Source organism: Rhodovulum sp. MB263 (assembly GCF_002073975.1).
Taxonomy (GTDB): Bacteria; Pseudomonadota; Alphaproteobacteria; order Rhodobacterales; family Rhodobacteraceae; genus Rhodovulum.
This window is the reverse complement of the sequence record NZ_CP020384.1, coordinates 1,810,016-1,865,705: the sequence shown is the minus strand read 5'-3', so window position 1 is coordinate 1,865,705 and position 55,690 is coordinate 1,810,016. Positions and strand designations below refer to the sequence as shown.

Annotated in this window: 52 protein-coding genes and 4 pseudogenes (1 of these 56 only partly in view); 23 read left to right on the top strand and 33 right to left on the bottom strand. The window is 66.9% G+C overall.

What is annotated here, in order from left to right; genetic code table 11:
- From B5V46_RS08765 to B5V46_RS08735, 8 genes are all read right to left on the bottom strand, one after another.
- On the bottom strand, positions 1-842 hold the 5' portion of the coding sequence (locus B5V46_RS08765; RefSeq protein WP_080616251.1) for a DUF6492 family protein. It extends 163 nt beyond the left edge of the window; 842 of the gene's 1,005 nt are visible here — the first part of the coding sequence; it begins with the start codon at positions 840-842; its stop codon lies beyond the left edge, outside the window.
- Between the two features lie 4 nt (positions 843-846).
- A complete protein-coding gene (locus tag B5V46_RS08760) occupies positions 847-2,847 on the bottom strand; it encodes an acetyl/propionyl/methylcrotonyl-CoA carboxylase subunit alpha (protein WP_080616250.1) in 2,001 nt (666 codons plus the stop codon).
- A gap of 131 nt (positions 2,848-2,978) precedes the next feature.
- Entirely contained in the window at positions 2,979-3,182 is a 204-nt protein-coding gene (locus tag B5V46_RS08755) for a hypothetical protein (RefSeq protein ID WP_080616249.1), read from the bottom strand.
- Between the two features lie 343 nt (positions 3,183-3,525).
- The gene (locus tag B5V46_RS08750) at positions 3,526-3,885 is read right to left on the bottom strand and encodes a hypothetical protein (protein WP_080616248.1); all 360 of its coding nucleotides are present in this window, start codon (positions 3,883-3,885) and stop codon (positions 3,526-3,528) included.
- 66 nt (positions 3,886-3,951) lie between these two features.
- On the bottom strand, positions 3,952-4,077 hold the full coding sequence (locus B5V46_RS20655; protein ID WP_255377962.1) for a hypothetical protein: 126 nt from the start codon (positions 4,075-4,077) through the stop codon (positions 3,952-3,954).
- 198 nt (positions 4,078-4,275) lie between these two features.
- Positions 4,276-4,671 carry a DUF6497 family protein gene (locus tag B5V46_RS08745; RefSeq protein WP_080616247.1) on the bottom strand — a complete coding sequence of 132 codons (396 nt, stop codon included), beginning with the start codon at positions 4,669-4,671 and terminating at the stop codon, positions 4,276-4,278.
- A complete protein-coding gene (locus B5V46_RS08740) occupies positions 4,668-4,997 on the bottom strand; it encodes a hypothetical protein (protein ID WP_231119271.1) in 330 nt (109 codons plus the stop codon). Before B5V46_RS08740 ends, B5V46_RS08745 begins: the two co-directional genes overlap by 4 nt.
- Before the next feature lie 60 nt (positions 4,998-5,057).
- A complete protein-coding gene (locus B5V46_RS08735; protein WP_080616245.1) occupies positions 5,058-6,590 on the bottom strand; it encodes an acyl-CoA carboxylase subunit beta in 1,533 nt (510 codons plus the stop codon).
- Positions 6,591-6,782: 192 nt separating this feature from the next.
- On the opposite strand from B5V46_RS08735, the gene B5V46_RS08730 reads away from it, so the two are divergent.
- The 3 genes from B5V46_RS08730 to B5V46_RS08720 all read left to right on the top strand — a co-directional run bounded on the left by B5V46_RS08730 (position 6,783) and on the right by B5V46_RS08720 (position 9,900).
- Positions 6,783-7,133 carry a DMT family protein gene (locus B5V46_RS08730; protein WP_080616244.1) on the top strand — a complete coding sequence of 117 codons (351 nt, stop codon included), beginning with the start codon at positions 6,783-6,785 and terminating at the stop codon, positions 7,131-7,133.
- Positions 7,134-7,181: 48 nt separating this feature from the next.
- Complete coding sequence (locus tag B5V46_RS08725; RefSeq protein ID WP_080616243.1) at positions 7,182-8,426, top strand: multidrug effflux MFS transporter; 1,245 nt, start codon at positions 7,182-7,184, stop codon at positions 8,424-8,426.
- 70 nt (positions 8,427-8,496) lie between these two features.
- Positions 8,497-9,900, top strand: coding sequence for a short-chain fatty acyl-CoA regulator family protein (locus tag B5V46_RS08720; protein ID WP_080616242.1), 1,404 nt, complete (start codon positions 8,497-8,499; stop codon positions 9,898-9,900).
- A gap of 30 nt (positions 9,901-9,930) precedes the next feature.
- Here B5V46_RS08720 and B5V46_RS08715 read toward each other — a convergent pair whose 3' ends face one another.
- The 4 genes from B5V46_RS08715 to B5V46_RS08700 all read right to left on the bottom strand — a co-directional run bounded on the left by B5V46_RS08715 (position 9,931) and on the right by B5V46_RS08700 (position 14,024).
- The gene (locus B5V46_RS08715) at positions 9,931-10,497 is read right to left on the bottom strand and encodes a hemerythrin domain-containing protein (RefSeq protein WP_196774380.1); all 567 of its coding nucleotides are present in this window, start codon (positions 10,495-10,497) and stop codon (positions 9,931-9,933) included.
- 48 nt (positions 10,498-10,545) lie between these two features.
- Positions 10,546-11,463, bottom strand: coding sequence for a DMT family transporter (locus tag B5V46_RS08710; protein ID WP_080617993.1), 918 nt, complete (start codon positions 11,461-11,463; stop codon positions 10,546-10,548).
- A 46-nt stretch (positions 11,464-11,509) separates the two neighbouring features.
- Complete coding sequence (locus tag B5V46_RS08705) at positions 11,510-12,754, bottom strand: methyl-accepting chemotaxis protein (protein WP_080616240.1); 1,245 nt, start codon at positions 12,752-12,754, stop codon at positions 11,510-11,512.
- A gap of 529 nt (positions 12,755-13,283) precedes the next feature.
- A complete protein-coding gene (locus B5V46_RS08700; RefSeq protein WP_080616239.1) occupies positions 13,284-14,024 on the bottom strand; it encodes a YebC/PmpR family DNA-binding transcriptional regulator in 741 nt (246 codons plus the stop codon).
- Positions 14,025-14,160: 136 nt separating this feature from the next.
- On the opposite strand from B5V46_RS08700, the gene B5V46_RS08695 reads away from it, so the two are divergent.
- From B5V46_RS08695 to B5V46_RS08670, 6 genes are all read left to right on the top strand, one after another.
- Positions 14,161-15,942: an SLC13 family permease gene (locus tag B5V46_RS08695; RefSeq protein WP_080616238.1), complete on the top strand. Its 1,782-nt coding sequence runs from the start codon at positions 14,161-14,163 to the stop codon at positions 15,940-15,942.
- A 70-nt stretch (positions 15,943-16,012) separates the two neighbouring features.
- Entirely contained in the window at positions 16,013-16,957 is a 945-nt protein-coding gene (locus B5V46_RS08690) for an endonuclease/exonuclease/phosphatase family protein (RefSeq protein WP_155773994.1), read from the top strand.
- A gap of 460 nt (positions 16,958-17,417) precedes the next feature.
- The gene (locus tag B5V46_RS08685) at positions 17,418-18,101 is read left to right on the top strand and encodes a tyrosine-protein phosphatase (RefSeq protein WP_080616236.1); all 684 of its coding nucleotides are present in this window, start codon (positions 17,418-17,420) and stop codon (positions 18,099-18,101) included.
- Between the two features lie 5 nt (positions 18,102-18,106).
- Complete coding sequence (locus B5V46_RS08680) at positions 18,107-19,849, top strand: ABC transporter ATP-binding protein (RefSeq protein WP_080616235.1); 1,743 nt, start codon at positions 18,107-18,109, stop codon at positions 19,847-19,849.
- Positions 19,850-19,887: 38 nt separating this feature from the next.
- A complete protein-coding gene (locus B5V46_RS08675; protein WP_080616234.1) occupies positions 19,888-20,646 on the top strand; it encodes a folate-binding protein YgfZ in 759 nt (252 codons plus the stop codon).
- A complete protein-coding gene (locus tag B5V46_RS08670; RefSeq protein WP_080616233.1) occupies positions 20,639-21,439 on the top strand; it encodes a fructosamine kinase family protein in 801 nt (266 codons plus the stop codon). The genes B5V46_RS08675 and B5V46_RS08670 overlap by 8 nt, the downstream gene beginning before the upstream one ends.
- Before the next feature lie 33 nt (positions 21,440-21,472).
- Here B5V46_RS08670 and efp read toward each other — a convergent pair whose 3' ends face one another.
- A complete protein-coding gene (gene efp, locus B5V46_RS08665) occupies positions 21,473-22,036 on the bottom strand; it encodes an elongation factor P (RefSeq protein WP_080616232.1) in 564 nt (187 codons plus the stop codon).
- Between the two features lie 214 nt (positions 22,037-22,250).
- Between efp and B5V46_RS08660 the strand changes: the two genes are divergently transcribed.
- A complete protein-coding gene (locus tag B5V46_RS08660) occupies positions 22,251-22,571 on the top strand; it encodes a DUF6280 family protein (RefSeq protein WP_080616231.1) in 321 nt (106 codons plus the stop codon).
- A gap of 191 nt (positions 22,572-22,762) precedes the next feature.
- Here the strand turns inward: B5V46_RS08660 and B5V46_RS08655 are convergent, their stop codons facing one another.
- From B5V46_RS08655 to B5V46_RS08645, 3 genes are all read right to left on the bottom strand, one after another.
- Positions 22,763-23,368 carry a hypothetical protein gene (locus tag B5V46_RS08655; RefSeq protein ID WP_080616230.1) on the bottom strand — a complete coding sequence of 202 codons (606 nt, stop codon included), beginning with the start codon at positions 23,366-23,368 and terminating at the stop codon, positions 22,763-22,765.
- 84 nt (positions 23,369-23,452) lie between these two features.
- Complete coding sequence (locus B5V46_RS08650; protein ID WP_155773993.1) at positions 23,453-24,829, bottom strand: TolC family outer membrane protein; 1,377 nt, start codon at positions 24,827-24,829, stop codon at positions 23,453-23,455.
- Positions 24,830-24,903: 74 nt separating this feature from the next.
- Positions 24,904-25,557 (bottom strand): protein-L-isoaspartate O-methyltransferase, encoded by a 654-nt coding sequence (locus B5V46_RS08645; protein WP_080616228.1) that lies wholly within the window; start codon positions 25,555-25,557, stop codon positions 24,904-24,906.
- A gap of 241 nt (positions 25,558-25,798) precedes the next feature.
- On the opposite strand from B5V46_RS08645, the gene B5V46_RS08640 reads away from it, so the two are divergent.
- Positions 25,799-27,085, top strand: a complete 1,287-nt coding sequence (locus B5V46_RS08640) for a 3-deoxy-D-manno-octulosonic acid transferase (RefSeq protein ID WP_155773992.1) — start codon at positions 25,799-25,801, stop codon at positions 27,083-27,085.
- Positions 27,075-28,058, top strand: a complete 984-nt coding sequence (locus tag B5V46_RS08635) for a threonine dehydratase (RefSeq protein ID WP_231119270.1) — start codon at positions 27,075-27,077, stop codon at positions 28,056-28,058. Before B5V46_RS08640 ends, B5V46_RS08635 begins: the two co-directional genes overlap by 11 nt.
- A gap of 25 nt (positions 28,059-28,083) precedes the next feature.
- Here the strand turns inward: B5V46_RS08635 and B5V46_RS08630 are convergent, their stop codons facing one another.
- The 3 genes from B5V46_RS08630 to B5V46_RS08620 all read right to left on the bottom strand — a co-directional run bounded on the left by B5V46_RS08630 (position 28,084) and on the right by B5V46_RS08620 (position 29,987).
- The gene (locus B5V46_RS08630; protein ID WP_080616225.1) at positions 28,084-28,569 is read right to left on the bottom strand and encodes a hypothetical protein; all 486 of its coding nucleotides are present in this window, start codon (positions 28,567-28,569) and stop codon (positions 28,084-28,086) included.
- A 21-nt stretch (positions 28,570-28,590) separates the two neighbouring features.
- Positions 28,591-29,157 carry an RNA 2',3'-cyclic phosphodiesterase gene (gene thpR, locus B5V46_RS08625; protein ID WP_080616224.1) on the bottom strand — a complete coding sequence of 189 codons (567 nt, stop codon included), beginning with the start codon at positions 29,155-29,157 and terminating at the stop codon, positions 28,591-28,593.
- 302 nt (positions 29,158-29,459) lie between these two features.
- A complete protein-coding gene (locus B5V46_RS08620) occupies positions 29,460-29,987 on the bottom strand; it encodes a glutathione peroxidase (RefSeq protein WP_080616223.1) in 528 nt (175 codons plus the stop codon).
- Between the two features lie 595 nt (positions 29,988-30,582).
- Here B5V46_RS08620 and B5V46_RS08615 point away from each other — a divergent pair.
- Positions 30,583-31,260, top strand: a pseudogene (locus tag B5V46_RS08615) (hypothetical protein); the annotation flags it as partial.
- Positions 31,261-31,307: 47 nt separating this feature from the next.
- Here the strand turns inward: B5V46_RS08615 and B5V46_RS19735 are convergent.
- Positions 31,308-31,650, bottom strand: a pseudogene (locus tag B5V46_RS19735) (hypothetical protein); the annotation flags it as partial.
- 21 nt (positions 31,651-31,671) lie between these two features.
- Between B5V46_RS19735 and B5V46_RS08610 the strand changes: the two are divergent.
- Positions 31,672-32,046, top strand: a complete 375-nt coding sequence (locus tag B5V46_RS08610; RefSeq protein ID WP_080616222.1) for a hypothetical protein — start codon at positions 31,672-31,674, stop codon at positions 32,044-32,046.
- Here the strand turns inward: B5V46_RS08610 and B5V46_RS08605 are convergent.
- Together B5V46_RS08605 and B5V46_RS08600 are read right to left on the bottom strand one after the other, a co-directional pair.
- Complete coding sequence (locus B5V46_RS08605; RefSeq protein WP_231119269.1) at positions 31,982-32,641, bottom strand: SMP-30/gluconolactonase/LRE family protein; 660 nt, start codon at positions 32,639-32,641, stop codon at positions 31,982-31,984. The two genes, B5V46_RS08610 and B5V46_RS08605, sit on opposite strands and share 65 nt — an antisense overlap.
- Positions 32,642-32,673: 32 nt before the next feature.
- Positions 32,674-33,516 carry an SDR family NAD(P)-dependent oxidoreductase gene (locus B5V46_RS08600; protein WP_196774379.1) on the bottom strand — a complete coding sequence of 281 codons (843 nt, stop codon included), beginning with the start codon at positions 33,514-33,516 and terminating at the stop codon, positions 32,674-32,676.
- A gap of 147 nt (positions 33,517-33,663) precedes the next feature.
- On the opposite strand from B5V46_RS08600, the gene B5V46_RS08595 reads away from it, so the two are divergent.
- A complete protein-coding gene (locus B5V46_RS08595) occupies positions 33,664-34,536 on the top strand; it encodes a LysR family transcriptional regulator (protein WP_080616220.1) in 873 nt (290 codons plus the stop codon).
- A 206-nt stretch (positions 34,537-34,742) separates the two neighbouring features.
- Here B5V46_RS08595 and B5V46_RS08590 read toward each other — a convergent pair whose 3' ends face one another.
- Positions 34,743-35,015, bottom strand: a complete 273-nt coding sequence (locus B5V46_RS08590; RefSeq protein WP_155773991.1) for a hypothetical protein — start codon at positions 35,013-35,015, stop codon at positions 34,743-34,745.
- 797 nt (positions 35,016-35,812) lie between these two features.
- Positions 35,813-36,349, bottom strand: a complete 537-nt coding sequence (locus tag B5V46_RS08585) for a TetR/AcrR family transcriptional regulator (protein WP_080616218.1) — start codon at positions 36,347-36,349, stop codon at positions 35,813-35,815.
- A gap of 84 nt (positions 36,350-36,433) precedes the next feature.
- Here B5V46_RS08585 and B5V46_RS08580 point away from each other — a divergent pair, with 84 nt between their 5' ends.
- The gene (locus tag B5V46_RS08580) at positions 36,434-37,954 is read left to right on the top strand and encodes an MFS transporter (RefSeq protein ID WP_080616217.1); all 1,521 of its coding nucleotides are present in this window, start codon (positions 36,434-36,436) and stop codon (positions 37,952-37,954) included.
- 17 nt (positions 37,955-37,971) lie between these two features.
- Here B5V46_RS08580 and B5V46_RS08575 read toward each other — a convergent pair whose 3' ends face one another.
- The 7 genes and pseudogenes from B5V46_RS08575 to B5V46_RS08545 form a co-directional block, all read right to left on the bottom strand.
- Positions 37,972-39,744: an ABC transporter ATP-binding protein gene (locus tag B5V46_RS08575; protein WP_080616216.1), complete on the bottom strand. Its 1,773-nt coding sequence runs from the start codon at positions 39,742-39,744 to the stop codon at positions 37,972-37,974.
- Entirely contained in the window at positions 39,737-40,816 is a 1,080-nt protein-coding gene (locus B5V46_RS08570) for an ATP-binding protein (protein ID WP_080616215.1), read from the bottom strand. Before B5V46_RS08570 ends, B5V46_RS08575 begins: the two co-directional genes overlap by 8 nt.
- Complete coding sequence (locus tag B5V46_RS08565) at positions 40,806-41,504, bottom strand: response regulator (RefSeq protein ID WP_080616214.1); 699 nt, start codon at positions 41,502-41,504, stop codon at positions 40,806-40,808. Before B5V46_RS08565 ends, B5V46_RS08570 begins: the two co-directional genes overlap by 11 nt.
- Positions 41,501-44,614 carry a multidrug efflux RND transporter permease subunit gene (locus tag B5V46_RS08560; RefSeq protein ID WP_080616213.1) on the bottom strand — a complete coding sequence of 1,038 codons (3,114 nt, stop codon included), beginning with the start codon at positions 44,612-44,614 and terminating at the stop codon, positions 41,501-41,503. The genes B5V46_RS08565 and B5V46_RS08560 overlap by 4 nt, the downstream gene beginning before the upstream one ends.
- A gap of 12 nt (positions 44,615-44,626) precedes the next feature.
- On the bottom strand, positions 44,627-45,784 hold the full coding sequence (locus B5V46_RS08555) for an efflux RND transporter periplasmic adaptor subunit (protein WP_080616212.1): 1,158 nt from the start codon (positions 45,782-45,784) through the stop codon (positions 44,627-44,629).
- 210 nt (positions 45,785-45,994) lie between these two features.
- Positions 45,995-46,354: pseudogene (locus B5V46_RS08550) on the bottom strand (IS5/IS1182 family transposase); the annotation flags it as partial.
- A gap of 531 nt (positions 46,355-46,885) precedes the next feature.
- On the bottom strand, positions 46,886-47,095 hold the full coding sequence (locus tag B5V46_RS08545; protein ID WP_080616211.1) for a hypothetical protein: 210 nt from the start codon (positions 47,093-47,095) through the stop codon (positions 46,886-46,888).
- Between the two features lie 75 nt (positions 47,096-47,170).
- On the opposite strand from B5V46_RS08545, the gene B5V46_RS08540 reads away from it, so the two are divergent.
- The 6 genes and pseudogenes from B5V46_RS08540 (at position 47,171) to ptsP (ending at position 53,662) form a co-directional block, all read left to right on the top strand.
- On the top strand, positions 47,171-47,563 hold the full coding sequence (locus tag B5V46_RS08540) for a DUF2177 family protein (protein ID WP_080616210.1): 393 nt from the start codon (positions 47,171-47,173) through the stop codon (positions 47,561-47,563).
- A 57-nt stretch (positions 47,564-47,620) separates the two neighbouring features.
- The gene (locus tag B5V46_RS08535; protein WP_080616209.1) at positions 47,621-48,247 is read left to right on the top strand and encodes a heme-binding protein; all 627 of its coding nucleotides are present in this window, start codon (positions 47,621-47,623) and stop codon (positions 48,245-48,247) included.
- 150 nt (positions 48,248-48,397) lie between these two features.
- A pseudogene (locus B5V46_RS20490) lies at positions 48,398-48,997 on the top strand (IS3 family transposase); the annotation flags it as partial.
- Positions 48,998-49,392: 395 nt separating this feature from the next.
- Entirely contained in the window at positions 49,393-49,866 is a 474-nt protein-coding gene (locus tag B5V46_RS08520) for a DUF1178 family protein (RefSeq protein WP_080616207.1), read from the top strand.
- A gap of 302 nt (positions 49,867-50,168) precedes the next feature.
- Positions 50,169-51,407, top strand: coding sequence for an aspartate kinase (locus tag B5V46_RS08515; protein ID WP_080616206.1), 1,239 nt, complete (start codon positions 50,169-50,171; stop codon positions 51,405-51,407).
- Between the two features lie 11 nt (positions 51,408-51,418).
- A complete protein-coding gene (ptsP, locus tag B5V46_RS08510) occupies positions 51,419-53,662 on the top strand; it encodes a phosphoenolpyruvate--protein phosphotransferase (protein WP_080616205.1) in 2,244 nt (747 codons plus the stop codon).
- Between the two features lie 104 nt (positions 53,663-53,766).
- Here the strand turns inward: ptsP and B5V46_RS08505 are convergent, their stop codons facing one another.
- Both B5V46_RS08505 and B5V46_RS08500 read right to left on the bottom strand, forming a co-directional pair.
- Positions 53,767-54,156 (bottom strand): CVNH domain-containing protein, encoded by a 390-nt coding sequence (locus B5V46_RS08505; protein WP_080616204.1) that lies wholly within the window; start codon positions 54,154-54,156, stop codon positions 53,767-53,769.
- A 267-nt stretch (positions 54,157-54,423) separates the two neighbouring features.
- A complete protein-coding gene (locus B5V46_RS08500; protein WP_231119268.1) occupies positions 54,424-54,978 on the bottom strand; it encodes a GNAT family N-acetyltransferase in 555 nt (184 codons plus the stop codon).
- A 72-nt stretch (positions 54,979-55,050) separates the two neighbouring features.
- Here B5V46_RS08500 and B5V46_RS08495 point away from each other — a divergent pair, with 72 nt between their 5' ends.
- Positions 55,051-55,650: a flavin reductase family protein gene (locus tag B5V46_RS08495; RefSeq protein ID WP_080616203.1), complete on the top strand. Its 600-nt coding sequence runs from the start codon at positions 55,051-55,053 to the stop codon at positions 55,648-55,650.
- Positions 55,651-55,690: the final 40 nt, after the last annotated feature.

Sequence of the window (55,690 nt, the reverse complement as noted above, 5' to 3'; positions counted from 1 at the left end):
TCGGCGATCAGAGCCTCGATCTGGCCTATTCCGGAAACGGAGAACAGCGAGAAGGAGGCGGGCAGCCCCTCGGCGTGAAGCTCCCACCACCTTCCCCTGCCCTGATCGAGAGCGGCATAGACAAGCATGAACTCGGTCGCCTTCCCCCGGCGCCGGGCAAAGAACAGCTCGATCGGCCCCAGCTTTTCCTCGATCAGGGCCAGGGCGGATCTCAGATGCTCGCGGGCGAAGACCACCGGCGTGATCGTCGGCGGGGCCGTGGCCAGGGAGGCTGGTTCCGGCAAAGCAAGCTTGGCAAAAGACGCCCTGATCCAGCCTTGCTGCTTTTCTGCCGTCTCGACCGCGCGGCTTCGCGGCCGCCCGTCATCGGCCACGAAATCCGAGCCGGTGACGGGCGCGACGAACTGGTTCTTCGCGTCGAGAACAAGAAGATAGGGGGACGACCCCAGCCTTGCAGCCAGCAGCTTGAAGACCTGCTGCATCCCCCAGCCGCCATTTCTGCGCCAGCCTCCGCCCGCGCCGCGCAGTTTTCGTCCCACCCCCCGAAGATGGGTCAGGTAAAACCTCTCAAGCCGCGCCCCGAGGGTCGGGCAGACCGACAGCAACGTGTCGGGCCGGACGACCTTCAGCCTGTCGGCGAACGGGCCGTAATCGGCGCGCATTGCCTCGACCGCCGCCACGCAGGCCGCCTCCTCGTGATCGTTGATGATGACGAAGATCTCGCCCAGAGCGGCGGGGTCGAACTCGCGGGCAATCGAACGCGCCTGCAAGCGCAGCAGCGCAAGCTCACCCGAGAACACGACGGTCACGATGTCCAGCTTCTTCGACGGGGCCTGCGTCATCGGATCATTCGAACTCCATGATCACTTCGTCGACGGCCAGACTTTCGCCGGGGCCGGCATTGATCCTGGCGACGATGCCCTTCTTCTCGGCGCGCAGCGTGTTCTGCATCTTCATCGCCTCGACGACGCAGAGCGCCTGACCTTCCTGGACCTCCTGGCCCTCCTCGACATCGACGGTCACGATCAGGCCGGGCATCGGGCAGAGCAGGAGTTTCGAGGTGTCGGGCGGCAGCTTCTCGGGCATCAGCGCGGCAAGCTCGGCCTGACGCGGCGTGAAGACCTGCACCTTCAACTCGGCGCCGCGATGGCGGATCACGAAACCATGCGAGCTCTGCGCCACCTTGAGAACAAGCGGCTCGCCATCGATATGCAGGACCGCCAGCGGCTGGCCCGGGGTCCAGTCCGAGGTGATGCGGTGATGATCGCCGCCCTGGAACTGGATCGTGGCCCCCTCGCGGTCGGCGCTCACCTTCAGCGGGAAGCTCTCGCCCTGGGCCACCACGACCCAGTCGCCGCCGACGGTGCGTTCGTGATTGTCCATCCGCCCCGAGATGCGCGCGCGCCGGATCTCGACCACGCGGAACATCGCGGCGGCCGCCGCCGCCACCTTGCGCAATTCGGGCTCGGGCAGGCTGACGCCCGCGAAGCCGTCGGGATATTCCTCGGCGATGAAGGCGGTGCTGATCTCGCCCGAGCAGAACTTGGGATGGTCCATCACCGCAGAGAGGAACGGCAGGTTGTGCCCGATCCCCTCGACCTCGAAGGCGTCGAGCGCGGTCCGCATCTCGTCGATGGCCTGCGCCCGGGTCGGCGCCCAGGTGCAGAGCTTGGCGATCATCGGGTCGTAATACATCGAGATCTCGCCGCCCTCGTAGACGCCGGTATCGTTGCGGACGATGGCCGCGTCATGTGCCGATTCCGCTGGCGGGCGATAGCGGGTCAGCCGCCCGATCGAGGGCAGGAAGTTGCGGTAGGGATCCTCGGCATAAAGCCGGCTTTCCATGGCCCAGCCGTTGATCTTCAGATCCTTCTGCGCGAAGGGCAGCGTCTTGCCCGCGGCGATGTTGATCATCTGCTCCACGAGATCGATGCCGGTGATCAGCTCGGTCACCGGGTGTTCGACCTGCAGCCGGGTGTTCATCTCTAGGAAATAGAAATTCCTGTCGCCATCGACGATGAACTCGACCGTGCCCGCGCTGCAATAGCCGACGGCGCGCGCCAGCGCGACCGCCTGCTCGCCCATGGCGCGCCGCGTCGCCTCGTCGAGGAAGGGCGAGGGCGCCTCTTCGATCACCTTCTGGTTCCGGCGCTGGATCGAGCATTCGCGCTCATGCAGATAGACGCAGTTTCCATGGGTGTCGGCCAGCACCTGGATCTCGATATGGCGCGGCTGGGTTACGAATTTCTCGATGAAGATGCGGTCGTCGCCGAAGCTGTTGGCGGCCTCGTTCTTCGAGGCCTGGAAGCCCTCGCGCGCCTCCTGGTCGTTCCAGGCGATCCGCATGCCCTTGCCGCCGCCGCCCGCGGAGGCCTTGATCATCACCGGATAGCCGATCTCGCGGCTGATCTTCACCGCTTCGGCGGCATCCTCGATCAGGCCCATATAGCCCGGCACGGTCGAGACGCCTGCCTCGGCGGCGAGCTTCTTCGAGGTGATCTTGTCGCCCATCGCCTCGATGGCGCTGGCAGGCGGGCCGATGAAGGCGACCTCTGCCTTCTCCAGCGCCTCGGCGAAAAGCCTGTTCTCGGACAGGAACCCATAGCCCGGATGCACCGCCTGGGCGCCGCTTTCCCTGATCGCGTCCATGATCCTGTCGATCACGATATAGGACTGGTTCGCGGGCGGAGGACCGATATGGATCGCCTCGTCGGCCATCTGCACATGCAGCGCATGGCGGTCGGCGTCGGAATAGACGGCCACTGTCTTGATGCCCATCTTGCGGGCGGTCTTGATGACCCGGCAGGCGATCTCCCCCCGGTTCGCGATCAGGATCTTGTCGAACATCTCTGTCCCTTCTAGCGTTCCGCCCGGACGAGCCCGCCCCGGCGCTTACAAAGCAAAGGGCCACCGGGGCGCGCAGCCCCGATGACCCTCACAAATTCTCGTCCGACGGGCCCGGGGCCCAGCGGTTCAGATCAGCGGCAGACGCCCGCGTCGTCACACATGGCGCCGCCGAGCGCGCCAATTGCTGCCCCCGCCGCGACGTTGGTGTCCAGCACATCCGCGATGAGCGCACCGCCGAGCCCCCCCGCGACGGCGCGCTGGCTGTCATTGGACATGTTGCACCCGGCCAGCAGGACAGCTGCGGCCAGAACGGCGAGAAACTTTGGACTGGGCATTCTACTCCGCCTCCACGGATCTTGGTTTTGCGCCCACAAGATACCGGCAAGTGACGGGGCGCGAAACGGAAATACGCAAAGGCCAGCCACCGGCGGGCGACAATCCGCCTTGTGGCTCGGGTCCGGGCGCGGCTTGAGAAGAGGGTCGGCCTGACCCTGAAAAAAGGGTCAGGCCTAGGGGTTGGGGAATGATAAGTATAAAAATGGACAGTCCGGTCTAGGGGTGAACGACCGTTCTGCCGTGTAAGACTGTTGCCGGAACCCGAACAAAAGAAAAGGCCACAACGCAAGGGAGAGCGCATTTGAGCGGAGTCCCGCCGATCGCCGGGAAGGGCCAGCCGTTTCACGCCGGTCCTCCGCCGCCGAAAAGCTCGGGGAAGGCGGCCCGGGCGCAGTCGATATCGACTCGCAGCAGCGCGTCATAACTTTCCGGATCGAACGGCTCTTCGGCCGCCACCACCTCGCGGCCCAGCAGCCAGGACAACCGGCCCGCATCGAGATTTCCGCGCTCGAAGGGCGCGTCGCCGAACTGCTCGATCAGCGCGGCCAGAAAGCCCGCATCGGCGCGGCGATCGGCAGGGCGCCGGTCGGCATAGCGCTCGCGCGCGATCAGACGGGTGGCCCCGTCCTTGTTCGCGCGGCGGATGGTGAACTGGAAATCGGTTCCCGGCAGACGGGAGGGAAAGCCCTTGTGTTTCAGCATGACGCGCCTCCGTAAGGATCGGGGCGCGGCAAAGCTGGGGCGGGACAGGCCCGCCCCGCGCCCAGATCAGTATTTGTTGTAGGTCGGCTCGGGCTGGACCGGCTCGACATAGACCACTTCTTCCTTCTGGGCGCAGGCCGCGACGAAGGCGACGAGCGAGAAGGCGAAAAGGGTTTTGACACTCTTGGACATGGGACACTCCCGTCTGTTTCTGGCGCGGGACCGAACCCGACACCTGCCTGTGGAAAGGCCGCCTTGCCGCGACCTCCCGGGAGGATAGCCCAATCTTTCAGCTTTGCACATGCCACCGCTGCAACACGCGAAGGTTGTGGCAAAACCGGCGCATGGCCGGGCGCGACAGCGGCCGGACGAAGGGAATGCGGCATCGTCTCAGAACCCTTCCCAGATGCAGCGTCCCGCCTCGGGGCGGTAGGCCTCGAAGAACTGCGTGGCCTCGGGATCGGGCTGCCCGAAGGGCACCGGGCGGTCCATGAGCGTGATGACGATCTGCGCCGGTTCGGGGCCGGAGTCGGCCAGCCGCGGCAGCGCGTATTCCGCGCAGAGATAGTCCATGTCGCCCTGCGCCAGCGTGGCCGGCATCCTGGCCAGGTCACGCGCGATACCGGGGACGAGAAAGCGGAACCGCACCGTCAGACCGGCCGGTCCCGGCTCGCCGGTGATGGTGTCGAAATGGGTGGCCGACTGCCCCGAGGGCAGCTCGACGACCTCGCCGGTCGCCCCCAGAGCCAGCACCGCCCCGGCCAGAAGGAGCCCGCGCAGGATCATGCCCCGGGCTCCAGCCGCGCCTGTGCCAGCCAGCGGGCGCGATGGGACGGGCTGGTCAGCAGGGCGGCGATTTTCCGCTCGCAATCGGATCGCGGGAAAGGGGCTGCGGCGCGACCTCCGGCGCTTACCCGCAGCCCCTGCCCCTCCTCCTCAACCGTGACCACGGGCGAAAACCCGCGCAGATCCTGCAGCATCCGCCACAGATCCTGACGGATCTGCAGGGCCAGCCGTCCCTTGCGGGCGCGCGGGAAGGCCGCGCTCGCGCACAGGTCGAAGCGCACGGGAAGCTGCCGCGCCATCGTCAGCGCGCCCTCCTCCCGCAGCATGTGCCAGCCCCTGGAGTCCATGGAAGTCCTCTGCCTCGGCCCTTTCTGCGGGCCCTTGCCTCAAAGCGGAATGTTACCGTGCTTCTTCCACGGCGTCTCGCGGCGCTTGCCGCGGAGCGAGGCGAAGGCGCGGCTGACGCGGCGGCGGGTCGAATGCGGCTGGATCACCTCGTCGATGAAGCCGCGCTCGGCCGCCACGAACGGGTTGGCAAAGCGGTCCTCGTAATCCTTCGTACGGCCCGCGATCTTCTCGGCATCGCCCAGCTCCGAGCGGTACAGGATCTCGGTCGCGCCCTTGGCCCCCATGACCGCGATCTCGGCGGTGGGCCAGGCATAGTTGAAATCACCCCGCAGGTGCTTCGAGGCCATCACGTCATAGGCCCCGCCATAGGCCTTGCGGGTGATCACGGTCACCTTCGGCACCGTCGCCTCGCCATAGGCAAAGAGCAGCTTGGCGCCGTGCTTGATGACCCCGCCATATTCCTGCCCCGTCCCGGGCAGGAAGCCCGGCACGTCGACGAAGGTCAGGATCGGGATCTCGAAACAGTCGCAGAAGCGCACGAAGCGCGCGGCCTTGCGCGAGCTGTCGATATCGAGGCAGCCGGCCAGAACCATCGGCTGGTTGGCCACGACGCCCACGGTCTGGCCTTCGAGCCGGACGAAGCCGGTGATGATGTTCTTGGCGAAATCGGCCTGGATCTCGTAGAAATCGCCCTCATCCGCGACCTTCAGGATCAGCTCCTTCATGTCATAGGGCGTGTTGGCATTATCGGGGATCAGGGTATCGAGGCTTTCATCCACCCGGCCGGGCTTGTCGAAGAAGGGCCGGACCGGCGGTTTCTCGCGGTTGTTCAGCGGCAGGAAATCGACCAGCCGGCGCACCTCGTAAAGCGCCTCGACATCGTTCTCGAAGGCGCCATCGGCCACCGAGGATTTCTTGGTATGGGTCGAGGCCCCGCCCAGCTCCTCGGCGGTGACCACCTCGTTGGTGACGGTCTTCACCACATCGGGGCCGGTGACGAACATGTAGGAGGAATCGCGCACCATGAAGATGAAATCGGTCATCGCCGGGCTGTAGACCGCGCCGCCCGCGCAGGGCCCCATGATGACCGAGATCTGCGGGATCACCCCCGAGGCCTCGATATTGCGCTGGAACACCTCGGCATAGCCCGCCAGCGAGGCCACGCCCTCCTGGATGCGTGCCCCGCCCGAATCGTTCAGCCCGATCACAGGGGCGCCGTTCTGCACCGCCATATCCATGATCTTGCAGATCTTCTGGGCATGCGTTTCCGAAAGCGAACCGCCGAAGACGGTGAAGTCCTGGCTGAAGACATAGACCATGCGGCCATTGATCGTGCCCCAGCCGGTCACCACCCCGTCGCCATAGGGACGGCTTTCCTCCATGCCGAAATCGGTGCAGCGATGGGCGACGAACATGTCGAATTCCTCGAACGAGCCCTCGTCCAGCAGCAGCTCGATCCGCTCGCGCGCCGTCAGTTTGCCCTTGGCGTGCTGGCTGTCGATGCGCCGCTGGCCGCCGCCCAGACGGGCGATGCTGCGGCGGCGCTCGAGTTCGTTGAGGATATCTTTCATCGGCGATGCCCCTTGCGGAAATTTTCGGCAACCTACCCATGCAATGAGCTTCATCAAAGTGTTAAACGGTAAATTTGCAAATCATTTTCCGCCACCCTCCTGCATATTGCAAATTCGCAAAGCAACTGGACGATACCGACCGGCATACCATATCGCGTGAGGCCCGCCCCCCCCTGTTGCCGGAGCCACCCCATGCCCGCCCTGCCAGTACCGGTCGTCACGATCGGCCTTCTCGTCCTGTCCAACCTCTTCATGACCTTTGCCTGGTACGGTCATCTCAGGTTCAAGGCCGCGCCGCTGGTCGCCGTCATCTTCATAAGCTGGGGCATCGCCTTCTTCGAATATCTGCTGCAGGTGCCGGCGAACAGAATCGGCTACGGGCATTTCTCGGCAGCCCAGCTGAAGACCATCCAGGAAGTCATCACCCTGACCGTATTTTGCGGGTTTTCAGTCCTTTACCTCAAGGAGCCGTTGCAGTGGAACCATGCGCTCGGCTTCGGTTTCATCGCGCTCGGCGCGTTTTTCATCTTCCACCGCTGGTAAGTCCCGATGTCGCTGGACAAGCCCCCGGCCAGAGCCTAATCCCAAGACATGTCGACGCACCCCCGGGTCCGTTTCCTGGACCGCACAACCCCCCCTCATGTGATCACCCTGGTTGCGCTGGCAGGCCTGCCCGCGCTGACCATCAACATCTTCCTGCCCTCGCTGTCGAACATGGCCGTGCATTTCGACACCGATTACGCGGTGATGCAGCTGTCGGTCGCGACCTATCTGGCCGCGAACGCGGTGCTGCAGCTGTTCATCGGCCCGATTTCCGACCGCTATGGCCGCCGCCCGGTGCTTCTGATCTCGATCGCGCTGTTCCTGCTGGCGACGCTTGGCTGCATCCTCGCGCCCTCGGCCGAGGCCTTTCTCGGCTTCCGCATGGCACAGGCAGTGGTCGTCACCGCCATGGTCCTCAGCCGCGCCGTGGTGCGCGACATGGTGGCCGACACCCAGGCCGCCTCGATGATCGGCTATGTCACCATGGGCATGGCGCTGGTGCCGATGATCGGCCCGACCATCGGCGGGGTGCTGGACGAGCTCTGGGGCTGGCAGGCCACCTTCCTCGCGCTGCTGCTGGCAGGCGTGGGCGTGCTGGCGCTGACCTGGGCCGATCTGGGCGAGACCGCCACCCCTCGCGACGTGAACCTGATCGACCAGTTCCGCCAGTATCCCGAACTGGTCCGCTCGCGCCGCTTCTGGGGCTATGCGCTGACCGCGGCGCTGTCCTCGGGCGCGTTCTTCGCCTATCTCGGCGGCGCCCCCTTCGTCGGCAGCCATGTCTTTGCCCTGTCGCCCTCGCTGCTCGGGCTCTATTTCGGCATCGTCGCGCTGGGCTACATGACGGGCAATTTCATCTCGGGGCGCTATTCGGTCCGGGTCGGCATAAACGGCATGATCTACTGGGGCGCGCTGATCACGCTGGCAGCCCCCCTGCTGTCGATGACCTTCTTCGCGACGGGGACGACCCAGCCCATCGCCTTCTTCGGCGCGATGGCCCTGCTCGGGATCGGCAATGGCATGGTCCTGCCCAACGCGATCGCGGGCACGCTGTCGGTCAGGCCGCATCTGGCGGGCACGGCAAGCGGGCTTGGCGGCGCGATCATGATCGGCGGCGGCGCGGCCCTCTCGGCGCTGGCGGGCGCTCTTCTGAAACCCGGCACCGGCGCCTGGCCGCTCCTGGTCATCATGGCCACGACCTCGGCGCTGGCGGTGATTACCGTGCTTTACGTCCGCTGGGTAGACCGTCGCGCCGGGCCGATCCTGGCGATGCCGCCCAAGGACACGCCCTGAGCCGCGCTTGCGTGCCGGCTTTGCAAAAGCTAGGAAAGACCTCAGCTAATCGGCAAAGCGAGGGGTCGCGATGGCGACGCGCAAACTCTATGCAGGCGTCAAGCTGCGCGAGACGCGGTCGCGGATGGGGCTGACCCAGAAGGATTTCGCAATCCGGCTGGGGATTTCGCTGCCCTATCTGAACCAGATGGAGAACAACAACCGTCCGCTCTCCTCGACGGTGCTGCTGGCGCTTGTCTCGGAATTCGGCTTCGACGTGACCGAGCTGTCGGAGGGCGATGCCGAGCGGCTGGTCAGCGACATGCGCGAGGCGCTGGCCGATCCGGTCTTCGGCGATCTGGCGCCGCCGCTGGCCGATCTGCGGCTGGCCGCCTCGAACGCGCCGGCGCTGGCGCGCGCCTTTCTGGAGCTGCACCGCGCCTATCGCCAGAGCCATGAGCGGCTGGCCTCGCTCGACGAGGCGCTGGGGCGCGAGGACGCGCCGCTGGGCCCGTCGCCCTGGGAAGACGTGCGCGACTTCTTCCATTATTGCGACAACTATATCGACGCGGTCGACCGTGCGGCCGAGCGCTTCGCGCGCGGATCAGATACCGGCGCCGACCCCGAGCAGCGTGCCATGGCCGCCCTCGAGGCACAGGGTATCTCCTTGTGCCTGAAGGATATTCCCGGGCTCAGGGAGTATGACGAGAACACCCGCACGCTGACCCTGTCCAACCATCTGCGCGGCCCGACACGGCGCTTTCAGCTGCTGCACCAGCTTGCGCTTCTGACCCAGTCGCAACTGCTCGAGGCCACGCTCGATCTTGCCCGGTTCCAGAGCCCCGCCGCCCGTGCCATCGCCCGGATCGGCATGGCGAACTATTTCGCCGGGGCGGCGCTTCTGCCCTATAACCGCTTCCTCGAGGCCGCGCAGGAGACCCGGCACGATCTGGAACTGCTGGCCGACCGTTTCGGCGCCTCGATAGAGCAGGTGGCGCATCGGCTCTCGACCCTGCAGCGCCCGGGTGCCAAGGGGCTGCCCTTCTATTTCGTGCGGGTCGACCAGGCCGGCACCATCACCAAGCGCCATTCCACCACAAGGCTGCAATTCGCGCGTTTCGGCGGGGCCTGCCCGCTCTGGAACGTGCACCGCGCCTTCGAGACCCCGGGCCGGTTCCTGCGCCAGCTGGCCGAGACCCCGGACGGGCTGCGCTATATCTCGCTGGCCCGCGACGTCTCGAAGCCCGGCGGCGCCTGGCGCGCGCCGGTCCGGCGCTATGCCATCGGGTTGGGCTGCGAGGTGCGCCATGCCGATCAGATCGTCTATGCCGACGATCTGGATATCGACAATGCCGCCGCCTACGAGCCGATCGGAATCTCCTGCCGGATCTGCGAGCGCCGCGACTGTCACCAGCGCGCGGTGCCACCGCTGGAAAGACGGCTCACGGTCGATGCGAACCGGCGCGGCCTGCTGCCCTATGAGGTCGCGGACTGAGTGACCGGGCCGGGGCCCGCAAGCCGCCGCTCAGGCCTCCAGCGCCACGCCATGGCGCAGCAGGATCGGCAGGACGATATCCTCCTCGTCGGTCAGGTGGCGGTCGAGACAGGAGCCGAAGCGCGCCAGCCGAAGCTGCAGCCATCCGATACGCCTCTCCAGATCCGCAGGCCCGACCCGGATCAGCTCTGCCACCGCCGCGGCAAGTTCCTTCAGGTGAAGGTCGAGGGCCTGATGATCGGCATCCAGCATGGCGAAAGCCGCCCCGAGGCCGGGCTCGAAGGTCACGAGGCGAGGGAAGTAATGCAGCTCTTCGACCTTCTGATGACCGTGAACCTCGTTCAGCAGGATGGCCGCATCGCGCCGAACCGCCCGGATCCCGGCCTCTGGCGGCGCCCCGGCGCTTGCCAGGTCCCGGGCGCCGTCCTCCATCCGCGCCAGAAGCATGCGGAACATCCTGTGCCGGTCGAGCCAGAAACGGGTGGAGGCGTGGTCGGGGGGCCGGCTGGCCCAGACCGCCCGCGGGCAGGCATCGAGCAGTTCGCGCAACGCCTCCGGCAGATCCTCGCGAGGATCGAGTACGGAAATATCATGCATTTCCATGCATGTTAGCGCCGCACCCGCGCATCGCAAGCCCATGTTACCCTACGTTTCGGGCGCTCCGGCAGGCGGCGTGACGATGCGGCGCTTGCGGACCGCCTCGCGCCAGGTGATGAAGACCACCGATCCGATGATCAGTCCCCCGCCCAGCAGCACCCAGCCGTCGACCGCCTCGCCGAAGGCAAGCCAGCCGACCAGCGTGGCCCAGACCAGCTGCAGGAAGGTGACGGGCTGGGTCACCGTCAGCGGCGCCGCGCGGAAGGCGCGGGTCATGGCGTAATGCCCGGCGGTGGCGAAGAAGGCCACGAAGAACAGCCCCAGCACCTGCTGCCAGCTCGGCGCCACCCAGACCGCAAGCGCCAGCGGCGCCAGCACGATGGTGACCGTGAGCGACATCATCGCCACCACCACCGAGGCCTCGTCGCGCTCGCTCAGCCGCTTGGCGGCAAGATAGGAGATCCCGAACAGAACGGCCGTGAACAGCATCGCGACATGGCCGTCCGAGATCTCGCGAAAGCCCGGGCGCAGGATCACCAGAACCCCGAGGAAAGCAACCGCGATGGCCAGGATGCGGCGCGCGGCCAGCCGCTCGCCGAACAGGAGCGCCGCCCCGATGGTCACATAGATCGGGTTGAGATAGTTCATCGCCGTCACTTCGGCGACCGGGATCCGGGTCATCGCGAAGAACCAGCACATGACCCCCAGCGCATGCGCAAGGCCACGCCCGCCGTAAAGAGCGAGCCGCCCGCGGTCGATCCGCGCATCGGAAAGCCGGCCCAGCATCGGCAGCAGGAAGACGAGCCCCAGCAAATAGCGCAGAAAGGCGGATTGGGCCGCCGGAAGCCCCTGTGCCGAGAGCTTCACCAACGCGGTCACCGCGACGAAACTGATCCCGGTCACCAGCATCCAGAGGATCCCCGCGACCGGATTCCCGCCCTCTCCGGGCACCGACTGCATAGCCATGCCCCGGCTTGCCATGCCGACGCGCCCGGCGCAACTGCCGCGCCTTTCACGCGGTCACGGCCGCGCCTGCGGAGGGCGGATCGGCCAGGTCCGGGCGCAGGCGCTGGACCAGCGTGCCGCCGGTCTCGACGATCAGCTTCATGCGCTCTTCCATCCGCACCATCTCGGCGATGGCGCCCTTCAGCGCCTCGGTGTCGTCGCCCAGCGCTGCGAGCCCCTCGAAAAGCCGCTGGCTCGCCGCGATCTGGGCCTCGGCATTGACGATCACCGCCGAGAGATGCTCGAGCAGACCGGCCGCCTGCGGCGTCTCGCCCGCGCGTTCCAGTGCCGCGTCGAGATCGGCAACCGCGCCCCGCATCGCCTCGAACCAGGCCCGCGACAGCAGCGGCTCGCACTTGGCGTTCAGCATCGCCTCGCGTTCGAGCCGCCGCATGCCGCAGACCAGCCGGTCGACCTGAGCACGCAGATCGCCCTGCACCGAGACGATGTCGTCATTGACCCGCACCACCTTGCCCAGAACCGCGTTCAACTCGTCGATCAGGCGGTTGATGCGGTCGAGAAACAGGTTGAGGTCATGCGCGAGCGCGCCGAATTCGTCGGCGCTGCGCACCTCGGCCCGCTCGCTCAGCGTCCCGAAGGCGCGGGCAAGCCCCGCCACCGTGCCGCGCAACCGCAGAAGCGGCTCCATCCGTACCCTGAGGATCAGGAACAGCAGAACCGAATGCAGCACGATCTTGCCCAGAGCGAGCCCCGCGCTGAGCGTCACCTCGTCAAGCCAGGCGGCGATGTCGCGCGACAGGTAATCGCGCACCGTCACCCGGCCCAGCACCTGCCCGACCTCGGCCTCGGCATGACAGGTCAGGCAGAAGGTCTCTGCCGCGATCTCGACCTCTGCCTCGCGGAACCGGCCCTCGGGCCAGGTCCCGGCCGGAATGCCCGCGGGCGTGAAGCCGAACAACGCCTCGATCGAGCGCACCGTGACCGGCGCGGGTTCGATCACGATCTTGTAGCCCAGATCGTCCCAGTTGCGCCTGAGGATCGGATACATCGTGCGCGCCGCGACCGGCCCGCCCTCGTTGCGCATGATGGCACGGACGCTCTCGGCCAGATCCTCGGCCACGTTCTGGGCGTCCTCGGCGCCGCGGGTCTCGAAACTGTAATAGACCAATGCCGCCTTCAGCGCGAATTCAAGCACCGTCACCGCCAGGAGGACCAGGAAGAAGTCCTTGATCATGTGGATCAGGAACGATTTGTCGAAACGTCCGATCGCGTGGCTGGTACGCTCGCCCATCGACCCTGTCCCCCCTGCCCGGCCCGGTCACCTCTTTCAGTTTAGGCAGCCGCCACCGCACACGCCAAGCGGGAATTTTGCCCCTTCGCGGCGCGGCCCGGAAACAGGACGGCCTTTGGGATCGCCAGGGCGGTCGCGCCATGCCGGGTCCGTTGCGCCGACGGATATCCTGTCGCCAGGGCAAGGGCTTGAGATCGGGGCGATGTACCCCGGGGGATGATCCATCCTCGGAGGTTTTCGGGCGAGGCATGAGCGCGGCGCTGCCGATCCCGTGCCAGACACTGCCCGCGCCCGGCCGGGCGGTGGGTTGGAAGGCGGGTTGGGACCCGCGCGGTCTGGCCGCGGGCAGATCTGGCCCGATCAGAACCACGGCTTGTCTCCGGCAGGCATGCCCGGCAGTCCGGTGCCGGCCGCGATGGGCAGAGATTACCGCCGACCCCGCCTTCGGGTTCGACGTTGCAGAAGCTGAAATGACAGCCGCGCGGACCCGGTCGGACCCGCGCGGCACGATCTTGCAAAGCCGTCCGGCTCAGAGCTGCTCGAGCACCTCGTCGCTGGCCGAGAAATTGCTGGTGACGTGCTGGACGTCATCGTCATCCTCGAGCGCGTCGATCAGCTTCATAAGCTTCTGCATGCCCTCGAGATCCATCTCGGTCGTGTTCGCGGGCTTCCAGATCAGCTTGGTCGACTCGCTCTCGCCCAGATCGGCCTCGAGCTTGGTGGCGACCTCGTTCAGGTCGGTATCGGCGGTGTAGATCACATGCTCGTCATCCGAGCTTTCGACATCCTGCGCGCCCGCTTCGATCGCAGCCATCATCACCGTGTCGGCATCGCCCGCCGAGCCCGGGTAGACGATCTCGCCCATCCGCTCGAACATGAAGGCGACCGAGCCGGTCTCGCCGAGATTGCCGCCGAACTTGGTGAAGGTCGAGCGCACGTTCGAGGCGGTGCGGTTGCGGTTGTCGGTCATCGCCTCGACGATCACTGCCACCCCGCCGGGGCCGTAACCCTCGTAGCGGATTTCCTCGTAATTGTCGCCCTCGCCGCCCATCGCCTTCTTGATGGCACGCTCGATATTGTCCTTGGGCATGGACTGCGCCTTGGCTTCCTTGATCGCCAGACGCAGGCGCGGGTTCTTGTCAGGGTCCGGGTCGCCCATCTTGGCGGCAACGGTGATCTCCTTGCTGAACTTGGAGAACAGCTTGGAGCGCGCCGCATCCTGCCGCCCCTTGCGGTGCTGGATGTTCGCCCATTTGGAATGGCCTGCCATGGATCCCCACTTGGCTTTCTGAAATTGACGGGGCTCTCTATATGTCAGGCGGACATGGACCTGCAAGCCTGCTCGGGGCGTTGGGAAAGGCGAAACCCTCCGGCGCCCGGGCGCCGGACAGCCGGGAGACCCCTGATTGACCCAGGACCAGTTCATTCTGTTCGCCCTATTCGCCACCGTCTTCGTCGCCCTGATCTGGGGCCGCTGGCGCTATGATCTGGTGGCCTTCGGAGCCTTGATGGCCGCGGTGCTGCTGGGCGTGATCGAACCCGACCGCGCCTTCGAGGGCTTCGGCCATCCCGCGACGCTGGTGGTGGCGCTGGTGCTGGTGGTCTCGGCCGGGCTGGTGCGCTCGGGCGCGGTCTATCTGATCACGCGGACGCTGGTGAACAGCGCCCGCGGGCTCGGGCCCCATATCGCGATCATGGGCGGCATCGGCGGGCTGCTCTCGGCCTTCATGAACAATGTGGCCGCGCTGGCCCTGCTGATGCCGGTCGACATCCAGACCGCGCGCAAGGCCGGCCGCGCGCCGGGGCTGAGCCTGATGCCCCTGTCCTTCGCCACCATCCTGGGCGGCATGGTCACGCTGATCGGGACGCCGCCCAACATCATCATCGCCACCTTCCGCCAGGACGCGACCGGCCAGGCCTTCCGCATGTTCGACTTCGCCCCCGTGGGGGGCGTCGCGGCGCTGGCGGGTATTGCCTTCGTCGCGCTGGTGGGCTGGCGGCTGATCCCCAAAAGCGCCGGGCTCGACGCCTCGGCCGACCCGATGTCGGACTATTCCTCCTATATCGCCGAGCTGACGGTGCCCGAGGGCTCGAAGCTGATCGGCCAGCGGCTTGCCGATCTCGACCCCGAGGCCGAAACCAACGACGTCGCCCTGCTGGGACTGGTCCGGGGCGGCAAGCGGCTTTACGGGCTGCAACGCGGCACCGCGATGGCCGCGGGCGACTCGCTGGTGATCGAGGCCAGTCCCGAGGCGCTGGACGAGTTCCGCGCGGCGCTCTCGCTCGATTTCGCCGAAGGGGCCAATCAGGAACGGCTCAAGGCCGAGGGGGCCGGGCTGAGCGTGATCGAGGTCGTGGTGCCCGAACAGGCGCGGATCGCCGGACGCTCGGCCCAGCTTGTGGGGCTCGCCTGGCGACGACGCACGGTGCTTCTGGGGATCTCGCGCCAGGGCCGCCCTGTCCGCCAGCAGATCCGCAAGACCAAGGTCAGGCCCGGCGACATCCTGCTGCTCCTGACCCCGCAGGACGTGGCCCAGGACGTGGTCGAGTGGCTCGGCTGCCTGACCCTGGCCGATCGCGGGCTGGCGGTGACCGATACCCGCAAGACCTGGATCGCCATCGGGCTGTTCGCGGCGGCGGTGGCGGCGGCCAGCTTCGGGCTGGTCGATCTGACCATCGCCATCGGGCTGGTCGTGCTGGGCTATGTCCTGGCCCGGATCATCCCCATCAACGAGGTCTATTCCCATATCGAATGGCCGGTCGTGGTGCTGCTGGGCTCGATGATCCCGCTTGGGGTGGCGCTCGAGGAGAGCGGCGGCACCCGGCTGATCGCCGAGACCCTGATCGGGCTGACCGGCGACATGCCGCCCTGGGTGATCCTGACCGCGCTGATGGTGGCGACGATGTGCCTGTCGGATGTGCTGAACAATACCGCGACGACGGTGGTCGCGGCCCCCGTCGGCATCCAGATGGCCCAGACGCTGGGGGTCAGCCCCGACCCGTTCCTGATGGCGGTGGCGGTCGCGGCCTCCTGCGCCTTTCTCACCCCGATCGGGCACAAGAACAACACGCTGATCCTCGGGCCCGGCGGCTATCGCTTCGGCGACTACTGGCGGATGGGGCTGCCGCTGGAGCTGATCGTGATCGCGGTCTCGGTGCCGATGATCCTGCTGGTCTGGCCGTTCTGAGCGGCGCCGGCTTGACGAGGGGCCTGCGCTCGGTCAGTGCGGAAGAAGGGGCGGCGGCTGGAGGCGGGCCTTGATCTGGAAGCCTGAGCTATCGGGAGCACTGGCGATGGCGGCGGCGCTTGCGCTGGTCGCGGGCGCCGGGGCGCGGTTCATCCCCGGCAGCAGCGCGGCCGGGCCGCTGGCGCGCATCCTCGACTCGCTTGCGCCCTGGCTCCTGGCCGGCGCCCTGATGCTTGCGCTGGGCGCCACGGCTCTCGGGCTGTGCCGGCTCGGCCCGGGGCTCATGGCGGCCGCTCTGGTCGCGCTGGCCGGGCTCGGAGCGCTCCATCTGCGCCAGAGCCTGCCCGCCCTGCCCGGTCAGACGCCCGACCTGCGCATCCTTTTCTTCAATGCCTGTATCGAGAATGAGCTGCCCGCCGAGACCATCGTCAGGGCCGCGCTGGGGCCGGACCCCGATATCATCATCTTTGCCGAGGCCGAGGCGATCGCCGCGGCGCTGCCGCTGCTGCAGGCGCGCTACGACTTCGTCTCGCCCTGCCAGCCCGGCGCCTGCCAGATCGTGCTGGCCGCGCGCAGCCGGCCCAGGCGGTTCTGGACGATGTCGCTGAATCCGGCCTGGCCCGACCGCTATGCCGTGGCCGAGATCGAGACGGCGGGCGGCAAGCGGGTCTTTCTGGCGGGCCTCCAGCTTCTCAAGCCCTGGATGTCGGGACTGGCGGATACCGAGCTCGAGCGGCTGACCGCCCAGCTTGGCTGGCTGCCCGGCCCCGCCGTCGCCATCGGCGATTTCAACGCCGCGCCCTGGAGCCGGACGCTCTCGCTGATCCATCGCGACACCGGCATGGCCACCGCCCGCCTGCCTAGGGCGACCTGGCCCGTGGCCGCAGGCCGGTTCGGGGTGCCCATCGATCAGGTGCTGGTCGGCGGTGGCGCGCGGCTGGTGCGCCTCAGCCCCTTCGGCGAGGATCTCGGCTCGAATCATCGCGGCCTGCTGGCAGAGATCACCCTGCCCTGACCGGCCCAAGCCCCTGTCAGCGAAAACCGAACCGGGCCGGTTTTCCTCCCGCCGCAGCGGCGACCGGGCGCCACGGAACCGCCAGAACACCGGCCTCCCGGCGGACGCCTTGGCCCTGCGATTAAGCTGCGCTGTCTTTCCCGCCTTGCCGTGGCTCCGGCCCCTGCGACGAGATCTCAGGAGACCCTCGCCCAGAGCGGGCGAGGAATCCCCCGGAAGAGACGCGCGCGAACCCGCACCGGCATGACAAACCGGGCATCGCAAGACGACAGTGGCCGCCTACTGGATACCCCAAGAGGCGGGTCCGAGCCCCGTCGGACGGCCTCCGGGTTTCCCTCGCTTCTGCCCCCGCCCCGGACCGGACCCCGGGCGGGCGGGCGGCCCCTCGCCACCAGTTGCTTGTCAGGGCCATGGTTTCGGGCTATCTCGCGGCCTCGTGCCCCCGAACCGAAGGCCTGCGATGTTCGACCAGCTGAAAACCCGGTTCGCGGCGCTCGAACGTCGGATGACCGAGCGCCACGGCACAGATCTGAGCGTCCCGGGCGCGCGCCGGGCCGCGCTTTGGCATTTCCATCTGATGGATCACGGCTTGCTGCGCATCCTCTGGACCAATCTCGTCGAGATCGCGCCCGGGGTCTGGCGCTCGAACCAGCCCTCGCCCGCGCGGCTGCGGCGCTATCGCGACATGGGCATCCGCACCGTGATCTCGCTGCGCGGCAGCGAGCGACCGCATTCGCACTGGTTGCTGGAAGAAGAGGCCTGCGCCGCGCTGGGGCTCCGGCTCGAGGCGGTGACGCTGAAGGCCCGCCGACTGGTCCCCCGAGAGACGCTGCTGATGCTGCTCGACCTCTTCGACCGGGCCGAACGCCCGATGGTGATGCATTGCAAGTCGGGCTCGGACCGGGCGGGCCTTGCCGCCGCGCTGTATCTCATCCATGCCGGGGGCACACCGGTCGCCGAGGCGCGCCGGATGCTGAGCTGGCGCTTTCTGCACAACCGCCGCTCGAAGGCGGGCGTGCTCGATCTGGTGCTCGACCGCTACGAGGCCGACACCGCCCGCAGCCCGATGACGCTGCGCGACTGGATCTCCACCCGCTACGATCCGGACGCCATCAAGAGCGATTTCAAGGCGGGACGGAGCTAGACATCATGGCGGGCGGCGCCCAAATCTTCGGTTGGCTCTGGCGCGGATATCTGCGCCGCCATTCCCTGACCATCGGCATCGCGCTGACGCTGATGACCATCGAGGGCGCCTCGCTCGGGCTGCTCAGCTACAGCTTCAAGCCGATGTTCGACCGGATCTTCGTCGCGGGCGAGCGGAATGCCATTCCGCTGGTGGCGGGGGCGGTGCTGGCGATCTTCCTGGCCCGCGCGCTCAGCGGCTTCGGCCAGCGCGTGCTGATGGCCCGCGCCGGGCTTTCGATCACCGGCGAATTGCAGAAGGACATGGTCGAGCATCTGCTCGGGCTCGACGGCTCCTATTTCCAGCGCACTCCCCCCGGCGGGCTGATCGAGCGGGTGCGGGGCGACACCACCGCCGCCGCCAATGTCTGGAACACGGTGCTGACGGCCTCGGGACGCGATTTCGTCTCGCTGGTCTCGCTGATGGCGGTGGCGCTCTCGATCGACTGGGCCTGGACCCTGATCGCGATGGCGGGCATCCCGCTTCTGGTCGTGCCGATCATGGTGCTGCAGCGCTGGATCAGGCACACCGCCCGGCTGGCCCGGGTGCAGGCGGCCGAGATCGCGGGCCGGCTCGACGAGATGTTCCACGGCATCGTCACCATCAAGCTGAACCGGATGGAGCGGCGCGAGCAGGGCCGTTTCGGCGCCAGCGTCGCGGGCTTCATCGCCTCGCAGCTGCGCGCCCAGGCGGGCCAGGCCGGCATGCCCGCGCTGGTCGATATCGTCGGCGGGCTCGGTTTTGCCGCGGTGCTGATCTTCGGCGGCCTGCAGATCATCGAGGGCGACAAGACCGTCGGCGACTTCATGGCCTTCTTTACCGCCATCGCGCTGGTCTTCGAACCCTTGCGGCGGCTCGGCAACGTGTCGGGTGCCTGGCAGGCCGCGCTGGCCAGTCTCGAACGCATCCATGCCATCTTTGAGGAACGCGCCACCATTCTGGATCCGGCCCGGCCGAAACCGCTGCCCGCCCCGGCCGAGCGCTGCGATCTGGCGCTGGAGGATGTGCATCTGAGCTATGGCGAGACGCCGGTGCTGCGCGGCCTCGACCTGACCGCGAAGGCGGGCGAGATGACTGCGCTGGTCGGTCCCTCGGGCGCGGGCAAGTCGACCGTCTTCAACCTGCTGACCCGGCTGATCGAGCCGCAATCGGGTCGCGTCGCCATCGGCGGCGTCGCGGTGGGGGATCTGGCGCAGGCCGATCTGCGCGATCTGTTTTCGGTCGTCACCCAGGAGGCGCCGATGTTCGATGACAGCCTGCGCGACAATATCTGCCTCGGCCGCGACGTCTCCGAGGCACGTCTGCGCGAGGTGATCGAGGCGGCCCATATCGACGAATTCCTGTCCGGACTGCCCGCGGGGCTCGACAGCCCTGCCGGGCCGCGCGGCTCGAACCTCTCGGGCGGGCAGCGCCAGCGTGTGGCCATCGCCCGCGCGCTGCTGCGCGACGCCCCGATCCTGCTGATGGACGAGGCCACCTCGGCGCTTGACGCGCAATCCGAACGCGCCGTGCAGGAAGCGCTGAGCCATCTGGCGCAGGGCCGCACCACGCTGGTGATCGCGCACCGGCTGGCCACCGTCCGCGACGCCGACCGGATCGTGGTGATGGAGGCGGGCCGGGTGCGCGAAGAAGGCCGCCATGACGATCTTCTGGCCAGGGGCAGGCTTTATGCCGGGCTCTACCGCTTGCAATTCGCCACCGAGTCCTGACACCTTCGGGCCGAGAACGGCACGGGGAGAAGACAGCCATGACAGGCGAAGAGGCAGCGGACAGGACGGTGCTTGCGATCACCGGCGCGGATCGCGTGAAATTCCTGCAAGGGCTCGTGACCAATGACATCACGGCGCCCGAGGGACGGCTTGTCTATGCCGCGATGCTGACGCCGCAGGGCAAGTATCTTGCCGATTTCCTGCTGAGCGCGCGCGACGACACGATCCTGCTCGACGTCAGGGCCGATATCGCCGAGGCGCTGGCCCGGCGGCTGTCGCTCTACAAGCTCCGGGCCGATGTCCGGATCGCCCCGGCCGGGCTCCATGTCCATCGCGGGCTTGACGAGCCGCCCGAAGGCGCCCTGCCCGATCCGCGCCACGCGTCGCTTGGCTGGCGCGCCTATGCCGGAACACCCGGCACCGCCCCCGCCATCGACTGGGACAGGATCCGGGTGGCCGAGTGCATTCCCGAGACCGGGATCGAGCTGATCCCCGAGGAAAGCTACATCCTCGAAGCCGGGTTCGAGCGGCTGAACGGCGTCGATTTCCGCAAGGGCTGCTATGTCGGCCAGGAGGTCACCGCGCGGATGAAGCACAAGACCGAGCTGCGCAAGGGCCTGGCCACGGTGGGCGTCGAGGGCTCGGCCCCGCCCGGCACACCGATCGAGGCCGGTGGCAAGGAGGCCGGGCGGCTCTTCACCCAGGCCGGCGATCTGGCCATCGCCTATCTGCGCTTCGACCGGGTCGCGCCCCGGATGACGGCGGGGGCGGCGACGGTGCTCTGGCCGGATGGCTGAACGGGCGGCGCTGGAGGCACTGGTCGGCGCCGCCATCGCCCGCAGCCTGCCCCTGCAGGGCGGCGATCTTTCCCGGGTGCTGCGGCTCGATCTTGAAGACGGCCGCCGGATGGTCGCGAAATCGGGCCCCCGGGTCGCGACAGAGGCACGGATGCTTCGGGCCATCGCCCGGGCGGGCGTGCCTACACCCGCGGTCATGGCCGAAGGCGGCGGCTGGCTCCTGCTCGAGCATCTCGACGAAGCGCCGGCCTCGGCCCCGGGCTGGGGCGCGCTCGGCCTGGCGCTTCTGCGACTGCACAGGGCGACGGGAGAGACCTATGGCTGGGACGAGGATCACGGCTTCGGTCCGGCCAAGATCCCGAATGCCGCCTGCGCCGACTGGCCCGGCTTCTGGGCCGAGCGCAGGCTTCTCGCCTGGCCCGAAGCGCTGCCCGCCGACATTGCCCTGAGGGCCGAAACCCTGGCTGCCCGGCTCGACGGGCTGGTCCCGCGCCATCCTCCGGCGGCCCTGCTGCATGGCGATCTGTGGACGGGGAACGTGCTGTTCACACAGCAGGGGGCCGCGCTGATCGACCCTGCCTGCTATTACGGCGATGCCGAGGTCGATCTGGCGATGCTGGACCTCTTCGGCAGCCCCGACCCCGCCTTTCGCGCCGCGTATGGCTCCCCTGCCCCGGGCTGGCCCGAGCGGCGCGCGGTCTATCAGCTCTGGCCCGCGCTCGTTCATCTGCGGCTGTTCGGCGGCGGTTATCGCGGTCTGGTCGAGCGCTGCCTGGAAACGCTCGGGGCCTGAGCCGGGGCCCCGGCAGGATGCGGGGATGCGGCCTCAGGCGCGGGCCGAGTATTCCATGGTCTCGGTATTGACGACGATGTCTTCCCCCGGGCCGATGAAGGGCGGGACCATCACCCGGACGCCGTTTTCCAGCATGGCGGGCTTGAAGCTCTTGGCGGCGGTCTGGCCATTCACCACCGGCTCGGTCTCGGCGATCCGGCAGGTGACCTTGGCCGGCAGCGTCGCATTCAGCGCCTCGGCCTCGTAATATTCGACGACCACGGTCATGCCATCCTGCAGGAAGGCCCGGCGATCCCCCAGAAGATCTGCGGGCAGCTCGGTCTGTTCGTAGCTGTCGGTATCCATCACCACGAGCATGCCATCGGCTTCGTAAAGGAACTGCTGGTCGCGGCGCTCGAGTTCGACCCGGTCGACCTTGTCGGCACTGCGGAACCGCTCGTTCAACTTGCTGCCGCTGCGCAGGTTGCGCAGCTCAACCTGGGCGAAGGCCCCGCCCTTGCCGGGCTTGACGTGATCCACCTTCACCGCGGCCCAGAGCCCGCCGTCATGGTCGAGGATATAGCCCGGACGAATTTCATTACCGTTGATCTTCGCCATACGGAAACCCTTAACAGACGGTTGATAGGAATTGCGCCGGACCTATATCTTGCGGGAGCTGGGCTGGCAAGACGACTAGATCGGGGACTGTCTTTTGCAAGCCATGCACTGAGCGCATGGCCGACCTGCAAAATGAAGAATACCGAATCACGACAAATGCGTCATATTCGGCCGCACGCCCGAAATGCAAGAGCAAGAATAAAAGGACGACGAGATGGTCGATTTCGTTGATGGCACGGCGTTCAATCACGAACAGGGGCATCGTGCCCGAAAATTGTTCGCTGCTGTGGTGCTCGCCGCGTTGGACGACGCGATCGCGGACGACAAGAAATATGGCAACGGCCCTGAACAGATCGCGCGCTGGGCGCGGTCCCGCGATGGCCGCGAAGTCCTGTCCTGCGCCGGTATCGACCCGAACGAACGGGTTGTGCGCGGCCTGATGGAGTTCGTCGCACGCGGCGTCCGGACCTCTGTTGCCCTGTCGCGCGAAGAAAGCGAACGACGCCACAGCCAGGAACAGGCCGAAGCCGCCTGACCCGCCTGCGAGCTTTCCATGCGAATGGCGCGCCCAAAAGGGCGCGCTTTTCGCGTTTCTGACAAGGTTGATCGTCCGGGACGATCCGGGCCCGGCGAGATCAGCGCCAGTCGGACCGGGGATCGGCCACGCGGGCGTGCATCATCCGCGGGCGTCGAGGCGGCTGACCGCAATAATACGTCGGGAAAAGATCAGTCGAGATCGCGTTCGGCAAGCGCGCGGGCGATCTCGCGGCGCACCATCTTGCGCAGGTTGCGACCGATGCCCTCGCCCAGCGTACCGCGCAGCTCCTGCCGCACGACCTCGCGCACGATATCGGACACCATCACGCGAAGCGCGGCCTCGTCGCCGCCTGCCGCTGCCGGACCGGCAGACACAACCTGCGCCTTCCCGACCCAGGGCACCGAGGGCAAACCCTCTTCGCATTCGGGGTCCCAATCGGCATCGACCCCGGCCATGGCGGCCTCGAGCTCGGCGATGCGGCGTTCGAGCGTAACCGCGTCGCGCCGGTTCGCCTCGGCCAGATCGGCCACCGAAACGGTCCGCGGCCCGGGAGGAACCGCCTCCCGGGTGGCCCGCAGGGCCGGCGCGCCGGGATCATGCGGCAGGGGCCCGCGCAGCAGCACCGGCATCGGCCGCGCCGGAGCGGGCTGGTTCTCTGGTTCCGGACGGACACGCAGGTTGGGCGTCAGCACCAGCCGCGCCAGACGCGGCTCGTTGCGCGGCGGCGCAGGCTCCTGCGACGGCTCTGCCGGGCGGACCCCGGCAGTGTCGGCGATGCTGCGCAGTTCAACCATGGCACGGCTCCGGACCGGAAATACGGTTAATCACAGGGCAGAATGCTAGCCCCTCCGCCCTGCGGACACAACCGGGCACGAGGCTCAGTTGCGCCCAATGCTTTGCAGCACACGGTCGAGCTTGCCGCCCTGAAGGCTTTTCGCAGGCGCAGAGCTGACCGCGTTGTAATAGGCATTGGGATCATAGGTCGGAATGCCCAGTCCCAGATGCTCGGCCGTCAGCAGCCCCATCGAAGCCAGCACGCTGTAGATCGCGGTATATTGCGTGGCCTCGGCCTCGACCCGGGCGGTCCGGGCATCGAGCAGGTCCTGTTCGGCATCGAGCACATCAAGCGTGGTACGCGCACCGAGCCTGGCCTCTTCCTTGGTGCCGTCGAAGGCAAGCTGCGCCGCCTGGATCCGCTGGTCGCTGGCCGTGACCTGGGCCCGCGCCACCGCAAGGCTCGACCAGGCATTGCCGACATCGAGCTCGACCAGCCGCACGGTCTGCAGAAGCCCCGCGCGGGAGGCCTGCATGTTGGCCATGGCCTGACGCTCGGCCGCATAGAGGCGCCCGCCGGCATAGATCGTCTGCGACAGTTGCAGCTGGGCCTTCGTGCCCTCGTTTGAATTATCGTCGCGTTCATAACCGAGCGAGGCGGTCAGGCTGGGGCCTTGCGCGGCCTTGGCCCGGGCGAGGTTCAGCTCGGAGACGGTGACATTGTGCTGCGCTTGGAAGATGTCGGGATGGGTCTTCACCGCAACCGAACGCGCCGCCTCGGGCGATCCGGGAATGCTGGGCAGATTGGGAATGCCGCTGAGCCGTTCCGGATAATGCCCGACCGCCAGCTTGTAGGATTCGCGCGCCGTCGCCAGCTTGCCATTGGCCGCGACCAGGTTCGAGCGGGCCGCGGCCAGCGCCGATTGCGCCAGCGACACATCGGTCCGGGTCACCTCGCCAACCTCGAAGCGGTCCTGGGTGGCCCGCAACTCTTCGGCGATCAGCCGGTTGTTGTTCTCGGCCAGGCTCACGGTCTGCAGCGCCGCGAAGACGTCCATATAGGCCTGAACCGCAGAAAGCAGCACATCCTGCTCGATCCCGATCAGCGCGGCCCGGGTCGCGAGCACGGTTTCCTTGGTGGCATCCAGCGCCAGCCGGTTCTGGCCGCTATCGAAGATCGTGAGAGTTGCGGTCAGCTCGGCCGAGGCGCTGGTATGCTTGTTGCCGTTCGCCGCCGAGGCCGGGTCGACATAGTTCCCGTTCATGGCAAAGGCGATCACAGGGCGCAGCGTCGCCAGCGCCTGGGCCACATCCTCGTCGGCCGCGCGCAACAGCGCCCGGTTCTGATCGAGAAGATGCGAGTTCTTGTAGGCCGCGATCAGGGCATCGGTCAGCGTCTCCGCCTGTGCCGCCCCGGCCGCCCAGAGGGCGAGCGTCGCCGACAGAGCCGTACCGGCGAAGTTACGTAGGAAACTACTCATATCCGTGCCTCGTCTGGCTTTTGCCATTATCAGACCGCGTTTCTTCGATGCGGCTCTTGTATGTCTTTCACGTGTCAGAATTCGAACTCTGCCGCGCGCGCGAAGCCCGGCATAACCGGGGCGCTCGCATTGAACAGAAAACGCCAACTCAGCGCGCCCTCGACCTTCCAGCCGATGCGGGCCACACCAAGCGTACCCTCCATGAAGAGCGCGACGATCCGGCCGCCGTCCTTGAGCTGATCGGCGATGGCCTGCGGCAATTCCTCGATGGCGCCCTCGATCACGATCGCGTCATAAGGGCCGTGCCTGGGCGCGCCATCGGTCAGCGCGCCGATCTCGACCGCGACATTGTCGACACCGTGCTCGCCGAACATGGCTTCGGCCTCGCGCGCCATGGTGCCGTCCTCTTCCAGAGCCACCACCGCATCGGCCATCCGCGCCATCACAGCCGCCGAATAGCCCAGCCCGCATCCCAGATCGAGCACCATGTCGCCCGGCCCCAGATCGAGCGCCTCGAGCATCTTGGCGAAGGTGCGCGGCTCGAGCAGGACGCGGTCATGCGCCAGCGGAAGGTTCTCGCCGATATAGGCGGCCTCGCGCAGGCGGGCGGGAACGAAGGCTTCGCGGGGGACGGCAAGCATCGCCTCGATGATCGGCAGACGCGTGACGTCCGAGGGACGGACCTGGGTGTCGACCATCGCTTCGCGGCGGGCAGCGTAATCGGCCATGCGGCTGAACTCTCCAGTTCGATATAATCAGGTTTGGTGATGCCACAGAAGTCCGGGCACGGCAATGGCCTGACACCCCATGTCGGACGAGGTATGGCAAGAGCGAAACAGGACGCAGGCCGTGCCGCCTTGCCAGCCCGGCACCGGGCGCGTAACCCTTTCGGCACAGATCCGGTCTTCCGGCTGTGCCGAGCCCTTGTTCCTGCATCCCGCATTCTTCATCCCACCGCCCCGAATTGCCGTGCTGAGCTACCGGATCCTCCTTTCCCTGGCCGCCCCCGGCCTCGCGCTGCGCCTGCTGCGCGAGCGGCCCTTCGCGCGCGAGCGGCTCGGCCTGAACGGGCCGGACCGGGCGCCCGGCCCTGCGATCTGGCTGCATGGCGCCTCGAATGGCGAGCTGGCCTCGGCACGGCCGCTGATCGAGCGCCTGACCGAGCGTCGCCCCGATCTCGCAATCGTCGCGACCAGCAATTCCCGGACCGGGCGAGCGCTGGTCGAGAGCTGGGCCCTGCCCCGGGTCTCGGCGCGGCTCGCGCCTTATGATTACCGCTGGGCGCTGCGCCTGTTCATCGGGCGCTGGCAGCCCCGGGCGCTGGTGCTGATCGAAAGCGAACTCTGGCCGAACCGGATCTTCGAGGTGGCGCAGCGGGGCCGGCCGGTGCTTTTGCTGGGCGCACGGCTTTCGGCACGAAGCGCGGGGCGCTGGCGGCGGATGCCCGCGCTGGCGCGGCGCCTGACCGGCGCCATCGCCTATCTTTCGGCCCAGGACCCGGCCTCGCAGGAGCGCTTCGCGGCCCTCGGCCTCGCCCCCGAGCGGAGCGGCCCGGTGATCGATCTCAAGGCCTTCGCCCCCGCGGCCCGGCCCGATCCGGACGCGCTGAAGGCCCTCGCCCCCCTCCTGCCCCGCGCCAGCACCCTGCTGGCGGCCTCGACCCATGAGGGCGAAGAGGCGCCGGTCCTGGAAGCCTTCGCCCGGCGCTGGCGCGCCGATCCGGCCGCGCGCCTGATCCTCGCCCCGCGCCACCCCCGGCGCGCCGCCCAGATCGCCGCGCTGATCAAGCGGGCCGGGCTCGGCCATGCCATGCGCTCGAGCGGCGGTCTCCCGGGGCCCGAGCAGCCGGTGCTGCTGGCCGATACCATGGGCGAAATGGCGCTCTGGTATGCTTTGGCCGGGGTCAGTTTCGTCGGCGGCTCGCTGGTGGACAAGGGCGGCCATACCCCGTTCGAACCCGCCGCCGCGGGATCTGCGATCCTGCACGGCCCGCATGTGGCGAATTTCGCCGCCGCCTATGCCGCGCTCGACCGCGCCGGGGCCGCCGAGGCCGTTGCCGGGGCCGACGGGCTTGTCACAGCGCTGGCCGCGCTCGATGGCCCCGAGCAGATCCGCCGGGCGGCCTGCGCCAGCGATGTGCTGGCCGGGCTTCGCGCCCGGGCCCCCGGCCCCGACACGCTGATCGACGCGCTCGAGCGCCTGATCGGCACGCCCCCCGACAAGGCCCCCGACAAGAAGGACCCCGATGATGGCTGAGCCGCAGTTTTCGCTCGACGATCTGGAACAGGCCGCACGGCTCGTCCATGCAAGGATGCCGCCGACGCCGCACTATGCCTGGCCGCTCCTGGCCGAGGCGATCGGCACCGAGGTCTGGGTCAAACACGAGAACCACGGGCCCACCGGCGCCTTCAAGCTGCGCGGCGCCTACACCTTCATCGACTGGCTGACCCGCACCCGCCCCGACTGCACCGGCATCGTCACCGCGACCCGCGGCAATCATGGCCAAGGTCAGGCGCTGGCGGCCCGCGCCGCCGGGCTGACCGCCCGGATCTATGTTCCCGAGGGCAATTCGGCCGAGAAGAACGCCGCGATGCGAGCCTTCGGCGCCGATCTGCGCATCTTCGGGTCCGATTTCGACAGCGCCCGCGAAGAGGCCTTCCGCGTGGCCGAGGCCGAGGGGCTTTACCCGGTGCCGCCCTTCCACCGCGAGCTGGTGCGGGGTGTCGCAAGCTATGCGCTGGAACTGTTCACCGCCCAGCACGACCTGCACAGCGTCTATGTGCCGATCGGTTGCGGCTCGGGCATCTGCGGCACCATCGCGGCGCGCGATGCGCTGGGGCTGTCGACCCGGATCGTCGGTGTTGTCTCGGACCAGGCCGATTGCGTCCTGCGCTCGATGGCGGCCGGAGATCTGGTCGAAACCCCGACGGCGCGAACCTTCGCCGACGGGCTGGCGGTGCGGGTGCCGGTGGCCGAGGCCCTCGCGATCTATTCGGCCGGGGCCGAGCGCATCGTCTCGGTCTCGGATGCCGAGATCGCCGAGGCGATCCGGCTTTACTTCAGCGCCACGCATAATGTGGCCGAAGGCGCCGGCGCGGCCCCCCTGGCCGCCCTGATGCAAGAGCGCGAGATGATGGCGGGCCGCAAGGTCGGCGTCATTCTCTGCGGCGGCAATATCGACAGTCCGCGCCTTGCAACGGTGCTCGGGGGCGGCGTGCCCACCCCCTGAGGGCGCGACTGCCGGACCGCACGGGCTAGAGGAAGCTGACCAGCTCGCGCTCTTCGGCGCAGACCGCGACGCAGGCTCCGGGCAGGCAGACCGTGATGCTGCGCTCGTCGTGATATTCGACCTCCGGACGGATGAAGCACTGGTCATGCGGGTCGAAGAAGCCGCCCAGCAGCAGGCCCGCCGCGGGAAAGCAAAGCTGCTCCTGGCAGAGCCGTGCCGGACCAAGCTGGGCCTCCATCAGCTTGACGACGGCCTGCGGGTCCGCGTCGAACAGCGACGCCCCCTGATAGCGCACCCCCGAGACCTTCCTTCCGGCAATGATGCAATTGAGACCGTTCGGGCCATATTCGCAAATCGGCACCGAAAGGCCACGATATTCCATAACCCGCCCCCGGCTGCCGCGATAGACATGCCCAGGGCGCCCGAGATCGGGATGCGCCTGAACGTCTTCGGGCGTCATCCCAAAGGCCAATGCCCCGAGCCCGCGCCCGGGTTGAACGGTCCAGATCATGTCTCCTCCCCTTTTACGGTATTATGCCCCAGAAGAGGCACCCTGCGAAGAGAATAACGTATATCGCGACATTTCCGTATAATGCGCAGCATTTCTTCCTGTTTCAGAACGGTAAAGTCCGAAAAAGCCGACCTTGAACGGGCCGGCGCGAAAATCGGCCGACTGCGCTACGGCCAATTCCGCGCATTTCCTGGCGCGGCGGTCGTGCCCCAATCTGGCAAGTGTGACATGGGGCGTAAAACGGCGCCGCTCCGGCGCGACCCCGATCCGCCGGGCGGCGGTTTCGAGCCTGGCCTGCAAATGCCGGAGCGCAGCACTTTCGGTCAGGGTCGCATGCAGGTTATGCGGCCTGTCGCCCCCGAACAGGCCAAGGCCGGACAAGGTCAGCTCGAGTTCCGGGGCCCGGATGCCGGCAAATTCCATGTCCAGGTCACCCAGTTGCGGTTCGGGCAGACTGCCCAGGAAAACAAGGGTCAGATGAAGATTTTCGGTCGGGACCGGGCGGATCTCGGGCAGGCCCGCCTGCACCTCTGCCAGGCGGGCGCGGATTTCCGGCGGCAGGGCGATGGCAGAAAAGGCGCGGATCATGCGAACGCTCCGGTGACAGGGCCTCAAGCAATGGCGGCTCGATCTGTCTGGCAGATGGGACCGGAACTGCGCGGTTCAAGGCGCGGCGATATCGCGGGGGAGTTATGCCGCAATGCAGCTGATCCGTGCTGCAAATGCGAGAAACACTTTCGGAATAGGAATTTCACGTCACATGGAATGCAATATGCAGATAATTTTTCAAATTCCAGAAAAGAATTGAAAATTCCGCCCGCCCCGACAAAGCGCAACAGAACGCCCTCCCGAAAGGATCCGGTCAGGTCGTCGCCCGATAACACATGTCGTTATTGCGACAGAAGGGTTTCGATTTTCGAGGTCAGCTTCGCCGATTGCGGCTTGGTGAAAGCGCCGAATGTGGCAACCGGATTCCCGGAACCATCGAGAAGGACCTTGTTGAAATTCCAGCCCGGCTTGAAATCGTGCTCTTCAGCCATCCAGCGATAGAACGGATGCGCCTCGGCCCCCTTCACATGGGTGATCTCGGTCATCGGCAGCGTCAGTCCGAAATTGACCTCGCAGAAATCCTTCACCGCGGCCTCATCGGCCAGTTCCTGATTGAAATCGTCCGAGGGCACGGCCAGCACCACCAGCCCGCGCGGGCCGTAGCTGTCCTGCAACGCCTGCAACCCGTCATATTGCGGGGTGAAACCGCATTGCGAGGCGGTATTGACCACCAGCACCGGCCGGCCGCGGAACGCCGCGAGGTCGATCTCGCCGCCATCGATCGAGGAAAACCGGAAGCTCTCGGCGGCAGAGGCAGAGCCCGCACCGAACAACAGGGCGGCGACAACCGGAAGAATGGCAGGGCGCATGCGCAGACATCCCAATGCTGTATCTATGGAAAAGGACCTATTTCACGATGCGAGAGGGTCAAGCCCGGCAGGGGATGATCTCCCTGAAGGTCGCGTCGCTGGCGGCCCGCCCTTCGCGTCCAGCCGGACCGAACCGGTCGAATACTCCGCGCTCCAGGCTGGCCGATAGCGGTATTACGGCAAACGGGCACGAGCGTCTCCGGCGTCTCTCTGCCACGAGGGCCTCGTTTCCCCGGTCGGCTCCCTCGGAACCGCGCCGATGCGGCGTCGGATTGAAGCCTCGTTCGGCAAGAGCCCGGCACCGTCCTTGCGGCGCTTGCGCGCGCCATTCAGACGCCCGACCGGATTGGGGCCGTGTCCCGCCGCTTTGCCCGGCCGGGCAGGTCATATCGGCCGGGACGTCCCCTGGCGTTCCATGAGCGTTGCGAGATTCGGACGCCTGGCGAGCCTCTCATCCGCCACGAGACGCCACAGGGCCCATCGCCGCCACATGATGGGTCGCGCAAAGGCGCTGGCAATGAGGACGGAGGCCACCTAGGTGTTTGCCCCTAGGGTTTAATGGTGCGGTCCTTTCGAAGGAGTGTAAGGATGCCCTATGGGACAAGTTCGTCACGGCTGCGCCGCGACCTCGCCCGCCGTCGGAGCAGCAATACAGCGATCGCAGGCTTCGCTCGCGCAGCTGAGCCGGGAGCTGGGAGCTGGGAGCTGGGGAGTGAGGAGGATCGGAAAACGATCCAGTGAATCGTTTTCCCGACGACCCCCAAGACCGTTGCGAAGTGGCGCAAACGCCAGACGGTCGATGATCTCAAGACAGGTCAAAAGGAACCACGTTCGACGGTCCTGACGGAGGCCGAGGAGGCGGCCATCGTCGCGTTTCGGCGCCACACGCTGCTGCCGCTTGATGACTGCCACCATGCACTGCGGCCTTCCATCCCGCACTTGACAAGCTCAACACTGCATCGATGCTTGCAACGCCATGGCCTCTCGCGCCTGCCAGAGGTCGAGGACGACAAGCCGAAGCGGTCGAAGTTCAAGCGCGACCCTATCGGCCCTCGCCAGCGGGTCTCGAACCGATGGCGACCACGCAGGCTCGATCCACATCGACATTGCCGAGGTGCAGACTGCTGAAGGAAAGCTCTTCCTGTTCGTCGGAATCGACCGCACGAGCAAGTTTGCCGTGACCCAGCTCGTCGAGAAGGCGGACAGGAAGACGGCCCGGGAGTTCCTGAAACACATGCTCGAAGCGGTGCCATATCAGGTCTACACGGCATTGTTGTAGAAAGGCGGCTTGAGGCGTGACTTGCACTTTCCCCTTCAGGTTCAAGCCACGCGGACGCTCTCGGCGGTGCCGAGAGCATTGAGGCGGTTGATGAATGAGCCATGTCGCGCCATTGGTCCGAGCGACAATGGCGAATGACGCGGATGTGGATTTCGGTGGTTTGGCGGTCTGGGTCTCTCGCGGCGATGCGCTCTCCGAAGGACTTGAGGTCGAGCCGGTTCAGCGCCACCGGTTCGAGCGAACCGGCGAGGGCATCTTTGCCTCGGCGCGACTCCGGCGGTGGTAGCCACTACATCGTCGCCAAATGGACCCACCGAGGTATTTCGATGCGCGCAGTGCCTCGTTTCGCGCGGCCGCGCCAGCGGTGACAGTCTTCCATGGCTTCGGGATGTGGAACGCAAGCAGATGCCTTACGCGACGATGCTGGCGCTGAACGCCACCGGCGAGGCGGTGCTGGAAGAGAACAAGACGCTGATGCGCAAGGTGTTCGACCGGCCGACGCGCTGGACGCTGAACGCATTCTTCCTGCGGCGCGCGACCAAGCGGAAGCAGGAAGCGACGGTCGAGCGCAAGGATGCCCCGCGCGGACGGCATTACCTCGAAGTCGAGGAGCGCGGCGGCGCCCGGCCGAAGACCGGGATCGAGCGGCTGATCATCGGCAATGTCGCCCATGACGACCATATCGAGTCGGTGGTTCCGGCCCGGGGCGCCCGGCTCAACGCCCAAGCGACCCGTCCGGCGCGATCCGGGCGATGGCGGATCCATCGAACAGAACGCTGAGAAAACAGCCTTCGGCATCCCTCGTCAGCCCGTCCGGCTTGCCCTCGGCCGGATCCATGCCGAAGAACAATCGCCGGTTTTCGATTGCGCCCGAGGCGGCGTCGAAATCGTAGGCGTAGATCTCCCCCTTGTGCGAATCCGTAAAGTAGAAGGTCCGGCCGTCGCTGCTCCATTCCAGCCCGTTGGGCAGGTCGAAACCGGTATCGGCAATATGCCACCTGCCATCGGGATCGAACCGGCAGAGACGGCCGCTGCCCTTCTTTCCCTCCCTGTTCATGAGCCCGGTCCACAACCGGCCATGTGTATCGAATTTCCCGTCGTTGAAGCGGAAAGCCGGGTCGGTGTGCGGAGCGCCGGCCACGCGCTCGATCTGACCGCGAGCGCCCAGGCGGGCAAGCCCATCCTCAAGACCCAGGATGATCTCCCCCGACGGGCCTTCCGCCAGAAGCCCGACGGTAGAAGGGGTCGCGACGACCTCGTTCCCCCCCGCAGCAGGATCATGGGCATGGACCTGATGTCCCATGATGTCGATCCACAGCAACCGCGCGCGCTGCGCGCTCCATACCGGGCTTTCTCCAATGCTCGCCTCGGCCATGAACGCGACGGACACGCTTGGAATAGTGCTTTTCATCCTCTTGCCTCCGGTGCGGCGATTGCGATCCTGTTCCACGCCGCCGCCACCGCGCCGGGCGTATCGGCGGCAACCGCGCGCAGGTCGCGGGGGTAATCGACCCCCTCCGCCTCGAGTGCACGGGTGGCGTGGAACTGCCCGTTCGCCGCGCGCAGGATCCAGCCGCCTTCCTTGCAGGCACCGGAGGCCAGGAACGCGACACCGGGCGCGACGGCCGACGGCTTCAGGTCTTCCGGTTTCCCCTCGACGCCCCACATGCGGGTCTTGGCCACCGGCGAGATTGCGTTGACGGCGATGCCATGCCCGATCCCCTCTTCGGCCAGGACGTTGACGATCCCCACAGCAGCCATCTTGGCAGCGGCATAGGAGGCAAGGCCCTTCTGGACATATTGCGGGTAAAGCGCCCGGCAGGAGGTGGTGAGAACGAGCCTGCCATATCCGGCCTTGCGCATGACGGGCCATGCCGCCTGGGCGAGCCAGAGCGGTGCCTTCGCCATGATCGTCATCATGTGGTCGAAGGAGGCCTCCTCGAGGTTCTCGATCCGCTCATAAGCGACCCAGCCGGCATTGTGGATCACCGCATCCAGTCGGCCGCGCATCTCGAGACAGTCGCGGACAAGCGCATGGCAACCGACCGGCCTGTCTATCTCGGTGGCGAAGGGATGGGCGTCGATCCCCTCCGCGCGAAGTGCGGCCGCCGCGGTTTCCGCAACCGTGCCGTCCCGGCCATGGCCATCGGACGTCGCGCCCACATCATGAAGCAGGACCGTCGCCCCGAGACGGCCGATACTGCGGGCATAGGCCAGCCCCAGGCCTCGGCCCGCGCCGGTGATGAGCACGGCCTGTCCTGTGAAATCCGGTTAGATCATCATGGCATCCTCCATTGCGGGCAAGATGGCCATGGCCATATGATACGTCCAATATGACTTATGTGGCCAATTGATATGTCGGATATATCGAAGGGGGACCCTGCCGCCGGGCGCGGAATGATCGATCTTCGCAAGATGGAGCAGTTCGTCGCCCTGGCAGAGGAGCGTCATTTCCACCGGGCCGCCAACCGGCTGGGCATGTCGCAACCGCCCCTGACGGTCGCAATCCGGAAGCTCGAGGAGGATCTCGGCGTCGCGCTGATCGAACGGGGGCAGAACCGTGTCCTGGGCCTGACCGCGGCCGGGCAGAGCTTTCTTCGCGACGCCCGCGAAACGCTGCGCCAGGCCAATCATGCGATCACGACGGCGCGCGAGGTGGCCGCAGGCCGCACCGGGCTCATCCGGCTCGGATATGTCGGAAGCGCGCTCTATGGGCGGCTGCCCGAAACCATCCGGGCGTTCAGACGGGCGCGGCCAGACGTTCGGCTGGAATTGCGTGAGGCCACGACGGCCACTCAGATCGCGGGGCTGCGGGAGGGCTCTCTGGATGCCGGCATCGTCATCCCTCCGATCGCGCAGCTCGCAGGCATCGAGCTCCGGGATTTCGACCGTGACCGGCTCTGCATCGCCCTGCCCTCCGAGCATCCTCTGGCCGGGAAGGCCGAGCTTTGCCTCTCCGACATCGCAGAGGAGGATTTCGTGCTTTGGCCGATGGCCGAGGGCCGTGGGTTTCACCTCCAGGTCATTCGTCTGTGCGCCGATGCGGGATTCGTGCCTCGGGTGACGCAGGAGGCGCATGGAATGCATGCCGTCCTGTCGCTCGTCGCGGTCGGCGCAGGTGTGTCGGTGGTCCCCGAAAGCATGAGGCAATTCCGGCCTGACCAGATCGCCTACCGATCCATTGCCGCAGCCGCCGCGGATTTCCCGCTATGTCTGGCCGTCATCGAGCCAAACCCTGCGGTGGCGGCATGTTTCGGCTTGCGGCGCTGAAGGATCTTCCACGGCCCGTCCTCGCCCGGTTCGCCGCGCGCTGATCTGCGCGATAGCGTCGGGGGAAAGCAGGTGCCGCTTATACCGGTTACCCAGTTTCGGGATACGCCCCAGCCTTTCCCTGCCCCCTGCCCCCTGCCCCCTGCCCCCTGCCCCCTGCCCCCCGCCGGATGGGGTTTCGCGTGAGCCCGATCGAGGCCGGCAGGTCACGACCCGGCCTGAAGGCAGGCGCACCCGGACGGCGGCGTCGCCAATGCGCTGGCCGTGACCGGGACGATGCCGGAAATCTTATGCAAGCGTTGGGCGGCTTCGTTCGCCTTCGCATCGGCCTGGATATCGGCGGTCAGTTGCGCGATCCTCCTGTGCGTGTCGACCCCCTGATCGGCCAGCAGGTTCTGCGCCTTGCACGCCGGAGCCGGCTGGTCGGCCCGGGCGCAGGCTGCAATCAACCTGTCTGCATCATGGAGGCCTTTCGCCACGAAATGCCGAATCCCCCCAAATAAGCCCGGATCGCGCCCACGGTCCGGGTCTGCCGGCGGACAAGGACCTCCCGGGTTTTGGGGGACATCAGGGCCTGCCTCTTCCCGATTTCCACCGGAACGAAGCCCATGGACGGCCGTGACACCGCCTTGCAGATTGCCTCCGCATCCGCCTTGCCGGTCTTTCCGCGCGTCACTTACCCCTTCACGTCGTCGGGCTGCATCAACAGCAGCTCATGCCCGCGCTTCGTCAAATCCCGCGCCCGGGAAGGCGCCCTGGCACACACCTCCCTGCCCCACCGGACAGGCCGGCAGGTTCTGAAAGACCTCCGGCATCTGGCCGCGCCGGAGGTGTCGACGCAGGACCGGTCGCCCCTCCGAGTCCGCAGCGCGCAGATGGAAAACGGTCTTCGCAGGATCGACCCAACATCGTTCGTGTCATCGGGGAAGTCTCACAGCACCCAATCCGGCACATTGCGAGGCCGAGAGCGGGCCCCATCCACTTCATCAGTGGCGAGCAATGGCGCCTCATAGCACCTGGCCGTGCTGATCCCGTCGCAGCGGCAGATCTCGTCGTCCTTCGCCTTCCTTCAGCACGCCGATGCTCTCGGATCCATGCGCTTGCGCAGTCCCACCGGGGCCACGGTCCCATTCCGACTCGGTGAACCGCTTCCGTTTCACGGGCCTTCCTCCTTCATCCGGTCAAAGGTGGGAAACTCCAGCGCGCCATGGCCCGGCTTGCGGGGGGAAGGTCAGTGGAACGCGGCATCGGTGGTTTCGATGGCAGTCACTCGCGCTCAGGTCGTCACCCTGACGAGCAGCGCTTCGACGTCGTCGAGAAAGCTCAGCCACTCCCGGTGTTCGTCGATCCCGTTCATGTGCATGAGGAAGATCCCCTCCACCGCGAGGAAGGCGACCCTCGCGGCCTGTGCATCGGCCGAGGTTCCGTCAAGCCGGGCGAAGATATCGCGATACCAATCGCGTGTTTCCTGCCGGTTGTCGGGGTTTTCCAGATAGCTGACGAGAAGCCCCGCCATCTTGGCATCCATGACCTCTCCTGATGCGCGGTTCGCCGCGATGAAACGCCGGACGAAGGTCACCGGATCGGCATCGGGCCCGACCTCCAGCAATGCGTCGAACTGGGCCGTCCATCGCCCGACAAGCGCGCGGACGAGATCGTCCTTGCTGGCGAAGGCATATTGCACGCCGCCTTTCGACACGCCCGCCGCCTGCGCCAGCGCGCCGATGGTCAATGCGCCGGCGCCGCGCCGGCGCACGAGATCTTCGGCAACGTCGAGCAATCCCTCGCGGGTGATCGTCGGTTTTCTGCCCATGAGCCTCCTCGATGCGGCCACCGCAAGATTGCAATCCATACGAACGTATTTATATGGCGGATGCAACGCGATTTCAGGTGATGCATGTCCCTTCCCCGACCCGATCCGAAACGCTGGCTGGTCCTGCTGGCGGTGATGCTGGCCTTTCTGCCGGTGGTGCTGGACATGACGATCCTGCATGTGGCGGTGCCGACGCTCACCCAGGCCTTGGGGGCGAGCAACACCGAGGTTTTGTGGATCATCGACATCTATCCGCTGCTGATGGCGGGGCTGCTGGTGCCGATGGGCACTCTGGCTGATCGCGTGGGCACGAGGCGCATCCTGCTGACGGGGCTGGCCATCTTCGGCCTTGCTTCGGCCCTGGCGAGCGTCTCGCCAACCCCCGGACTGCTCATCGCTGCACGGATGCTGCTGGCGCTTGGTGGAGCGATGATAATGCCTTGCGTGCTCGGCGTCATCCGCCGCACCTTCGACGACCCGGCCGAGCGCGGTCTGGCCCTTGGGCTCTGGGGCACCGTAGGCGCGGCAGGGGCTGCCGTGGGGCCGCTGATCGGCGGCGCGTTGCTGGGGCATTTCTGGTGGGGCTCGGTCTTCCTGATCAACGTGCCGGTCATGCTGCTCGTCCTGCCCGTCTGCTGGTTTCTGCTGCCGCGCCATGAGGTGCTCACCCCCGGCCGTTGGGCCATCGGCCAGGCGGTGCTGCTGATCCTAGGAATGATCGCCACCGTCTATGCGATCAAGGCGGGGTTCGGCGCCAAACAGCCGGTCGCGCTCGTGCTGCCGGTCCTGATCCTCGGCGGGGCGCTTTTGTCGGTCTTTGCCCGCCTGCAGCTGCGCAGCGCGCAGCCGATGCTGGATCTGTCGCTGTTTGCACGCCCGGCGATCCTGGCCGGGATCATCATGGCGATCGTGGCCAGCGGCTCTCTGGCAGGGGTCGAACTGACGCTGGCGCAGGAGCTGCAATATGTCCTGGACAAGACACCGCTGCAGGCCGGGGTTTTCATGATCCCGATCATGGCGGCCGCGGCACTTGGCGGGCCCGTCGCGGGCTGGTTGTCGGAGCGCTTCGGTCTGCGGCCGGTGGCCTGCCTGTCGCTGGCGATCTCGGCCGGAGCGCTTGGCGGCCTTGCCGTCACCGATTTCCACGATCCCGGGCTGATCGTTCCGGTGCTTCTGGTCCTCCTCGGTCTGGCACTGAGCATCGGGCTTACCGCGTCGTCGGTCGCGATCATGGGCGCGGCGGAAGCCCATGAGGCCGGGGCCGCGGGGTCGCTCGAGGCGACGGGATATGAGCTGGGCAGCGGTCTGGGGATCACGCTGTTCGGGGTCTTCATGTCGGTGGTGTTCGGACGCCATCTCGTCCTGCCCGAGGGCGTGCCGGAGGCGCTGGCCGATCAGGCGGCCCGCTCGATCGGCGATGTCTACATCGCCGCCCGGCAGCTGGAAGCCGATCAGGGGGCGGCGGTGATCTCCGCCGGCAAGGCCGCGTTTTCCGCGACCCATTCGGTGCTTCTGACAACTGCGGCCCTGCTGATGGGGCTCTTGGCGGTCCTGGTGTATTTCCTGCTGGCTCAGGGGCGTCGGGCCGTGACCTTCCAGCACTGACCGGGGCGCGCCCGGGGTCACGCGCCGCTCAGAAGCCCGGCATAGACACCGCCTTTCGCCGCCAGCGCCGCATGGGTGCCGGTCTCGACCACCCGCCCGTGCTGCAGGACGACGATCAGGTCCGCCTCGCGGACGGTCGAGAGCCGATGCGCGATGGTGATGGTCGTGCGACCCCTGGACAGCGTATCGAGGGCCTCGGACATCGCGCGTTCGGTCCGGGTATCGAGCGCGCTTGTCGCCTCGTCCAGCAGCAGGACCGGCGGGTCGCGCAGGATGGTGCGGGCCAGCGCCAGGCGCTGTTTCTCGCCGCCCGAGAAGCGGAAACCGCCCTCGCCGACGAGCGTCGCATAGCCCTCGGGCAGGGCCACGATATGGTCATGGATCTGGGCCACCCGCGCGGCCGCGATCATCTCGGCCTCGGTCGCCTCGGGGCGGGCGAAGCGCAGGTTCTCGGCCACCGAGGCATGAAGCAGATAGGGCTCCTGCGACACGACCCCCAGCATCTGCGACAGCGTCGCAAGGCTCAGATCGCGCAGGTCCACCCCGTCGAAGCGGATCGCGCCGCTCTCGACATCGTAAAGCCGCGCCAGAAGGTAACCCAGCGTGGTCTTGCCCGAGCCGGTCGGGCCGACGATGGCGACATGGCTGCCCGCCGGGATGGTCAGGCTCACATCGTTCAGCGCCGGGCCGCGCCCCTCGGCATAGGCAAAGCGGACATGGTCGAGCTGCACCTCGCCGCGCATGGCAGACCGGGGAATGGTCACCGGATCGGCGCGTTCGGTGATCTCGACCGGCTTGTCGAGATACTCGAAGACGCGGGCAAAGAGGGCGCGGGTCTTGCGCGCGTCGCGGCCGACCTCGAGCAGTTGCTCGAAGGGCCACAGAAGCTGTTCCTGAAGCGCGATCATCGCGACCAGCGTGCCGATGCTGGCCGGATTGGCGCCCTCCATCAACAGCCCGCCCGCCAGCAGCGTCAGGGCAGGCAGGGTGGCGAGTGCAAAGCCGATCAGCGACCACTGCCATTCGCCTGCCGTATGCGAGCGGACCTCGAGCTGCGCCAGATCGCGCGAGATGCGGGCAAAGCGCTGCGTCAGCCAGGGACCGCGCCCCATGGTGCGGGCGAGGATGATGCCGGGCGCCGACAGCGTCTCCTCGACCGCGGCCGACATGTCGGCCGCGCGGGCCTGCTGCTGGAAGGTCAGGGCCTCGCGCAGCCGGGCGACCCGGGCGCTGATCAGCACGGTCAGGGGCACGATCACCAGCACGAAGAGGGCCAGCCGCCAGTCCAGAATGACGATCGCCACCGCCGCCATCGCCACCGCGCTGAGCGAGCGGCCAAGCTCGTTCGCGGTCTCGGTCATCAGCGATTGCAGCCCGGCAATGTCGCCCGCGATCCGGGACTGCACCTCGCCGGTGCGGGTGCCGGTGAAGAACCGCAAGGACAGCGTCTGCAGATGCGCGTAAAGCCGGACCCGCAGATCGTGCAAGATCGCCTGTCCGATGCGCGCACTCAGAACGATCTGAAGCGCGCCGATCCCGGCCGAGACCAGCGCCGCCGCGATCATGCCGCCCGCCAACCAGACCAGAAGCGAAAGATCCTGTTGCGGCAGGGCGATGTCGATGATCGCGCGCAGCAGGAACGGCCCGGCCAGCCCAATGGCCGAGGCAAGGATCATCAGCGCGACCACCGCCACGATCCGTGCCCGGTAGGGGGCGAAGAGCCGCAGGATGCGCCGCATCGACACATGCCGCGCGGCCAGATCGTCATAGGTCTCGGGATCGTCAGTCATCGGTCTTTCCGGCGGGTTGGGCACGTTTCGGCAGGCGGAGTTCCACGGTCAGCCCCGGCGGCGGATGCGGAACGATCCGCGCCTCGCCGCCATGGGCGCGGGCAATCGCGCGCAGGATGGGCAGGCCGAGGCCCGAGCCGCCCAGGCTGCGCCCGCGCGAGGCTTCCGCCCGCCAGAACCGCTCGAAAGCACGGGCCTGATCCTCGGCGGACAGGCCCGGCCCGGTATCGGAACAGCGAAAGACCACCTCATCGCCCTCCGTGCGGGTCTCGACATGGACATGGCTCTGCGGCGCATAGCGGCGGCAGTTCTCCAGCACCGTGACGCAGGCCTGGCGCAGCCGGGTCCGGTCGGCCTGGATCCGGGCCGGCGCAAGCGCGCGGGTCAGGGTGATGCCGGCCGCGGCCAGTTCCGCCTCCAGCCCGTTCAGCGCGGCCCCGACCTCCTCGGCCAGATCGAGCGGATCACAGGTCAGCTCCAGCTGTCCCGCGGTGCTGAGCCCCAGCGTGCGCAGCTCCTCGACGATGGCCGAGAGATGATCTACATGCGCGATCAGCCGCGCATAAAGCTCGGGCGTCGGATCGAAGACGCCATCCGACATCCCCTGCAGGCGGCCGCGCAGAATGGTCAGCGGCGTGCGCAGCTCATGCGCGATGGCCGAATTGGAATAGGCAAGCTCGGCCTCGGCGCGTTCCAGACGCTCGGCCATGGTGTTGAAATCCGCCAGCAGGTCCGCCGCTTCGCGGAAGCTGCCGGCCGGCAGCGCGGCCCGTGCCGAGAAATCGCCGGTCGCGATCCGCCGTGCGGCGGCCGCCACCGATTTCAGCGGCTCGACGATCCGCCAGGCCAGCCGCCAGCCGATCCCCGAGGCGGTCAGCAACCCGAAGGCCAGAAGCAGCAGGACCATGACGGTGTCGGCCGTCCGCCAACCGGCAAGCTCGTCGCTTTCGGGATAGATCCAGTCGTAGATGAACAGGAAATAGGCCATCATCCCCAGACAGACGACAAACGCCGCGATCAGCGTCAGCGCGACCATCGTCTTGGTGATCCGTGCGTTCAGATTACCGGACATGGGGCGCGTCCAGACGGTAGCCGACCCCGCGCACGCCCTCGAGCATGCCGTCCGCGCCCGCCGCCGCGAGCTTGCGGCGCAGATTGCTGACATGGCTGTCGACGGTGCGATCGAGCGCGGATCCCTCGGGCAGGCAGGCATCGACCAGATCGGCCCGGCTGAAGGCCCGCCCCGGAAAGCGCGCCATATGGGCGAGGATGCGGTATTCGGTCGGGGTCAGCTCCAGCGCGGCGGGCCCCGCATCATTGTCGAGCACGGCGCGATAGGCCTGCGGATCGACCGTCAGGGGCCCCACGCGCAGCAGGTGATCAGGCCCCCGCCCCATCGTCCGGCGCAACACGGCGCGGGCGCGGGCCACCACTTCAAGCGGGTTGAAGGGCTTGACGACATAGTCGTCGGCCCCGATCCGCAGCGCCTGCAACTTGTCCAGATCCTCAGCCAGGGCCGTGACCATGATGACCGGTGTCTCGCCCCGGCGCCGGATCGCGGCCAGCACCTCGTAGCCGTCCTGCCCCGGCAGCTTGATGTCGAGAACCACCAGATCGGGGCGCAGGCGCTGGTGATGAGCGAGGCCCGTCGCGCCATCGCGCGCACAGATCACGCGAAAGCCCTCGCGCGCGAAGTAGCTCTCGAGGATCTCGGCGATCTCGGGCTCGTCCTCGACGATCAGGATCAGGGCATCGGTCATGGCGCGGCCTTTCGCATCGTGTCCTGTGGCGTCCTCCGCGTCAGGCGGCTGACCGTGACATAAAGCACCGGCACGAAGAAAACCGCCAGCACCGTCGCCGAGACCATGCCGCCGAAGACGCCCGTGCCGATGGCATTCTGGATCTCCGAACCTGCCCCCTGTGCCAGCATCAGCGGCACGACGCCCAGGATGAAGGCCAGCGAGGTCATCAGGATCGGCCGCAGGCGCAGGCGCGCGGCCTGCAGGATCGCGCGATGCAGCCCCATGCCCTGCTGCTCGCGCAGATGGCGGGCATATTCGACCATCAGGATCGCGTTCTTGGCGGACAATCCGATGATGGTGACAAGGCCCACCTTGAAGAACACGTCATTATCCGCGCCCCGCAGCAGCACGGCGGTCACCGCCCCGAGAAGACCCAGCGGCACGACCAGCATCACCGCAAACGGTACCGACCAGCTTTCGTAAAGGGCTGCCAGCACCAGAAACACCACCAGCATCGAGGCCGCGAGCAATATCGAGGCCTGATCGGCCGATTGCCGTTCCTGCAGCGATTGCCCGGTCCATTCCACCGCAAAGCCCTGCGGCAGCGCCTTTGCCAGCCGCTCCATCTCGGCCATGGCCGCGCCGCTCGACACACCGCTTGCCGCCTCGCCCGAGATCCGCGCCGCCGGATAGCCGTTATAGCGATCCAGTTGCAGCGGGGTGTTTTCCCAGACCGGGGTGACCACCTCGGAGAGCGGCACCATGCCGCCGTCGAGATTGCGCATCTCCAGCCGCAACACGTCCTCGACATGCATCCGGGCCGCGGCATCCGCCTGCACGATCACCTGCTGCATGCGCCCCTGATTGGGGAAGTCGTTCACATAGGTCGACCCGATGGCTGTCGAGATCGTCTCGCTGATCGTGTCGAACCGCAACCCGAATGCCTGGGCTTTCTCCCGGTCGATCTTCAGCGCGATGCTCATGCCGTCGGGCAGACCCTCGCTCATCACCCCGGTCAGCAGAGGGCTGGCCTCGGCCAGGGCGATCAGCTGATCTTCTGCCGCTTTCAACGCCGCCGGGCCCGCATTGGCGCGATCCTCGAGCCGCAACGAAAAGCCCGAGGTGGTGCCCAGGGATTCGATCGCCGGGGGCTTCATGATCATGGCCATCCCTTCGGGGATATCGGCCATGGCAGCCTCGGCGGCGGCGATCTCCTCATCCACGCTGGTCTTGCGCAGGCTCCAGTCCTTCATGCTGGTGAAGGCCTGCGCGGCATTCGGGCCCGAGCCCGAGAAGCCGAAGCCGAGGATCACGGTATTCTCGGTGATGTCGGGGCGGGTCGCGGTATGGGCCTCATAGGCAGCGATCACGGCACGGGTGCGCTCGGCCGTGGCGCCTGCGGGAAGCTCGAACATGGCCATGAAGCTGCCCTGATCCTCGTCGGGAACGAACGAGGTCGGAAGTCTCGTGAAGCCCGCCCACATCACTCCGATCAGCACCGCATAGATCACCAGCATCCGCCCGCCGCGCCGCAGGGTCCACCCGACCCAGCCGGTATAGCGCCGGGTCAGCGCGTCGAAGCGGCGGTTGAACCATCCGAAGAAGCCGTGCCCGTTGCCATGCCCTTCCACCGGGCGCAGCAGCGTGGCGCAAAGCGCCGGCGTCAGAGTCAGCGCGAGAAAGGCCGAGAACAGGATCGACACCGCCATCGACAGCGTGAACTGGCGGTAGATCGCGCCGACCGAGCCCCCGGCCAGCCCCATAGGGATGAAGACGGCCGACAGGACCAGCGTGATGCCGACGATCGCGCCCGAGATCTCGCGCATCGCCTGTTGTGTCGCGGCCCGGGGCGAGAGGCCCTGCCGCGCCATGATGCGTTCGACATTCTCGACCACCACGATGGCATCGTCGACGATGATGCCGATGGCGAGAACCATGCCGAACATCGTCAGCACGTTGATCGAATAGCCCGCCAGCCACATCACCGCAAAGGTGCCCAGAAGCGCCACAGGCGCGACGATGGTCGGGATCAGCGTATAGCGGACCTTCTGCAGGAACAGCAGGATCACCAGGAAGACCAGAACCATTGCCTCGATCAGCGTGTGGATCACCTTGGTGATCGAGACCTTCACGAATGGCGCGGTGTTGTAGGAGATCGAAACCTCGATATCCTCGGGCATGGCGAGGCGCAGCTCGGCCAGCCGCTTTTCGATCGCGGCCGAGGTGCGGACGGCATTGGCGCCGGGGGACATCTGGATGGCGGCGGCGGCGGCCCCCTTGCCATTGCTGCTGACGCTGAAGGCCATGGTCTGCGCGCCCAGCTCCAGCCGCGCGACATCGCCCAGAACGAGGCGCGCGCCGTCGGCATTGGCGCGCAGCGTGATCCCGGCAAAGGCCTCGGGCGTGCTCATCTGGCCCTGGATGGTGAGCGGGGTCGAAACCCGGGTGCCCGGCACCGTCGGTTCATCGCCCACCCGGCCGGGCGTGGCCTGCGCGTTTTCGCGCGCGATCGCCTCGGTCACATCGGCCATGCTCAGGCCATGGGCCGAGAGCTTCGCCGGATCGACCCAGACCCGCATCGCGCGTTCCGAGCCGAATTGCTGCACGCGCCCGACACCGGGGACACGTTTCAGCTCTTCGGCCAGGTTGCGGGACAGGTAATCGCCCAGGCTCAGCTCGTCGGTGGCCCCAGTCCGCGACCTCAGCGTGACGACCATCAGAAAGCCCGACTCCGCCGCCTCGACCCCGAGACCGGCGCGGCGCACGGGGTCGGGCAGCAGCGCCTCGGCATTCTTCAGCCGGTTCTGCACCTCCACCTGGGCCATCTCCGGGTTCGTGCCCGGTTTGAAGGTGACCGAGATGCTCGCGCCGCCGGTCGAATCCACGCTCGATTCGTAATACAGCACGTTCTTGACGCTGGAGAGTTCCTTCTCGATCGGGCTGACCACGCTGTTGCTGACGGTCTGGGCGTCGGCCCCGGCATAGGTGGTGAAGATGCTGACGCTGGGCGGCGCGATATCGGGGAACCGCGCGACCGGCAGTTGCGGGATCGCGACGATCCCGGCCAGCGCGATGAAGATCGCGATGACCCAGGCGAAGACCGGGCGGAGGATGAAGAATTGCGGCATTGCGCCCGTCTCTCAGAATTGGGGATGTGAAGATGGAGCCTCGGCGGGGCTGGCGTCGACCGATACCGCGCGGCCCTCGGGCACGCGGTCCTGCCCGCGGATCGCCACGACCTCGCCGGGCATCAGTCCCGATGTGACGATGAAGCGGGTGCCGACCCGGTCCCCAAGCCCCACGTCGCGGCGCATCGCCTCCCCCTCGGGCGAGACGACGACAAGCTGCGTCCTGCCGCCGCCGGTACGCAGAACGGCCTCCTCGGGCACCAGCAGCGCGTCAGGCAGCCTTCCGCGCGGCAGGCGTGCACGCACGAACATCCCGGGCAGCAGGGCGAGGTCGGGATTTGCGGCCCCGATGCGGATGGTGACATAGCCGGTCCCCGGATCGACGATCAGATCCGTGAATTTGACCACCCCCGTCACGGGCTCTGCGCCCTCGCGATCCGCCAGGATCCGGACCGGTCCCAGCCCCTCCCTTGCAGCCCTCAGGATGGCATCCAGTTCCCCGGCCGGCAGGCGCATGTCGACAAAGACCTTCCCGAGATCCTGCACCACCGCCAGCGGCTTGTCGGCCCCGGCCGATGCCAGCGCGCCGGCATCGGCCAGATCCGCCGTCACATGGCCGTCGATGGGCGCCCGCAGCGTCGCGAAATCCAGATCCAGCCTCTTGCGCTCGACCAGGGCGCGCGCCTCGGCGACGCCTGCCACAGCAAGCCGCAGATCGTTATGGGCGGTATCGTTCCTTTCCCGGCTGACGGCCTTCCTCGCAAGCAATGCATCCGAGCGCTCGGCCGCGCGGCGGGCATGGGCCTCGGCCGCTTCGGCGCGCGCGAGGGCGGCCTCTGCCATGACGAGATCGGCCTTCAGCGGCGCCGGATCGATGCGGAACAGGATCTGCCCGGCCGAGACCCGGGCGCCTTCTTCCACCAGCCGTTCCAGGATCAGGCCGCCGACCTGCGGCCGGATCTCGACCCGCCGAAACGCCGCGACCCGGCCGGAATGCTCGGCCTCCAGGACGATCGGCTCGGGCCGGATCGTCCGGGTGGTCAACCGGACCGCGGCCCCCACCGCATTTTCCTCAAGGGCCGCATCGGTGCGGTCTCCGAACTGGAACAGGGTCAGCGTCCCGGCCATCAGCCCGAGAAAGCAGAGGATCAGTAGATTTCGGCGCGTCATGTATCGTCCAGTCGATGTCACACTGCGGGCAAATCGCATCGGACGGTGGACGAACCGCCGAGATTTCGTGGAGATATCGTGAAGATCGCATCGCGTAAGGCTGACCAATCCGGACGGAAGCGTTTGCCTGCCCTTTGGAAATTGACGGACCGGTGGGGCGTTGTTGCGCAGGCCGCGCCTCAGACATGACTGCCCTTCACCCGGCTGACCTCATGTCACGCGAAGGATCTCGGCGGCGCCGAAAGCGTTGACGCGGTTCATGAGTGAGATGCTGATCTGGATTTCGGAGATCTGGCGCTCTGGATCTCTGGCCATGATGGGTGTGCCGAAGGATTTCAGGCCGCGCCTTCTCGTCTCGATCCGGCTGCGGGCGTGGGCTCCGGTCTTGCGCGTCCAGAACGCCCGGCCGTAATGTCGGGTGGCGCTTCGTGTTTCGTTGTGGGCGCGTGCCGCTGGGCCATCGTCTTTCCAAAGGCGGCCGATTTTGCGGATCGGAATGATCGGCGTGGCCTCAGGCGCGGGGATGGCGGTATGGCAGCGGCGCGTGTCATGGCCACCGCCGGCGGTGACCAACTCGAAACCGACCACCATCACCCCCAGGGACTATCGTTAGGAACGAGGGACCACCGGGCCGCAGGTCACGGTTTCTGGCAGCCCATGGCATGGCTGCGGCGCTGCTCGATCTCGATCCGACTGTCGGTGTCCGCGCGCCGAAGAGGCGCAAGACCGCCGGACACCCGCCATGGACGCCCGATGAGATCGACGCCTATCGTGCGCGCTGGCCGGTCGGCACGGTGCCGCGTCCCGCACGCCCGAACAGGCAAGGATCGACATGGCCGCCTTGATGGCCGCATAGTGAACATCACCCCAGTCCGGGATCCGGGGGCAAGCTCACAACTCCCGGGCCGCAGTCGCGCCGCTCTTCGAGACCGAGTAAGTCAGCCGCACCTCCTCGATCCGGAAGGCCCCGAACAGCGCGCGGATCTCGGGTCGGTCGTTGATCGACAGCACGAAGGCGCCCTTGATCCGGTCGAGGCGCTCGGCCAGCTCGGCGAACTGGTCGCGGTCGAAGAGCCCCTCGCCGTAATCGTCCTCGCCGCCTCAATAGGGCGGATCGAGATAGAACAGCGCCTGCGGCCCGTCATAGCGCGCCAGCACGTCCTGCCAGGGCAGGTTCTCGAAGACCACGCCGTCGAGCCGGTCATGGGCGGCGGCATTGAGCAGCAGGCAGATCCCAACCGAGCTGAAGCGCGGGTCACAACCGAGCGAACCCCGCGGACATTGGCCGCCCGGCCGGTAACGCAATTTCACGCGGAACAGCTCGCAGTCATAGGCAACGGGATCTTTGGCGCTATCTAATGGCTCGAACTCACGCCTGGAGCTCGAATGAAACTTTACGCCATCACCGCCGTTCTTTTCCTTTTCATCGATGCCGTCATGTTGACCCTCATGATGAAGCCGCTCTTTACCCGCCATATCGGGGATGCGATGCGCGACAGCCCGATGATGGCCCCGGCAGGCCTGTTCTATCTGGCCTACGTGGCGGGGCTCGTGTTCCTCGTCGCGGCACCTGCATTGCGCGATGCAGTGCCGAAGCGGGCGGCACTGCACGGGGCCGTGCTCGGGGCGATGGCCTATGGCACCTATGAATTCACCTCGATGTCGATCATGAAAGACTGGTCCTGGACGATGGTCGCCACGGACACGATCTGGGGCGCGGTTCTTACGGGCTTTTCCGCTTGGGCTGGCGTGATGATCATGTTGCGCTTGCAGGACTGAGAAACAGGTAGACCGTCGGACAAGCCGTTGCGGCCCTTGAAATGCAAGGAGTTAAGTATGTTGTCCCGCGCCACAAAAGCGATCACCGCCTTTGCCGGCCTCCTGAGCGTCACCGCCTGCTCTATTCTCGGAAGTGCGGCAGCGCCGGAACCCGACTACAGCCTGGCCCTTGCCGAACCACCGTTCGAACTGCGCGATTACGGCGAACTCGTGGTCGTCAGGACAACAGTCAACGACGGCTCCCGCGCCGCCTTCGGTCGTCTATTCGATTACATCTCGGGCGCCAACAGCGGCGCGCGTGAAATCGCCATGACCGCACCCGTCCTGAATACCGACACCGCCAATGGGGCCAAGATTGCCATGACCGTGCCGGTCCTGCAGACTCAGGAAGCTTCGCGCGAGATGGTCTTTATCTTGCCCGACTCGCTGACGCTGGACACTGCGCCCGCGCCGACCGACCCGCGTGTCTCTCTGGCCACGATCCCGCCGCGCAGGGTTGCGGTAGTGCGCTACTCTGGTTCGATGAGCAAAAGAGCTTCTGCCGAAGAAACCCGCCTGCGCAACTGGATTGCGAGCAAGGACCTGACTCCGGCGGGGCCGGCCGAGGTTGCAGGATATAACCCGCCCTGGACGTTGCCCTCCCATCGCCGCAACGAGGTTCTGATCCCTGTAAAAAGGGACTGAGCAAACGTTGGACGAGATCCTAACCTTTAGGTCACATTCTGTTTTTCAACCATTCCCTTTCGCCCAGGAACCGGAAAAGCGGCAGGGCATGATGGTCTGCCCCCGGAGACCTGGTCCTCCCTGGAGTGGGCTTGCGAGCCGGATGGAGGAATGAGGCAAGAGAGGCACAAGCCGGAGCAGATCGTCGCGAAGCTTCGGCGGGTCGACGTGCCGCTATCGCGGGCTCGCCCGGTGGCGGAGGCCCTGTGGTCGATCGGGATGACGCGGGTCACCTGCTCCCTGTGGCGCAAGGCGTTCGGCGGGTGGAAGACCGGCCAGGCGAAGCCTCTGGACGAGCTCGAGAAGAAGGACGAGCGGCTTCGCAACGCCGTCTCCGATCTCACGTCCGGAAAACTGATCCTGAGAGAGGCCGCCTCGGGAAACGTCTGAGCCCCGCCAGCCGCCTGGCCTGCGTCGCGCATGTCCGGCAGAATTTCAGCCTGTCGGGTGCCCGGCCGGCATCGGCCCACTCAGGGCAAAGTGGCGCCAGGCCGGGCTGACGACGACGCACTGACTGCAGATATCATCGCGTTCGCCAGCCGGTATGGGCGATCCGGCGATCGCCGGATCGCGGCCATGCTGCTGGATGCCGGGAGGCCCGTGAACGTGAAGCGCGTTGAGCGGATCTGGCGGTTTGAGGTGCCGCACAAGCAGCCGAAGACGGGGCGGCTCTGGCCGAGCGACGGATCCTGCATCCGTCTGCGGCCCGAGACCGGGCGCGGAATGACGCGGGTCCAGCAGCGCTTCCGAGCGGTCTGCAACGGGCCGATTGGCGGGTTGGCAGACCGGGGCATGACAGGTATCGCCACCGGGAGATCCTGAAAGACATGGAAGATATAGACCTTCATTCCCGGGAGGATGGAGCACCGGAAGGACATGAGAGACGACAAGCGGCGGGACAAATGCCGGGATCTCATCCCGATCATGTCGGGCCGATGGAAGGATTGGCGCCCTGTTGCCAGCAGATACGATTTGCCAGCCCGAGACGATCGCTGCCCGGAAACCTTTTCTGGGCAATCCTCCTCGCAGCGGCGCTCATCTTCTGGCAATGATGGGGAACGACTCCGGAGCTTAGGTATCTCCCGGTCCTGCCACAGGATTTTCGAATGATCCGCTATGCGCTTACCTGTGCCGAAGGGCACCGCTTCGACAGCTGGTTCCAATCGGCCTCTGCCTTCGACACGCTCCTGAAGGGTGGCCATGTCGCCTGCAGCCATTGCGGCAGCCGCAACGTCTCGAAGGCGCTGATGGCCCCGAGCGTCGCGACCGACCGGCCCGCAGGCTCCGGCGCGCCGGCGCCGGAGGACGGCCCCGGACAGAACGCTCCCCCGGCCGAGCGCCCGCTTTCAGCCCCCGCGAGCCCGGCCGAACAGGCGCTGACGGCACTGCGCAAACGGATCGAGGAGACCTCCGAACATGTCGGCCTGCGATTCGCCCAGGAGGCACGCGACATTCATGCCGGGCTCCGCCCCGACCGTCCGATCCATGGCGAAGCCCGCCCCGACGAGGCGATCCGGCTGATCGAGGACGGCATCCCCGTCGCGCCCCTGCCCTTCCTGCCCGGTCGCAAGAGAAACTGACGCAAGAGGACCTGAAGACGCGCCGCCCCTGCGGCCCGGATCGCCGACACCAGAGGGAAACCTGGCCTTCATGGCCGAGGCTTCGGAACGGTCGCGGCCCCGGATCGACATCCCCGCATCGCGGACGGGTCCTGAGCCTCGCAGCGGGCGGCTTCCCCATGGGACCGCGCGTCGAAGGCGACAGCGATCCCGACGCGACCGGGGCCGCCGAGAGGCAAGCGCCTCCCTATTGAACTTGCCCTCTGCCGCGCCATCCCATAAGGCATCCCCGAAACGAAAGCGCGGGGACGAGACGGGCAAAGATGCCGGTTCTGGTAATGAAATTCGGGGGCACCTCGGTGGCCGATCTGGCGCGCATCTCGAATGCCGCCGAGAAGGTCAGGCGCGAGGTCGAGCGGGGCTATGACGTCATCGTCGTGGTCTCGGCGATGTCCGGCAAGACGAACGAGCTGGTGGGCTGGGTCGAACAGACCTCGCCGCTGTTCGATGCACGCGAATATGACGCCGTGGTCAGCTCGGGCGAGAATGTGACCGCCGGGCTTATGGCGCTGACGCTGCAGGAAATGGGCGTGCCCGCGCGCAGCTGGCAGGGCTGGCAGGTGCCGCTGAAAACCAGCTCGGCGCATTCCGCGGCGCGAATCGTCGATATCCCGCGCGCCAATATCGACCAGAAATTCGCCGAAGGCATGCGCGTCGCCGTGGTCGCGGGTTTCCAGGGCATCAGCCCCGAGGGCCGGATCACCACGCTGGGCCGGGGCGGCTCGGACACCACCGCCGTCGCCTTCGCCGCCGCCTTCGGGGCCGAGCGCTGCGACATCTATACCGATGTGGACGGGGTCTATACCACCGACCCGCGGATCGAGGACAAGGCGCGCAAGCTCGACCGCATCGCCTTCGAGGAGATGCTGGAACTTGCCAGTCTCGGCGCCAAGGTGCTGCAGACCCGTTCGGTCGAGCTGGCGATGCGCTACAAGGTGAAATTGCGGGTCCTGTCGAGTTTCGAAGACACTGACGAGACCTCGGGCACGCTCGTCTGCGACGAGGAGGATATTGTGGAACAGAACGTCGTCTCCGGCGTCGCCTATTCGCGCGACGAAGCCAAGGTCACGCTGATTTCGGTGGCCGACCGCCCCGGCATCGCCGCCGCCATCTTCGGGCCGCTGGCCAAGGCCGGGGTCAATGTCGACATGATCGTGCAGAACATCTCGGAAGAGGGTCGCACCGACATGACCTTCTCCTGTCCGGTCAACCAGGTTCCGCGCGCCCGCGAGGCGATGGAAAAGGCCATGGAAGCGGGCGAGGTCAATTTCCGCCAGGTCGTGGCCGATACCGATGTGTCCAAGGTCTCGGTCGTGGGGATCGGCATGCGCAGCCATGCCGGCGTCGCCTCGACCATGTTCGAGGCACTCGCCGCCGAAGGGATCAACATACGCGTCATTACAACTTCCGAGATCAAAATTTCCGTTCTGATCGACCGGAAATATATGGAACTTGCCGTGCAAGCCCTCCATGATGCGTTCGGATTGGAAAACGCAGCCTGATACGGGGGCAAATGCCCGACCCGACTGAGAGTGCAAGCCGCAAGCTGCTTGTCAGCTTGCGCGAGACCCTCGCCGAGCCGGCGGCGGGTCAGGAGCGGCTGGATCGTATCACGACCCTGATCGCCGAGCAGATGGGCACCCATGTCTGCTCGGTCTATCTGTTTCGCGATGCCGATACGCTGGAGCTTTGTGCAACCGAGGGTCTGAACCCGGAATCGGTGCACAAGACCCGGCTGCGGGTCGGCGAGGGGCTGGTCGGTCGCGTCGCCAAGACCGCGCATCCGATCAATTCCGGCAACGCTCCGCAGGAACGCGGCTTCCGCTACATGCCCGAGACCGGCGAAGAGATCTTCTCGGCCTTCCTCGGCGTGCCGATCCAGCGCCTGGGCGAACGGCTGGGCGTGCTGGTCGTGCAGTCCCGGGACGCGCGGCAGTATTCCGATGACGAGCTATACGCGCTCGAGGTCGTGGCCATGGTGCTGGCCGAGATGACCGAGCTTGGCGCCTTTGTCGGCGAAGGCGAGGCGCTGGCCGCGCTGCACCAGCGGCCGGTGATGTTTCAGGGCACTGTCGGCCAGGAAGGGGTGGCAGTCGGCCATGTCTGGCTGCACGAACCGCGCGTGGTCGTGACAAACCCCATCGCCGACGATTACGAGACCGAGATGCAGCGGCTGGCCGAGGCCGTCGACCGGTTGCGCGTCACCGTCGACGAGATGCTGAGCGCAGCGCCGGGTGGCGACAAGGATCAGCTTCAGGTGCTGGAAGCCTACCGGATGTTCGCCAATTCGCGCGGCTGGAAGCGCCGGATGGAAGAGGACATCGCCCGCGGTCTCTCGGCCGAGGCGGCGGTGGAGAAGGAACAATCCGCAGCACGCGCGCGCATGCAGACCGTACCCGACCCCTATCTGCGCGAGCGGCTGCACGATCTCGACGACCTGTCGAACCGGCTGCTGCGCATCCTGACCGGCCAGGGCGAGCATACCGGCGCCGAGCGCCCCTCGGACCCGATCCTGATCGCGCGCAATATCGGCCCCGGAGAGCTTCTGGATTACGGCCGGAGCCTGCGCGGCATCGTGCTCGAGGAAGGCTCGGTCGGCAGCCATGCCGCGGTGGTCGCGCGGGCGCTGGCAATCCCGCTGATCGTCAATGCCCGGCGGATCACGACCGAGGCGCTGAACGGGGACCCGATCCTTGTAGATGCCGAGCAGGGCATCGTGCATCTGCGCCCCGAAGAGACCGTCGCGACCGCCTTCAACGACAAGATCGCGATGCAGGCCAAGGCGCAGCAGCGCTATGCCACGATCCGCAAGGAACCGGCACTGACGCTTTGCGGCCAGCGGATCGCGCTGCACATGAATGCGGGCCTGATGGCCGACCTGCCCTCGCTGGAAAGCTCGGGCGCCGAGGGCGTGGGCCTGTTTCGCACCGAACTGCAGTTCCTCGTCCGCTCCAAGGTGCCGAAACGCAGCGAGGTCGCCGCGCTCTATGCCCGGGTGATGGACGCAGCCGAAGGCCGCCGCGTCGTCTTCCGCACGCTCGATATCGGCTCGGACAAGGTCTTGTCCTACATGAAGCCGCAGGACGAGCCGAACCCCGCCCTCGGCTGGCGCGCGATCCGGGTCGGGCTCGACCGGCCCGGCGTGCTCCGGATGCAGCTTCAGGCGCTGATCCGGGCCGCCAATGGCCGGCCGCTTTCGGTGATGTTCCCCTTCGTGGCGCAGCTCGACGAATTCCGCGCCGCGCGCGACCACCTGCTGCGCGAGATCGACCGCGAGGGACGGCTGGGCCGGCCCCTGCCCGAACGGGTCGAGATCGGCGCGATGCTGGAAACCCCCTCGATGGCGTTCTCGCCCCGGCAATTCTACGAGGAAGCCGATTTCATCTCGATCGGCGGCAATGACCTGAAACAGTTCTTCTTCGCCGCGGATCGCGAAAACGAACGCGTCCGGCGGCGCTATGACACGCTGAATGTCAGCTTTCTGAGCTTCCTCGAGCAGATCGTGAAACGCTGCGAGGATACCGGCACGCCGCTGTCCTTTTGCGGCGAGGATGCAGGCCGCCCGGTCGAGGCGCTGTGTTTCGCGGCCATCGGCCTGCGTTGCCTGTCGATGCGCCCGGCCTCGATCGGCCCGGTCAAGCACATGCTCCGCCGCAGCAATCTCGCCGAGGCCCGCGCCGTGATCGACACCGCCCGGGCCAGCGGCGCCCAGTCGGTGCGCCCGGCCATCATCGACTGGCTGCGGCGGCGCGACTGACCCTCCGGCAGCGCCCGGCGCGCCAAGCGATCCGCGGATCCGGCAGCCAGGCAGAAAAACGGGCAGCCCTCCGGACTGCCCGCCTTGGATGTCCGGCCCCGGCCTCAGTTCGACAGGGTCCCGTTTTCGTTGCTGATTCCGTCGATCGAAATCGACGCCTCCTCGAAGGAGCCGTCGACCTTGCGGCAAGACGCGGTCAGCTCCACACCATCGATGGACGGGTGAAGCATGATGCTGCCGCAGCTTTTCTGAAAGCTCGCGCTGCCGCCCTCCATGACCAGCGATCCGTCCTTGTTCCCGATCCCCGGCATGGCGATCGAGGTCTCTTTCGGCATGCCATCGGCAGTCAGGCAGGTCGCGACGATTTCGGCACCGCCGTCATCGGTATAGTGGAACCAGATATTGGAGCAGGTGTTCTGGAAGCTGCTCGGATCGGCAGCAGATGCGGCCGTCGCGGAAAGAACCAGCGCAGAGGCAACGAGAAAAACCTTCATCAAAACATCCTCCCTGAATTGTGTGACTCAAATCGCCCACAACCCTTGGTTACCACAGAACATGGGCTTTTACCCGGAAAATCTGAATTCGGGCCGTTCTTCAAAGACATGGGAATTCCGGGGGCTGCCCCGGAAAGGCGCCGCCCGCCCGCGATCCGTCCTCTCTCGCCGAATCGCAGGGCTACGATCCCGCCCGGCCTCGCCCAATGCCGCGAGAAAGGACGCTGCGGCGCGCCGGGTGCCAGCATGCCGGAAGAGATGGCCCACTCAATCGGACGGCGGTTCGTCCCCCTGCCCGCCGGTCTGCCCGCCCGTCTGCCCTTCCGTCTGCGCGTCCGTCTGAGCACGGGTCACCGCACCGCAGATGCCCGCCCAGGCGCCGGGTCGCAGCTCTATCCCCAGCACGCGGTCGGGGTTGGTCGGCGGTGGCATCTCGACGCCGGTCAGCCGCGAGAAACCGAAGCGCGCATAATAGGGCGCATCGCCCACCAGCATCACCCGTTCCACGCCCAGCTCCTCGGCCCGGGCCAGCGAATTTCGGATCAGAAGCCCGCCCAGCCCCTCACCCTGCCGCGTGGGGTGGACGGCGACCGGCCCAAGCAGCAGCGCTTCGGCCTCTCCGACCCGGATCGGCCAGTACCGGATTGCGGCAGCCAGAATGCCCTCGGCATCGCGCGCGGTCAGACAGAGCCCGGCAACCGGCGCCACCCCATCCCTGAGACGGTAGGAAGACAGCGCATTGCGGCCCGGCGCAAAGCAGAGATCGTAAAGCGCCTCGACTTCCCACCAATCCCCGGCCGTTTCTTCCGCCACCCGGATCACGCCGCTCTCCCTTCCTGCTGGAACCGCCCCTAGCACGAGGTTATGTCGGGGGAAATGGCAGAAAGGAATGTCATGTTCTATCGTCCCGAAGAGGGCCACGGCCTGCCGCATGACCCGTTCGGCGCCATCGTCGCGCCGCGGCCGATCGGCTGGATCTCGACCCGCGACGGCGAGGGCCGGGACAACCTTGCCCCCTATTCCTTCTTCAATGCCGTGGCCTACGAGCCGCCGCAGGTGATGTTCGCCTCGACCTCGGTCAAGCCCGACCGCGACGGCACCAAGGACAGCGTCGCCAATATCCGTGAAACCGGCGTCTTCTGCGTCAACATCGTCGAGGAGGCCGCGACCGATGCCATGAACGCGACCTCGGTCCCCGCCCCGCGCGGCGAGGACGAATTTACCCTGGCCGGGATCGGCCGCACCCGCTGCGAGACCATCGCCTGTTCGCGGGTCGCCGATGCCCCGGCCGCGCTCGAATGCCGGCTGAGCCAGATCGTCGTGCTGCCGGGTGCGGCCAATCTCGTGGTCTTCGGCGAGGTCACCGGCATCCATCTGCGCGAGGACTGTCTGGTCGACGGGCGCTTCGACGTGACCCGCTTCCGGCCGCTCGCCCGGCTGGGCTATCGCGATTACGCCGCGATCCGCGACATCTTCGCGCTGCAGCGGCCGTAAAACCGGGCCCGGCAGCGGCATTTTTTGCCCCCCTGCGCGC

What these genes read in the sequence shown, in the direction of transcription:
- thpR (WP_080616224.1), bottom strand. Translation starts at nt 29,157, where the DNA reads ATGATCCGCGCCTTTTCTGCCATCGCCCTGCCGCCGGAAATCCGCGCC.
- B5V46_RS08730 (WP_080616244.1), top strand. Translation starts at nt 6,783, where the DNA reads ATGCCCGCCCTGCCAGTACCGGTCGTCACGATCGGCCTTCTCGTCCTG.
- B5V46_RS08740 (WP_231119271.1), bottom strand. Translation starts at nt 4,997, where the DNA reads ATGCTGCGGGAGGAGGGCGCGCTGACGATGGCGCGGCAGCTTCCCGTG.
- B5V46_RS08580 (WP_080616217.1), top strand. Translation starts at nt 36,434, where the DNA reads ATGTCCCTTCCCCGACCCGATCCGAAACGCTGGCTGGTCCTGCTGGCG.
- B5V46_RS08680 (WP_080616235.1), top strand. Translation starts at nt 18,107, where the DNA reads ATGGCGGGCGGCGCCCAAATCTTCGGTTGGCTCTGGCGCGGATATCTG.
- B5V46_RS08710 (WP_080617993.1), bottom strand. Translation starts at nt 11,463, where the DNA reads ATGGCTATGCAGTCGGTGCCCGGAGAGGGCGGGAATCCGGTCGCGGGG.
- B5V46_RS08565 (WP_080616214.1), bottom strand. Translation starts at nt 41,504, where the DNA reads ATGACCGATGCCCTGATCCTGATCGTCGAGGACGAGCCCGAGATCGCC.
- B5V46_RS08495 (WP_080616203.1), top strand. Translation starts at nt 55,051, where the DNA reads ATGTTCTATCGTCCCGAAGAGGGCCACGGCCTGCCGCATGACCCGTTC.
- B5V46_RS08520 (WP_080616207.1), top strand. Translation starts at nt 49,393, where the DNA reads ATGATCCGCTATGCGCTTACCTGTGCCGAAGGGCACCGCTTCGACAGC.
- B5V46_RS20655 (WP_255377962.1), bottom strand. Translation starts at nt 4,077, where the DNA reads ATGTCCAAGAGTGTCAAAACCCTTTTCGCCTTCTCGCTCGTCGCCTTC.
- B5V46_RS08755 (WP_080616249.1), bottom strand. Translation starts at nt 3,182, where the DNA reads ATGCCCAGTCCAAAGTTTCTCGCCGTTCTGGCCGCAGCTGTCCTGCTG.
- B5V46_RS08540 (WP_080616210.1), top strand. Translation starts at nt 47,171, where the DNA reads ATGAAACTTTACGCCATCACCGCCGTTCTTTTCCTTTTCATCGATGCC.
- B5V46_RS08670 (WP_080616233.1), top strand. Translation starts at nt 20,639, where the DNA reads ATGGCTGAACGGGCGGCGCTGGAGGCACTGGTCGGCGCCGCCATCGCC.
- B5V46_RS08700 (WP_080616239.1), bottom strand. Translation starts at nt 14,024, where the DNA reads ATGGCAGGCCATTCCAAATGGGCGAACATCCAGCACCGCAAGGGGCGG.
- B5V46_RS08605 (WP_231119269.1), bottom strand. Translation starts at nt 32,641, where the DNA reads ATGGCCGAGGCGAGCATTGGAGAAAGCCCGGTATGGAGCGCGCAGCGC.
- B5V46_RS08620 (WP_080616223.1), bottom strand. Translation starts at nt 29,987, where the DNA reads ATGCGCCCTGCCATTCTTCCGGTTGTCGCCGCCCTGTTGTTCGGTGCG.
- B5V46_RS08595 (WP_080616220.1), top strand. Translation starts at nt 33,664, where the DNA reads ATGATCGATCTTCGCAAGATGGAGCAGTTCGTCGCCCTGGCAGAGGAG.
- B5V46_RS08645 (WP_080616228.1), bottom strand. Translation starts at nt 25,557, where the DNA reads ATGGCCGATTACGCTGCCCGCCGCGAAGCGATGGTCGACACCCAGGTC.
- B5V46_RS08635 (WP_231119270.1), top strand. Translation starts at nt 27,075, where the DNA reads ATGATGGCTGAGCCGCAGTTTTCGCTCGACGATCTGGAACAGGCCGCA.
- B5V46_RS08705 (WP_080616240.1), bottom strand. Translation starts at nt 12,754, where the DNA reads ATGGGCGAGCGTACCAGCCACGCGATCGGACGTTTCGACAAATCGTTC.
- B5V46_RS08585 (WP_080616218.1), bottom strand. Translation starts at nt 36,349, where the DNA reads ATGGGCAGAAAACCGACGATCACCCGCGAGGGATTGCTCGACGTTGCC.
- B5V46_RS08735 (WP_080616245.1), bottom strand. Translation starts at nt 6,590, where the DNA reads ATGAAAGATATCCTCAACGAACTCGAGCGCCGCCGCAGCATCGCCCGT.
- B5V46_RS08760 (WP_080616250.1), bottom strand. Translation starts at nt 2,847, where the DNA reads ATGTTCGACAAGATCCTGATCGCGAACCGGGGGGAGATCGCCTGCCGG.
- B5V46_RS08610 (WP_080616222.1), top strand. Translation starts at nt 31,672, where the DNA reads ATGCCTTACGCGACGATGCTGGCGCTGAACGCCACCGGCGAGGCGGTG.
- B5V46_RS08745 (WP_080616247.1), bottom strand. Translation starts at nt 4,671, where the DNA reads ATGATCCTGCGCGGGCTCCTTCTGGCCGGGGCGGTGCTGGCTCTGGGG.
- B5V46_RS08650 (WP_155773993.1), bottom strand. Translation starts at nt 24,829, where the DNA reads ATGAGTAGTTTCCTACGTAACTTCGCCGGTACGGCTCTGTCGGCGACG.
- B5V46_RS08750 (WP_080616248.1), bottom strand. Translation starts at nt 3,885, where the DNA reads ATGCTGAAACACAAGGGCTTTCCCTCCCGTCTGCCGGGAACCGATTTC.
- B5V46_RS08685 (WP_080616236.1), top strand. Translation starts at nt 17,418, where the DNA reads ATGTTCGACCAGCTGAAAACCCGGTTCGCGGCGCTCGAACGTCGGATG.
- B5V46_RS08715 (WP_196774380.1), bottom strand. Translation starts at nt 10,497, where the DNA reads ATGCATGATATTTCCGTACTCGATCCTCGCGAGGATCTGCCGGAGGCG.
- B5V46_RS08505 (WP_080616204.1), bottom strand. Translation starts at nt 54,156, where the DNA reads ATGAAGGTTTTTCTCGTTGCCTCTGCGCTGGTTCTTTCCGCGACGGCC.
- B5V46_RS08575 (WP_080616216.1), bottom strand. Translation starts at nt 39,744, where the DNA reads ATGACTGACGATCCCGAGACCTATGACGATCTGGCCGCGCGGCATGTG.
- B5V46_RS08655 (WP_080616230.1), bottom strand. Translation starts at nt 23,368, where the DNA reads ATGGTTGAACTGCGCAGCATCGCCGACACTGCCGGGGTCCGCCCGGCA.
- B5V46_RS08515 (WP_080616206.1), top strand. Translation starts at nt 50,169, where the DNA reads ATGCCGGTTCTGGTAATGAAATTCGGGGGCACCTCGGTGGCCGATCTG.
- B5V46_RS08720 (WP_080616242.1), top strand. Translation starts at nt 8,497, where the DNA reads ATGGCGACGCGCAAACTCTATGCAGGCGTCAAGCTGCGCGAGACGCGG.
- efp (WP_080616232.1), bottom strand. Translation starts at nt 22,036, where the DNA reads ATGGCGAAGATCAACGGTAATGAAATTCGTCCGGGCTATATCCTCGAC.
- B5V46_RS08675 (WP_080616234.1), top strand. Translation starts at nt 19,888, where the DNA reads ATGACAGGCGAAGAGGCAGCGGACAGGACGGTGCTTGCGATCACCGGC.
- B5V46_RS08725 (WP_080616243.1), top strand. Translation starts at nt 7,182, where the DNA reads ATGTCGACGCACCCCCGGGTCCGTTTCCTGGACCGCACAACCCCCCCT.
- B5V46_RS08555 (WP_080616212.1), bottom strand. Translation starts at nt 45,784, where the DNA reads ATGACGCGCCGAAATCTACTGATCCTCTGCTTTCTCGGGCTGATGGCC.
- B5V46_RS08630 (WP_080616225.1), bottom strand. Translation starts at nt 28,569, where the DNA reads ATGATCTGGACCGTTCAACCCGGGCGCGGGCTCGGGGCATTGGCCTTT.
- B5V46_RS08660 (WP_080616231.1), top strand. Translation starts at nt 22,251, where the DNA reads ATGGTCGATTTCGTTGATGGCACGGCGTTCAATCACGAACAGGGGCAT.
- B5V46_RS08535 (WP_080616209.1), top strand. Translation starts at nt 47,621, where the DNA reads ATGTTGTCCCGCGCCACAAAAGCGATCACCGCCTTTGCCGGCCTCCTG.
- B5V46_RS08560 (WP_080616213.1), bottom strand. Translation starts at nt 44,614, where the DNA reads ATGCCGCAATTCTTCATCCTCCGCCCGGTCTTCGCCTGGGTCATCGCG.
- B5V46_RS08570 (WP_080616215.1), bottom strand. Translation starts at nt 40,816, where the DNA reads ATGTCCGGTAATCTGAACGCACGGATCACCAAGACGATGGTCGCGCTG.
- ptsP (WP_080616205.1), top strand. Translation starts at nt 51,419, where the DNA reads ATGCCCGACCCGACTGAGAGTGCAAGCCGCAAGCTGCTTGTCAGCTTG.